Below are 57,671 nucleotides of genomic sequence, written 5' to 3'. Positions count from 1 at the left end.
GCGCTGAAATTGCCGTCCCAGACATTTCACGAGGTTACGCCGGGCCTTCCACCAGCAACCCGTCGACGCGCTGGAACCCGCGTGGCAGCTTGCTGCCGCGCCGCCCACGCTCACCCTTGTAGTGCTCAAGGTCGTCTGGCTTCAGAGACAGGGTACGCTTGCCAGCTTGCAATACAAGCGTCGCACCCTCGGCAATCACTGCCAGATCTGTGACATATTCCTCACGGCTGGCGACTCGATCACCGGGCACACCGATGATCTTGTTGCCCTTGCCCTTGCCCAGCTGAGGCAGGTCGGCGACTTTGAAGACCAGCAGACGGCCTTCGGTGGTGACAGCGGCCAGCCAGTCCTGCTCACGGTTGGCCACCGGACGCGGGCTGATCACCCTGGCACCGTTGGGCAGGCTGAGCAGGCCTTTGCCCGCCTTGTTCTTGGCTTGCAGGTCTTCACCTTTGACCACGAAGCCGTAACCGGCATCGGAAGCCACCACGTAAAGCGCATCATCTTCCGGCAACAGTACGCATTCGAAGGTCGCCCCCGGCGGCGGCGTCAGGCGGCCGGTCAGTGGCTCACCCTGGCCACGCGCCGATGGCAGCGTATGCGCGGCCACCGAATAACTGCGCCCGGTGGAGTCGATCAGTACGGCAAACTGGTTGGAGCGCCCCGCCGCCGCAGCCTTGAAGCCGTCACCCGCCTTGTAGGAAAGCCCAGTGGCATCAATGTCATGCCCCTTGGCGCAGCGCACCCAGCCTTTTTCCGACAATACGACGGTGACCGGCTCGGTCGGCATCAGCTCGTTTTCCGACAAGGCCTTGGCTTCGGCGCGTTCGACGATTGGCGAACGGCGGTCGTCGCCGTAGGTTTCGGCGTCCTTGATCAGCTCGCTGCGGACCAGCTTGCGCAGCTTGGCATCGCTGCCGAGCAGGGCCAGCAGCTTGGCCTGCTCCTTGAGCAGCTCGTCTTGCTCGCCACGGATTTTCATCTCTTCCAGGCGTGCCAATTGGCGCAGGCGGGTCTCAAGAATGTAATCGGCCTGAATTTCGGTCAGGTCGAACCGGGCGATCAGGGCCTGCTTGGGGTGCTCTTCGGTGCGGATGATGTGGATCACTTCATCCAGGTTGAGGAAGGCGGTGAGCAAACCTTCCAACAAGTGCAGGCGCTTCTCGACCTTCTCCAGGCGGTGCTGGAGGCGGCGACGAACGGTACCAATCCGGTATTCAAGCCACTCCAGCAGCAAGGCGCGCAGGTTTTTCAGCTGCGGCCGGCCGTCCAGGCCGATGATATTGACGTTGACCCGGTAGCTGCTTTCCAACTCGGTGGTCGCGAACAGATGCTGCATCAGCTCGCCGGCATCCACGCGGTTGGAGCGCGGAATGATGACGATGCGGCACGGGTTCTCGTGGTCCGATTCGTCGCGCAGGTCGGCAACCATCGGCAGCTTCTTGGCCTGCATCTGCGCGGCGATCTGCTCCAGCACCTTGGCCCCGGAGACCTGGTGCGGCAGCGCGGTGACGACGATGTCGCCGTCTTCTACACGGTACACGGCGCGCATGCGGATCGAACCGCGGCCGCTTTCGTAGATTTTCAGGATCTCAGAGCGCGGCGTGATGATCTCGGCTTCGGTCGGGTAGTCCGGGCCCTGGATGTGCTCGCACAGCTGCTCCAGGGTGGCCTTGGGCTCGTCGAGCAGGCGCACGCAGGCACTGGCCACTTCACGCAGGTTATGCGGTGGTACGTCAGTGGCCATGCCCACGGCGATGCCGGTGGTGCCGTTGAGCAGGATGTTTGGCAAACGCGCCGGCAATACGGCCGGTTCCTGCAAGGTGCCATCGAAGTTCGGCACCCAGTCCACTGTGCCCTGGCCCAGTTCACCGAGCAGTACTTCGGAATAGCGCGAGAGACGCGCCTCGGTGTAGCGCATGGCAGCGAACGACTTCGGATCGTCCGGCGCACCCCAGTTGCCCTGCCCGTCCACCAGCGTATAGCGGTAGCTGAACGGCTGGGCCATCAGCACCATGGCTTCGTAGCAGGCCGAGTCGCCGTGGGGGTGGAACTTACCGAGCACGTCACCGACGGTACGCGCCGACTTCTTGTGCTTGGAATCGGCATCCAGCCCCAACTCGCTCATGGCATAGACGATGCGTCGCTGCACGGGCTTGAGGCCATCGCCGATGTGCGGCAAGGCCCGGTCCATGATCACGTACATGGAATAGTTGAGGTAGGCCTGTTCGGTGAAGTCAGCCAGCGAGCGGCGTTCGACGCCGTCGAGGCTGAGTTCCAATGGGTCGCTCATGCGGGCCTCGTTATTTCAGGTTCTGGCGCAGCAGCATGGTGCCGCCGCGCTGGGTAAATTCAAGTTGTTTCAGGGCACTCATGCCGAGCAGCACGGTCTGCCCGTCCAGCCCCGGCACCACCAGCGCACGCACGCCCTGCAGGCGGATGTCGCCCAGTTGCAGGCTGTCCAGGCGGGTCCGGTAGCCTTCCGTACGGCCATTGGCAGTGCTGAGGATGACCGGGCTGCCACGCTGCAAGCCCAGATCGCGGGCCAGCGCTTCGGGGATCGCCACGTCGGTGGCGCCGGTGTCGAGCATGAAGTGCACCACCTTGCCGTTGATCGCGCCGTCTGCCACGAAATGGCCCTGGCCATTGCCCAGCAAGCGAACTTCGATGAAGCCTTCGCCGTGTTCGGACTGTACCTGGCTGTTGGGGTTGCGCTCACGCGCCTCCCACTCACCGAAAAAGCGCGTGGCCAGGAACAGCGCCGCCGCCCAGGCGAGGACCATCAGCACCCGGCCCGCACGCTTGCCCGGCGGCTGGCTCATGGTTTGCCACTCCAGCCGCCTTCGGGTACGGCAAAACGCCAGACGATCGGCCGGCTTTCGCCATCGGCGCGATCACCGTTGTTGTTGTCCACGCCGATCCAGGCGCCCTTGGCATCGACCACCAAGGCTTCAGCCAGGCCGAACGGCTGATCGTAGCGGCGCTCGGGCACCAGTGCGTCAGCAGCGAACGACCAGCAGCGCTCTACCTTACCGCTGTCGACGTCCCGGCGGCAGACGCGGTAGGCATTGCGTTCGAGGGTGAACAGCTTGCCGTCGAACCAGGCCAGGTCGGCAAAGTCGCGCGAAAGCGCGCGGGCATTGGGCATTTGCGCCGGTTGCATCTCGACTCCGGCCTCGCTCAACAGCACGCAACTGCGCCCGCACGTCCACACCGACTGCTGCCGCTCGATCTTCACCAGGCCGCGGCGCTCACGTTCGGCTGCCAACCACATCCGGTCACCCGTCGGGCTGATCGCCAGGCCTTCGAACAGCGCATTGAATTGCAGCAACATGCCGCTGGCGCGAGCCTGGCGAATCATCGCCGGGTCGATCCTCAGCCATTCTGGCTCCCCAACGACCGGCAATTGCAGCACCGCTGCATGGGCTTCGCTGACCAGGTAGAGGTTACCGTCCTGGTCGCAGGTGATGCCTTCGTAATCCAGTTCGCCGCCGCGGATGTGCGACACCGCCCAGTTACGCGACTTCAACCCCCACGGCAAGCCGCTGTCAGGTACCGGTGGCGGGGTGAACGTCAGCGGCTGGGCGCGCCAGACGCCGTTCTGCTGGTCGAGGCGGTAGATGCGGTCATCGTCACGGTCGGAAACACCCCAGAGCGCGCCCCGGCAAAAGGCCAGGCCCGAGAGGTTGCCGCCGCGCATGCCGTCGATCGGATGCTCGGATGTCAACTTCAGCTCCGGCCAGTTGCCTGCCAGGCTCGGCAAGGCAACCAGCGCGAGTAACGCTGCGACAAACAGACGAATCAAACCAGAACCTCGGCCAGGTTACCTTTGGTCTCCAGCCAGTTCTTGCGATCGCTGGCGCGCTTCTTGGCCAACAGCATGTCCATGATCTCGGTGGTGCCCGCCAGGTCGTCCAGGGTCAGCTGGACCAGGCGCCGGGTGTTCGGGTCCATGGTGGTTTCACGCAGTTGCGGCGGGTTCATCTCGCCCAGGCCCTTGAATCGGGTGACCTGTGGCTTGCCGCGCTTCTTCTCGGCCACCAGCCGGTCGAGGATGCCGTCGCGCTCGGCTTCGTCGAGGGCGTAGTAGATTTCCTTGCCCAGGTCGATGCGGTACAGCGGTGGCATGGCGACATAGACGTGGCCCGCCTCGACCAGCGGGCGGAAGTGCTGGACGAACAGCGCACACAGCAGGGTTGCGATGTGCAGTCCATCGGAGTCGGCGTCGGCGAGGATGCAGATTTTGCCGTAGCGCAGTTGCGACAGGTCGGCTGCGCCAGGGTCCACGCCGATGGCCACGGCGATGTTGTGCACTTCCTGGCTGGCCAGAACTTCGCCACCGTCCACTTCCCAGGTGTTGAGGATTTTCCCACGCAGCGGCAGGATGGCTTGGAACTCCTTGTCCCGCGCCTGCTTGGCCGAACCACCGGCGGAGTCACCCTCGACCAGGAACAGTTCGGCGCGCATGGGGTCCTGCCCGGCGCAGTCGGCCAGTTTGCCTGGCAAGGCCGGGCCCTGAGTGACGCGCTTGCGCTCTACCTTCTTGCTCGCCTTGAGGCGCCGTCCGGCGTTGCTGATGGCCAGTTCCGCCAACTGCATGCCCACCTCGGGGTGGGCATTGAGCCACAGGCTGAAGGCGTCCTTGACCACACCTGAAACGAACGCTGCTGCCTCGCGGGACGACAGGCGTTCTTTGGTCTGGCCGGAGAACTGCGGCTCCTGCATCTTCATCGAAAGGACGAAGGTGATGCGTTCCCAGACGTCTTCCGGCGCCAGCTTGACCCCGCGCGGCAACAGGTTGCGGAATTCGCAGAACTCGCGCATGGCATCGAGCAGGCCCTGACGCAGGCCGTTGACGTGGGTGCCGCCCTGGGCCGTGGGGATCAGGTTGACGTAGCTTTCCTGAACGCTGTCACCGCCCTCGGGCAGCCACAGCAAGGCCCAGTCCACGGCTTCCTTGTTGCCAGCCAGGCTGCCGCAGAACGGCTCGTCCGGCAGGCGCAGGTAGTCGCTGACCGAATCGACCAGGTAGGAACGCAGGCCGTCCTCGTAGTGCCACTCGACCTTCTCGCCGCTGGCCTTGTCCTCGAAGCTGACCAGCAGGCCCGGGCACAGCACGGCCTTGGCCTTGAGCACGTGCTTGAGGCGGCTGATGGAAAACTTCGGCGAATCGAAATATTTGGGATCCGGGCTGAAGTACACGCTGGTGCCGGTGTTGCGCTTGCCGACCGTGCCGACCACCTCCAGCTCGCTGGCCTTGAAGCCATCGGCGAAGGTCATCTGGTATTCGTTGCCGTCGCGTTTGACGCGCACGCGCACCTGGGTCGACAGGGCGTTGACTACCGAAATACCGACGCCGTGCAGGCCGCCGGAGAACTGATAGTTCTTGTTGGAGAACTTGCCACCGGCGTGCAGCTTGGTGAGGATCAGCTCGACCCCCGAGACGCCCTCTTCAGGGTGAATATCCACCGGCATGCCACGGCCATCGTCGCTGACCTCCAGGGAGTGGTCGGCATGCAGGATGACCTGCACCGAACGGGCGTGGCCCGCCAGCGCTTCGTCGACACTGTTGTCGATGACTTCCTGGGCCAGGTGGTTCGGCCGGCTGGTATCGGTGTACATGCCCGGGCGTTTACGGACCGGGTCAAGGCCCGAGAGGACTTCGATGGCGTCTGCGTTATAGGCGCTAGCGCTGGGATTGGCCATGGGTTCTCGTCGTCAGTCTGGTGAATGCAAAAAGATCAAAATACAGAAAAATCGAGTGCCGCATACTGCCCCCGGGCAACCCCGGCGAAGGCCAGCAGGGCCGGAATCTGTGCGGCGAAGCCCTGGTAACTGTGGTCGCCACCGGCATGGATACGCAGGGCGCAGGCGCGGTAATACTGCGCGGCGTGGCGATAATCCAGGGTTTCATCGGCCGTCTGCAACCACACTTGATAGCGGCTGGCATCAAGGGGGGCAGGCACTTCCAGTTCGGCCAAGGCGTGCACGTGGTCCTGGGTCAACTCCCAGGTTTCGTCGGTGTAATGATTGCGCTGGGTGCCAAGGTAGCCGTCGAACAGCTTGTGCGGGGTAACCGCCGGGTTGATCAGCAGCGCCTTGAGGCCATGGCGCTCGGCCAGATGGGTGGCATAGTAGCCGCCGAGCGAACTACCGACCAGCAGGGGCGCACCCAGCTCGGCGATGGCTGCTTCAAGCTGTGCGATGGCCTGACGCGGATGATGGTGCAAGGCGGGCACCCGCAACTGGCTCGACAGGCCCAGCTGCAGCATCACGGCCTCCAGCTGGCGCGCCTTGGTGGAGAGCGGTGAGCTGTTCAAGCCATGGATATAGAGGATGGAACCCGACATGCTGCCCCCAAAAATCTTAGGCTTCGCGCCCGAGGGTGCGGGCGCAGGGATGCGCAGTGTAGCGTGTTCGTCGGGTTTTGGCGTGACAGCGGGATTTTCGCAACAATTTATCTGTAGGAGCGGATTCATCCGCGATCACCGGCAAAGCCGGTGCCATCCACCGCGTCGCCTGCTTCGCGGCTGAAGCCGCTCCCACAGGTTTACCGCTAGTAGCCAGAGCTATTGAAGTCGAGCTTCACTTCGAAGTCCGTCGCCCGCTCTACCCCCGTTTCCAGCCGACCGTCGCCATACAGCCGCAACCACCGATACCCAGGCTGCTCCTCGCTCACCTTGAAGTCTTCGCTGCCAGCCGCGAACTGGATACAGGTCGAGGGCGTTGCCAGCAGCCGCAGTCCACCGCGCTGCTCATCCCATTCCTGGTGGATATGCCCCCAGAGCAACGCTTTCACCTGTGGATAACCGTCCAAGCGGCGCAGCAACTCGTCGGCATTGCGCAAGCCAATCGGAGCGATCCAGGCGCAGCCGATATCCACCGGTTGATGGTGGCAGCACACCAGGCAGTGGCGCTCACCGGCTGTCGCCAGCGCCTCATCCAGCACGGCCAACTGTTCCGCTTCAAGCAAACCATGGGTCGCGCCAATCACCGCCGAGTTGAGCATCACCACGCGCCATGCACCCACATCGGTTACCGCCTGCACCAGCTCCGGCGCCACTTCGGCCATGACCTTGGCCTCATCATGGTTGCCCGGCAGCCAGCGGGTTGGCACGCCGAATTCGCCGGTCAGCTCACGAAACGCCTGGTAGGACGCGACACTGCCATCCTGAGACAGGTCGCCGGTACACAACAACAGGTCGACACGCGGCTGCTCACGCCGCACCTGGGCAATCACATGCCGGAGGCTGTCGCGGGTGCGCAGGCCCAGCAGCGTGCCTGCGGGGTCGGCGAACAAATGGGCGTCGGTCAGTTGCACCACGTAAACGGGTGCATCGGATAGGTCTGGGCGCGGCACCGGCCGTCTCCTCGTGCGGATTCAGCGGGAATTATGGCGGCGTAAGAGTTGCAAGCAAACACCCGAACCCGACCGCCTTCACAATTCAGCGCACGCTTGCCAGTTCGTGGCCGCAGGCCAGGCAATGGCTCAGCCATTCGCCGAGGAACAGATTGAGCTGGGCCTTTTCATCCGGCTGATGCATGGCCTGGTTCGGATAGGGGTAGATACTGCGTAGGCGTCGGGTGTGTTCGGCGCTGACCACTTCGGCCATGCGCGCATCGTGGTACACCTGCACCTCCAGGTGCGGCACCGGCAGCCACGGCAGGCTGTGCTCCTGGCGCACCCGCAAGGTGGTGGTGTACGGGCAGGCGAGCAGCACGTCGAGCACCAGCACCCCGAGCATCTGGTCGCCCTGGGTCATGCCGATGCGCCGCGAGCTCTGGGTGGTGCGCATGTCGGGCAGCAGGCGCATGAGCCGGGCGTAATTGGCCTCGCAGGCTGCTTGCAGCCCGGCCAGATCGACCCGATAACGCTCACGCAGCAGGTTCACTTCCACATACCTCGTACTTCGTCGCGGTTCAGCGCCAGCCATTGCAAACCGATGATAGTTGCCGCATTGCAGATGCACCCATCGCGCACGGCCTGCAAGGCATCCTCGAACGACCAGACGCGCACGCGGATGTCCTCGCCCTCTTCTTCCAGGCCGTGCAGGCCACCGGCGCCTTCACTGCTGCAGTGGCCGAGGAACAGGTGCACGTATTCATCGCTGCCGCCCGGCGACGGGAAGTAGCGGGTCATTGGCCACAGTGCGCTAAAGGTCAGACCGGCTTCTTCTTCGGCTTCGCGGTGGGCGACTTCTTCGGGCTGTTCGTCCTTGTCGATCAGGCCGGCGACCAACTCGATCAACCAGGGATTGTCGGTCTTGCCCAACGCCCCCACGCGAAACTGCTCGATCAGCACCACTTCATCACGCTGCGGATCATAAGGCAGCACGCACACGGCATCGTGGCGCACGAACAGTTCGCGGCTGATCTCACGGCCCATGCCCCCGGCGAACAGCTCATGGCGCAGGCGCAGCTTGTCGAGCTTGTAGAAGCCCTGGAAGCAGTTGGCCCGCTCGATGATATCGAAACCCTTGGGCACTGAATTCAACGTGTCTGACATGGAAACCCTCATTACCTCGGATACTGCTTCGCGCCATCCTACTCTGCACGCTTTCCCGTTTCACCCCTTTCCGGTAACCGTTCGCGCACTCGGGACAGCGGGTCTACTGTCTGTTAGCTTAGTGGCGAACTGAAGGCCGCGCAGGCGGTCAAAGGGCGACTTTATCTGTACTGCAAGGATCATCATGACACTTGTCAAACTGACTTCCGTGGCTGTGCTGGCCTTGGCCCTCGGTGCCTGCCAGAGCCTGTTCACGCCCAATTACCGTGCCCCGCTGGAGGTCAAGCGCGACGCCTGGGAACACGTGAAGCCCGGCTGCAGCGCCAGCGACTGCCCGCTGGTGAATATCGACACCATCCACTTCCCCGATCTGCCCAAGCTCGACGCCATCGTCGAAAAACGCCTGTTGCAGCTGACCGAAGACAACCAGCATGGCACCGCCCCCAGCACTTTGCAGGCGTACGAACAGCAATACCTGGCCACCGCCGACAAACGCAACAGCAGCTACCTGCAAGCCAAGGTACGCGAGCAGCATGACGGGCTGGTGATCATCGAGCTGTCCAGCTACCTCGACAGCGGCGGCGCCCACGGCATGCCGGGCCGCGGCTTCATCAACTATTCGCGCAAGCTGGACAAGGTGCTGACCCTGCAGGACATGCTGCTGCCGGGCCAGGAAGAAACCTTCTGGAAGACGGTCGAGGAATCGCACCGCGCCTGGTTGATCAGCGTGGGCATGGACAAGGACGCCGAGTTCGTCAAAACCTGGCCGTTCAAGAAGTCGCCGCACATCGCCCTGACGTACGGCGCAGTCGTGGTCAAGTATGAGGTCTACTCCATCGCGCCCTATTCCATGGGCCACGTGGAGTTGAAGCTCCCCTACCCGCGCCTGAACGGTGTGCTCAAGCCCGAACTGTTTCCCGGGCGCGGCTGAAGCTCAGTAGCAGATGCAGCCCACCTGCCAGCAGCAATGCTGGCAGGGTCGCGCCCAGCTCCGGCGCTTGCGCGGCAATCAGGTGATACGCCGCCACACCCACCGCCCATGCCAGCAGTGCCTGCCAGTGCAAACCGTCGACCTGCGCGGGCAAGCGGCGGCGGCGGATCACGTAGTGGTCCATCAGCACCACGCCGAACAGCGGCGCGAACACCGAGCCGATCAGCAGCAGGAAGTTCTCGTACTGGGCCAGCGGCGCCAGCAGGGCGATCAGCGTGCACAGCACGCCGATGACCAAGGCCAGGTGCTCGACTTTCACTCGCACCAGCATCCCGGTCGATACCGCCGCCGAGTGGATATCGGCGAAGGCTTTTTCTGATTCGTCCAACAGGATCAGCAGCAACGGAATACCCATCCCGGCGCCGGCCAGGGCCAGCAGCAACGCGTTGGCCTCACTGCTCGGGGCAAAGGCCAGGGTGTAGGCCACGCCCAGGCTCATCAGCCAGGTATTGCCGATGAAATACCCCAATACCGTGCCGCCGAAGACATGCCGGCCATTGCGGGCGAAGCGGGAGTAGTCGGCGATCAGCGGCAACCAGGACAGCGGCATGGCGATGACGATGTCGAAACCGACGGCCAGCGACATCGAGCCGTCCCCCGCGCGGCGCCACAACTCGCCCAGGTCGGCCTTGGCGAACAGGTTCCAGGTCAGCCAGAGGCACGCGCCCAGCAGCACCCAGATGCCCCATTTGCGCAGTACCTTGCGCACGAACGCCAGCGGCCCGCTCACCGCCAGCAGGGTGGCCAGGCCACCGAAGCACAGGGTCCAGAGCATCGGGCTGTTCCACAGGCTGCCTTCGCCGAATGCGCGCGCACCCAGCAGGCTGGCCGCGTCACGCATGACGATGATCTCGAAGGCGCCCCAGCCAACCAGTTGCAGCAGGTTGAGCAGCGCCGGCAAGCGCACGCCGTGGCTGCCCAGGCTAAGGCGCAGGGTGCCCATGGCGGAGAGGCCGGTGTCGCTGCCGATCACGCCGGCGGCCCCCAGCAACAGCACGCCCACGCCAGTGCCGAGGGCGATGGCCAATACCGCGCCGGCCAGGCCAAGGCCTGGGGCGAGCATGGCGCCGACCTGCAGGACCATCAGGCCGATGCCGAGGGAGAACCACAGCGAGAACAGGTCGCGGCCGCCGAACGGGCGCTGGGTGGTGGGGACCGGGTGGTCAGGGGAGAAGTGGCTGGGGGTTGTCATTGTGCTTATCGCCGCAAATGTTGGGATAGATACCGGTCCCTCTGTGGGAGCAAGCTCCCACAGAGGTTGTGAAGTGCCTTACACCTTGTGATACAGCTGGCTGCCTTCCTGGCGGAACCGCTCGGCCTGCTCGCGCATGCCTTGCTCGACCGAAACGTCCACGGTCTCGATCCTGGCGGCGTACTCACGCACTTCCTGGGTGATCTTCATCGAGCAGAACTTCGGCCCGCACATCGAGCAGAAGTGCGCGACCTTGGCCGATTCCTTCGGCAGGGTCTCGTCGTGGAAGGCGCGTGCAGTGTCCGGGTCCAGGCCGAGGTTGAACTGGTCTTCCCAACGGAACTCGAACCGCGCCTTGGACAAGGCGTTGTCACGGATCTGCGCACCGGGGTGGCCCTTGGCAAGGTCGGCGGCATGCGCGGCGATCTTGTAGGTGATGATGCCGGTCTTGACGTCATCCTTGTTCGGCAGGCCCAAGTGTTCTTTCGGCGTGACGTAACAGAGCATGGCGCAGCCGAACCAGCCGATCATCGCCGCGCCGATACCCGAGGTGATGTGGTCGTAACCGGGGGCAATGTCGGTGGTCAGCGGGCCGAGGGTGTAGAACGGCGCCTCGTCGCAGCACTCCAGCTGCTTGTCCATGTTCTCTTTGATCAACTGCATCGGCACATGGCCCGGGCCTTCGATCATGCACTGAACGTCGTGCTTCCAGGCGATCTTGGTCAGCTCGCCGAGGGTTTCCAGTTCGCCGAACTGCGCCGCATCGTTGGCGTCGGCGATCGAGCCCGGACGCAGGCCGTCACCCAGCGAGAAGCTGACGTCGTAGGCCTTCATGATTTCGCAGATCTCATCGAAATGCGTGTACAGGAAGTTTTCCTGGTGGTGCGCCAGGCACCACTTGGCCATGATCGAACCGCCCCGGCTGACAATGCCGGTGACCCGCTTGGCGGTCAGCGGCACGTAGCGCAGCAGCACACCGGCATGGATGGTGAAATAGTCCACGCCCTGCTCGGCCTGTTCGATCAGGGTGTCGCGGAACAGCTCCCAGGTCAGGTCCTCGGCCACGCCGTTGACCTTCTCCAGGGCCTGGTAGATCGGCACAGTGCCGATCGGCACCGGCGAGTTGCGGATGATCCACTCGCGGGTTTCGTGGATGTGCTTGCCGGTGGACAGGTCCATGACCGTGTCCGAGCCCCAGCGAATGCCCCAGGTCAGCTTGGCCACTTCTTCCTCGATCGAGGAGCCCAGGGCGCTGTTGCCGATGTTGCCGTTGATCTTCACCAGGAAGTTGCGGCCGATGATCATCGGCTCCAGCTCCGTGTGGTTGATGTTGGCCGGGATGATCGCGCGGCCGCGGGCGATTTCTTCGCGCACGAACTCGGCGGTGATCTCTTTCGGGATGTTGGCGCCGAAGCTGTGGCCGGCGTGCTGCTGGTTGAGCAAACCTGCGGCGCGCGCCTCCTGCAGCTTCATGTTCTCGCGGATGGCAACGTATTCCATCTCGGCGGTGATGATGCCCTGGCGGGCGTAGTGCATCTGCGAGACGTTGGCGCCGGCCTTGGCGCGGCGCGGGTTGCGCACGTGGTTGAAGCGCAGCTTGGCAAGCTCGGCATCGTTCAGGCGCTGCTGGCCAAAGTTCGAGCTCAGGCCGCCCAGGCGCTCGGTGTCGCCACGCGCGTCGATCCAGGCGGACCGAACATCGGCCAGGCCTTTGCGTACGTCGATGATGACGTTCGGGTCGGTGTACGGGCCGGACGTGTCATACACCAGCACCGGGGCGTTGCTTTCGCCGCCGAAGTCGGTGGGGGTGTCGTGCAGGCTGATTTCGCGCATCGGCACGCGGATGTCCGGGCGCGAACCTTCGACATAGACCTTGCGCGAACGCGGAAACGGTTGCACGGACTGCTGATCGACTTGCGCCGACTCACTGAGGTTGATCGTTTTTTCTTGTTTGGTCATCACAGGCTCTCCAGACGGCTTCCAAGCGGGCGGAATGTCGGGGTGAACCTGAAAGAGGCGGACGCACTCGTAGACGAGTGCAGTGCGAGGACGAGGTGCCATGAGCCGCAAGCAGCTGAGACATTCCCGGACCTTGCACAAGAGGCTCCCCGGGAAGGCGAGCAATCTTGTTCCCTACGCAGGCGCTAACCTGATCAGGTTCAACGGGATCCGCACCTATGCGATCTCAGCCTTTGCTTCAAGGCACCCCGACAAGAACATGCGCAGTCTAGACTGGAGTGGTCGGCAAAGCCAAGCGGGTAAATGGTAGCGATGATGAAAGGCGCACGCGGCGATTGTTGCCGACTGCGCTCGGCCTTACACTGGCCCATCTTTCGATACTCAACAGTTCAGAAATTATAATTTCGTACAAGGATTGCCTCTATGCTGCGCAAACTCTCACTGGCGATAGCCGTGTCTTGTGCGTCCAACGGAGTGGTCTGGGCAGCGGATGTGCCCACAACAGTCAAAACCGACCTGGTCAGCGTCTACCAGGAAGCGGTCGACAACAACGCCGATCTTGCGGCCGCACGCGCCGATTATGGCGCCCGCCGCGAAGTGGTGCCCCAGGCCCGCGCCGGCCTGTTGCCGAACCTGTCGGCCGGTGCCGAGATGCAGAATACCCGGACCAAACTCGACGAACCGTCGATCACCTCCAACCGCAGCGGCAACTCCTGGAGCGCCACCCTGGCCCAGCCGGTGTTCCGTGCCGACCGCTGGTTCCAGTTGCAGGCGGCTGAGGCGGTCAATGAGCAAGCGGCGCTGGAGCTGTCGGCCACCGAGCAGAACCTGATACTGCAGACCGCGCAAAACTACTTCGCAGTGCTCCGCGCCCAGGACAACCTGGCTGCGACCAAGGCCGAGGAAGCCGCCTTCAAGCGCCAACTCGACCAGTCCAACGAACGTTTTGACGTGGGCCTGTCGGACAAGACCGACGTGCTGCAGTCCCAGGCCAGCTACGACACAGCCAGGGCCAACCGGATCATCGCCGAGCGCCAGGTACAGGATGCCTTCGAAGCACTGGTAACCCTGACCAACCGCGAATACGCTTCGATTCAGGGCGTAGTCCATACCCTGCCGATCCAGGTGCCCACGCCCAACGATGCCAAGGCCTGGGTCGAGACCGCCGGCCGGCAGAACCTCAACCTGCTGGCGACCAATTACGCCGTCAGTGCCGCCGAAGAAACCCTGCGCCAGCGCAAGGCCGGCCACGCGCCGACGCTGGATGCGGTGGCCAAGTACCAAAAAGGCGACAACGACAACCTGGGTTTCAGCAACCCCTCGCAGCTGGGCGTGCGCTACAGCGGTGACGTGGAACAGACCAGCATCGGCCTGCAGCTGAATATCCCGATCTACAGCGGCGGCCTGACCAGTTCGCAGGTGCGCGAGGCCTACCAGCGCCTGAGCCAGAGCGAGCAGCAACGCGAAAGCCTGCGCCGCCAGGTGGTGGAGAACACGCGCAACCTGCACCGCGCGGTGAATACCGATGTGGAGCAGGTACAGGCACGCAAGCAGTCGATCATTTCCAACCAGAGCGCGCTGGAAGCCACCGAAATCGGCTACCAGGTCGGCACCCGCAACATCGTCGACGTGCTCGACGCCCAGCGCCAGCTGTACACCTCGGTGCGCGACTACAACAACAGCCGCTACGACTACATCCTCGACAACCTGAGCCTGAAACAGGCGGCCGGGACCTTGAGCCCACAGGACCTGGTGGACCTCAAGCGGTATCTGAAAGCGGACTACAACCCGGACAAGGATTTCCTGCCACCAGACCTGGCGGCGGCGGCGGCGAAGAACTTCGAACGCAGGCCTTGATTCTGGAGCGCCGCATACCCCTGTAGGAGCGGCTTCAGCCGCGAAGCAAACGACGCGGTGGATGGCACCGGCTTCGCCGGTGTTCGCGGCTGAAGCCGCTCCCACAGGGGAAATAATGAATCAGCGGATTAATCGGTCCAGCCCATCCAGCAGCCGCTGCAAGGCCCCCTGATTGGCCCGCATCACCGCCCTGCCCGCCTCGCCCATGCGCTGCGCATCCTGCGGCAGCTCCACCAACCGGCGCACCGCCTCGGCCAGCCCGTCGGCATCCTCCACCTGCTGCAACGCCCCCGCCTCGCGCAACATCGCGCTGATCTCAAGGAAGTTGAACACATGCGGCCCCATGATCACCGGCAACGCCAGCGCCGCTGGCTCCAGCGGGTTGTGGCCGCCGGTGGCGACCAGGCTACCGCCGACGAAAGCGATATCGGCCAGTGCGTAGAGGAACAGCAGCTCGCCCATGGTATCGCCGAGCAGCACGCGGGTCTGGCCATCGACCGCTGTGCCGGCAGAACGGCGCACGGTGGCGAATTGTTCGGCGCACAAGGCATGTACGGCGTCGAACCGCTCGGGGTGGCGCGGGACCAGGATCAGCAGCGCATCGCCGTGTACCTGGAGCAACTGGCGATGCGCCTGCAGGATCAGCGCGTCTTCACCCTCATGGGTACTGGCGGCAATCCACACCGGGCGCTGGCTTGCGCCCCACTGCTCACGCAGCGCCTGGGCACGCGGCAGCAGTTGATCGTCAATTTTCAAGTCGAACTTGATGGAGCCAGTTACCTGCACGCACTCAGAATGCGCGCCGAGATCGCGAAAGCGCTGCGCTTCGGTTTCGGTCTGCACCGCAATCAGGTCCATCTCGGCAAGCATCGGCCGAGTCAGCTTGGCAAAGCGCGCATAGCCACGGGCCGAACGCTCCGACAACCGAGCGTTGGCCAGGGCCACCGGGATACCGCGCTTGGCGCACTGGTGAATATGGTTGGGCCACAGTTCGGTTTCCATGATGATGCCCAGCTTGGGCTTCACATGATCGAGAAAACGCCCCGCCGCCCACGGCAGGTCGTAGGGCAGGTAGCAATGCTGGATGCGGGGTTCGTCGGCGAACAGGGCGCGAATGCGCTCGGAACCGGTCGGGGTCATGCAGGTGAGGGTGATGGGCAGGTCCGGATAGGCCTTGAGCAGCGCGCGCACCATGGGGGCGGCGGCGATGCTTTCACCGACCGAGACGGCATGCACCCAGATACCGCCCTGGCGCATGGCTGGCAGGTTACGGGCGAAGCGCTCGCCAATGCGCTGGCCATAAGCCGGTGCCTTGCGCGCACGCAGGTACAGGCGCAGCGCAACCAGTGGCAGGCCCAGGTGAAACAGCAGGGTATAGAGGGTTCTGTTCATGGCGCCGAAGTTTACAGGATGGACTGGCCCGAAATAGATGTAGGAGCGGATTTATCCGCGATGCGCCGCGCGGGCGGCGCTCGATCTCAAGGGCGTTAAAAACTTCAAGACGGTCGCCTGTCACCCTCCCAGCCGTAAAAAATCCCCTAGAATGCCCGACCAGCAACCGGAGAATCCCCAATGAACGCCTACACCTACCTCGCCATCGCCATCTGCGCCGAAGTCATCGCCACCGCTTCCATGAAGGCGGTCAAGGGCTTCAGCACGCCGCTGCCCCTGCTGCTGATGGTAGGCGGCTACGCGATCGCGTTCTGGATGCTGACCCTGGTGGTGCGCAGCATTCCGGTGGGGATCGCCTATGCCGTCTGGTCGGGGCTGGGGATTGTGCTGATCAGCATCGCGGCCCTGGTGATCTATGGGCAGAAGCTGGACGTGCCGGCCATGCTGGGCATGGCGATGATCGTCGGTGGGGTGGTGGTGATTCAGCTGTTCTCGAAAACTGCCGGGCATTGATGCGGGCTGTATACTTGCCAGCTGTCCCAGTCTTCGAGGTACCGCCATGCCAACCGCCATTTCCACTGACGTACTGATCGTCGGCGCCGGGGTCGCAGGCCTGTGGCTGAACGCCCGCCTGCGCCGCCTGGGTTATTCGACAGTGCTGGTGGAACGCGCCAGTCTGGGTGGCGAGCAGACCATCAAGTCCCAGGGCATCATCCACGGTGGTACCAAATACGCCCTGCACGGCGCCCTGACCGGCGCTTCGGAAGCCATCGCCGACATGCCTCGGCGCTGGCGCGAAGCCCTGGCCGGCAACGGCGAACTGGACCTCGGCCGCACCCGCTTGCTCTCCGATGCCCACTACTTATGGTCGCCGGGCACGCTGGCCGGCAACCTCACCAGCTTTTTCGCCAGCAAGGCCGTGCGCGGCCGGGTCGACCAGGTCAAGGGCGACCAGCTCCCGCCTGCTCTGCAGGACCGTGCCTTCAAGGGCAAGGTCTATCGCCTGGCGGAGCTGGTGATCGACGTGCCCAGCTTATTGGCCAACCTGGCCGAGCTGGCCGGCGACTCGTTGCTGGCAGGTGAGCGCATTGAGCCACTGCGTGATGGTGACGCGCTGGTAGGCCTACGCGTGGACGGACGTGAAATCCGCGCCCAGCGCATCGTCCTCAGCGCCGGCGCCGGTACACAAGATCTCCTGCATGCCCTGGGCCTGAGCCAACCGGCCATGCAAACCCGGCCGCTGCACATGGTCATGGCCAAAGGGCCGAACCTCAAACCGTTGTACGCCCATTGCCTGGGCGGCGGGCCCAAGCCACGAGTCACCGTGACAACCCACCCGGCGGCCGATGGCCAGTGGGTCTGGTACCTCGGCGGCGACCTGGCCGAAGCCGATGGCGTAGCGCGCGAGCCTGCGGCGCAAATCGCTGCGGCGCAAAAAGAAATCGCCAACCTGCTGCCCTGGGTCGACCAGAGCCTGGTGCGCTGGGCCACCCTGCGCGTCGACCGCGCCGAGCCTGCACAATCCGGCCTGGTTCGCCCAGACAACGCCTTCCTCGCTGATCAGCAGCGCCTGCTGGTGGGCTGGCCGACCAAACTGGCGCTGGCACCCGATTTCAGTGATCGCGTACTGGCCAGCCTGGAGCGCGACGGTATTCGCCCAGGCGTTCAAGCCGACCTCAGCGAGCTCCCGCGACCACCGCTCGGCGTACCGGCCTGGGAGCAACTGCTGCCATGACTCTGCCAACCCTGCACGACTTCCACCGCCCGCTGGGCAGCACTGGCCTCAAGGTGTCGCCCCTGGGCCTGGGCACGGTCAAGCTTGGCCGCGACCAGGGCGTGAAATATCCGACCGGTTTCACCATCCCTGGTGATGACGAAGCTCGCCTGCTGCTGGCGCAAGCGCGCGAGCTGGGCATCAACCTGATCGACACGGCGCCGGCCTATGGCCGCAGTGAAGAGCGCCTGGGCCCGCTGCTGCGTGGCCAACGCGATGAATGGGTAATCGTCAGCAAGGTCGGCGAAGAATTCGAAGCCGGTCAGTCGCGCTTCGACTTCAGCGAGGCACACACCCGTCGCTCGGTCGAACGCAGCCTGCGCCGCCTGGAAACCGACCGCATCGAGCTGGTGCTGGTGCATTCCGACGGCAACGATCTGGCGATTCTCGAACAGCAGGAGGTCTACCAGACCCTCGCCGCGCTCAAGCAAGAGGGCAAGATCCTCGGCTACGGCCTCTCCGGCAAGACCGTTGCCGGTGGCCTCAAGGCGCTCGAACAGGGCGACTGCGCCATGGTCACCTACAACCTCAACGAGCAGGCGGAACGCCCGGTGCTGGACTACGCTGCCGAACACGGCAAGGCCATCCTGGTGAAAAAAGCCCTGGCCAGCGGGCACGTCTGCCTTGCGCCCGGTGTCGATCCAGTACAGGCCAGTTTCGAGCTGCTGTTCGCTCACCCGGGCGTCAGCAGTGCTATCGTCGGCACCATCAATCCGTTGCACCTGGCCCACAACGTGGCCACCGTCGCCCGTATCCTGGGCCAGCATTGAGTGGTCCCCGCCCCTAGGCCTGGAGACTGACCCGCCCCAAGGAGGAGCCTCGTGCCGCGTACGCTGATTCGCAAGAACCCGAGCAACTTCAAGACACTGCCGCTGCATGTCGAAGCCACCCCCGAAGGCCTGGTTTACCAGAGCATCGGCATGCCGCTGAATTTCGCCCAGACCCAACAGCGCAGGCGCGCCATCCAGTTGCCCGACAATCAGCGCTTCGTGGTCGAACTGGCCAACCTGGGCGTTTCGGTGCGGTTGACCCTGCACTGGCAGAATCGTGACTACTGGGTACTGGTACGGCAACGGCGTCAGGATCGTGGTGACGTGGTGCTGAAATTGATTTCAGGTTATGTCCCGGCTCAGGAGCTCAACTTGCCACTGCACACAGCCGTGCAGGAAGTGGCCGAAGAATGCCTGCTGGAAACACCGGAAGGTTGGCTGGGTGGGCGCTTCAACGACACCTGGCTACCGGCACCCTATGACGCCGCCCTGCACTACCGTGAGTCGCTGCCCTTCGTGCTGACGCCGGAGTCCGGTGCTGCGCGGCCAGTGCACTGCGGCAATCTGATGCTACTTGAGCGGCCACGGGCCTATGTACATCTGCCTACGGCGTCACTGCAGCTGATCTACGACATGCGCCTGCAAGTGCCCAAGGAGGCGAAGAAACTGAGCCTTTTCCATGTAGATGAACGGCTCGAAGGCGATCAACTGGTGGCACGACTCAATCGTAAACGTCCGGACCTGTACCTGATGCCACTGCAGGATGGCCAGCCGCTGGCCGAGCTGTATACGCTCAAGAAAGACGAGTTGGTGCCCGCGAGCACTCGCGGGCTGTACCTGGCCGAGAGCTTTGCGCGCCAGGACGGCTGGGTGGTCAGTGATGAGCGAATACGCTGGAAGGAGTGGGTGAAGCAGCAGGGGTTGGTGGAGCGCAAGCCCACCAAGGCGTCGCATTTACAGCGCTTTGGCGACAAGGCCCGGGCATTGCTGGAGCGCGCACGGACTTCGCTGCATAAGTAACCTAACCTAAGGCTGCCGCCTCCCTGTAGGAGCGGCTTCAGCCGCGAACACCGGCTACGCCGGTGCCATCCCCCGCGTCGCTGGCTTCGCGGCTAAAGCCGCTCCCACGGCCGCATGCGCCGCGTCAGTGCTTGCGGATCTTCTCGACGATCGCGGTGGTCGAGCTGTTCTCGACCAAACCCAGCACCTTCACCGTACCGCCATAAGCCTTGACGATATCGGCGCCGACCACCTGATCGATGCCGTAGTCTCCGCCCTTCACCAGCACATCCGGTTTGACCTGGCTCAGCAGGTTTTCCGGCGTACCTTCGGGGAAACTGATCACCCAGTCCACAGCGCCAAGACCGGCCAGCACCGCCATGCGTCGATCCACGCTATTGATCGGGCGGCCAGGGCCTTTCAGGCGGCTGACCGAGGCATCGTCGTTGACCGCGACGATCAACCGATCGCCCTGAGCACGCGCCTGCTCCAGATACGTCACATGCCCGGCATGCAGGATGTCGAAACAGCCGTTGGTGAAGACGATCTTCTCGTTGTGCGCACGCGCATCGTCGATGGCCAGCAGCAGTTGTTCCAGGCCCACCACACCCCGCTCCGAACCTTCCTCACGCTGGATCGCCCGGCGCAGCTCAGGTGCGCTGATTGCCGCAGTACCCAGCTTGCCCACCACGATTCCCGCTGCCAGGTTGGCAAGGGCTACCGCGTGGGGCAGGTCTTCACCGGCCGCGATGGCAGCGGCGAGGGTGGAAATTACGGTATCGCCGGCACCGGTGACATCGAAGACTTCGCGGGCACGGGCTGGCAAGTGCAGTGCCGGATGGCCGGTGCGCAGCAAGGTCATGCCGTGTTCGCCACGGGTCACCAGCAATGCCCCCAGATCCAGGTCCAGCAGCAACTGCAGGCCCTTGGCGACCAATTCGGCCTCATCGGCGCAACGGCCGACGATGGTTTCGAACTCGCTGAGGTTCGGAGTGATCAGACTGGCCCCGCGATAGATCGAGAAGTCCTTGCCCTTGGGGTCGGCCAGGACCGGAATGCCCTTTGCCCGCGCGGCCTGGATCAGGCTCTGGTGGTTCTTCAGTGCACCCTTGCCGTAGTCGGACAACACCAGCACCTTGACGCCTTCGAGCAGGCTGTCGACTTCGGCACCCAGCGACAGCGGGTCGGTGGCGAAGGGTTCCTCGAAATCGATACGCAGCAGCTGCTGGTGACGGCTCATGACCCGCAGCTTGACGATGGTCGGCTGATGGGCGATGCGCTGGAACACAGAACGTACGCCGGCAGCCTGCAGGCTGTTGGCCAGGCTGTCGGCGGCCTCATCCTGGCCGGTGACGCCGATCAACGCTGCCGGGGCACCGAGTGCGGCGATGTTCAAGGCAACGTTGGCCGCGCCGCCAGGGCGATCCTCGATCTGGTCGACCTTGACCACCGGCACTGGCGCCTCTGGCGAAATACGCGAAGTACCGCCATGCCAGTAGCGGTCCAGCATGACATCGCCGACCACCAATACCGGGGCTTGATCGAAACGCGGCATGGACAACTTCATGGGCAACCCATATGAAAATAATGAACAGGGGCAGGATATTAGCACAGGGTAAGCGACGGCTTTATGGCCAGATCGGCCCCTGGAAAATTCCCGTGACAATCGGGGCCGAACGGCCCCGATGAAGGTGAACTCAGGTGATATCGGCCTTCGCCGGCTCTTCCAGGCCCATGGCATGCAAGCGGGCATAATAGCCATTGGCTGCCAGCAGCTCGGCATGGGTACCGCGCTCGACCAGGCGGCCCTGGTCCATGACCAGGATCTGGTCGGCCTTCTCGATGGTCGACAGGCGGTGGGCGATCACCAGCGTGGTGCGGCCTTGCATGACATGGTCCAGGGCAGCCTGGATATGCCGCTCGGACTCGGTGTCCAGCGCCGAGGTGGCTTCGTCGAGGATCAGCAAAGGGGCGTTCTTCAACAGAGCCCGCGCGATTGCCAGGCGCTGACGCTGGCCACCGGACAACAGCACGCCGTTTTCACCGACGTCGGTGTCGAAGCCCTTTGGCAACTGGTCGACGAACTCCTTGGCGTAGGCATCGGCAGCCGCCGCCTCGATGTCGGCGCGCGGCGCGCCTGCCAGGTCGCCGTAGGCGATGTTGTTGGCCACCGTATCGTTGAACAGCGTGACATGTTGGGTCACCTGCGAAACGTGCCGGCGCAGGTTGCGCAGGCGATAATTTTCGATCTCCACGCCATCGAGCAGGATCTGCCCCTGGTCATGGTGGTAGAACCGCGGAATCAGCGCCGCGAGGGTCGACTTGCCGCTGCCCGAGCGCCCCACCAGGGCAATCATCTGCCCAGGCTCGGCCGTGAAGCTGATGTCGCTCAGCACTTCACGGTTGGTACCGGGGTAGGTGAAGCTCAGGTTGCGGACTTCCAGGCGGCCTTCAACCCGCTCTTTCTCGACGGTGCCGCTGTCGACTTCAGGCGCTTCGTCCAGCTGTTCGAAGATGCTTTCGGCACCGGCCAGGCCTTTTTGAATGGTCGAGCTGACTTCCGACAACTGACGGATCGGCTTGGGCAGCAGACCTGCGGCGGTGATATAGGCCACCAGGTCACCAGCGGTGGAATCACCCCGCAGGAACAGCACCAGGAACATCAAGGCCGCCATGGCGCTGTAGATCACCAGTTGCAGCATCGGCGTGTACAGCGCACCGGTCTTGGTCATGCGCAGCTGTTTGTCGGTGTTGCTCTGGCTGGCGCGGCTGAAACGCTGCTCTTCGTAGGCCTCGCCGCCGAAGCTGCGCACCACACGGTAGCCCTGGATGGTCTCGGAAGCGACATGCGTCACGTCGCCCATCGCCACCTGGATCTTCTTGCTCTGCTTGCGGAATTTCTTGCTGGCGACACTGACCATCACCGCGATGACCGGCAGGATCGCGACCATGACCAGGGTCAGGTGCCAGTTCATCCACAGCAGGTAGGCAAACAGGAACACCACGGTCAGGCCTTCACGGATCACCACCTTGATGGCATCGGTGGCGGCCCCGGTGACCATGGTCACGTTGAAGGTGATGCGCGAGATCAGGTGCCCGGAGTTGTGGTTGTCGAAATAGCGGTTGGGCAACACCAGCAGCTTGTTGAACAACTCGACACGCAGGTCATGCACCAGGGAAAGCGAGACCTTGGCCAGGAAATAGTTGCCGAGGAACGAGCCCAGGCCCTGCCACGCCGCAATCAGGATGATCAGCAGCGGCACCGCCTGCAGCAACTGCAGGTCGCGCAGATACGGCACATTGGGGAACAACACCGCTTCCGGGTTGCTCAGGCCGTCCACGAAGTACTTGAGGATCCCGGCCAGCATCGGCTGGGTGGAGGCAAAGATCACGAAACCAACAATACTCAGCAGAAAAATGCCGATGTAAGGTTTCACGTAGCTCAGCAGCCGGAAATAAATCTTCAGGCTGGAGGTGTGCTCCGCCGGTAGCGGTGTTTCGGCCATCATCGAGCTCGCTGTTCAGGTTGAACCGGAAATTTTACCACAGGCGTCATTTTCGGCACGCCCCCATGGCAACAACATGACCAGACCGACCACCAGCCAGCTGATAAACCACTCGGCGCGCGGTGTCGCGGTCAGGCTGGCGGCGTCGAACTGCATGGCCAAGGTGGAGAAAATCCATAGCCCGAGCAAAAGCTTGCCCAACGGCGTATGACGTGCACGTACGATTTCAGCCAAAGTGAACAACCATACCGCGACCCACAACAGCATGCCGGGCCAGCCCAACTCCACAGCAACATGGGTGAACATGTTGTGGGAATGGTCAAACTGCATACCGACTGTCAATACCTTGTAGGACGCGCCAAGGCCCAGACCGGTCCATGGATGCTCGCCAATCATCTGCAGCACCGCTGCGAAAATTTCCGGGCGGTACGATGAACCACGGGCGCTGATCCGGTCATAGACGACGTAGAACGCCAGCGCAGTGGCGACAAGAGCAAGAGCGGCGACCAGACGGCTGTGACGGTTACGCCACCACAACGGTGCGATCACCACGGTCAAGAGCATTGCCAACACCGCTCCGCGGCTCTGGCTGAGCATCATGAATACCGCCAGGCAGGCCAGGGCCAACATCCAGCCGAGCTGAGCACCCCGGCGCCCAGGCACCTGATAGAGCAACGACAGTGCCGCGATGCCCACCACGTAAGCCCCCAGGATCGGGTGCGATATTTCACCGATGCCATACAGCCGACGGATCAACGAATGGCCCTGCAGGCCATAGAATTGCACGATCGAAACCAACGCCCCAACCGCCAGCAAGCCACTGCCGAGCTGCAACAGATGGCGCATGCGTGCTGTGCCGGCCTGCGCCAGCAAAGGGAATGCAAGCAGGAAAACCATGATGTACACCAGCCGCTTGGCCTCACGCCCAGGCTCTTCGACTGACGACCAGGCAAGGCTGATCGCACACCAGGCAATCAAAAGCACCACACTGACCCACAGCGCAGGCTGTCGACGCCAGGCTTCGATCAGCACCGCACGGGCGGACCACGCCAGTACCAAAGTCGGCAGCCACAGAAACAGCACTAACCCCTGTTGGTAAACCTTGTTGCTGGGCGCCAAGGCGATCGCGCCAAGGAACCAGACCAGACCAAACCCCAACCAGGCGCGGGCCCAGTTTTTTTGATACAACATCAGCTCCCCCGGTGAATCTAAGACACCATCATGGTGCTACAGCATTATTTTCGGCATTATTGCCGGTCATTTTGCTTGCCAGACGACAAGGCCCAACTCATGCAATGCTCTCGGCTCACCCAGGTCGACTTCGATCAGCTGACACGTGGCGCCCAGGTTTTAGAGGCAGACAGCCATGGCGCCAAAGTCTACCTGCTTGAAGATGGTAATTTCCTCAAGGTTTTTCGTAGGAAGCGGTTGATTTCATCTGCGCTGTTGCGCCCGTACTCTCAGCGATTCGTCGACAACGCAGCGCGACTGGCCCAGCTGGGTGTCCCGACCCTTGAGGTCATCAGCCAGCACAAGCTCGACCTGCCAGGCAGAACCGCAGTGCTGTACCGCCCTCTGCCGGGACGCACGCTGCTGCAGATGTCGCGGGATGACGATTTCAGCTGGGGCGACTACCTGCCCCGCCTGATCGAACTGGTTCGCCAGTTGCACCGCAGTGGCATCTACTTCCGCTCTCTGCACCTGGGCAACGTAGTGGTCACTCCCGACCAACGCCTGGGGCTGATCGACGTGGCAGACATGCGCTTCCTGCGCCCGCCATTGTCCGCCCGAATGATTCGTCGCAACGTGCAACACATGGTCAGTTACATCGAGCGGGAAAAGCTGGGCGACCGCTTCCCTCTAGCCGACTTCCAGGCCGCACTGCTGGCGCGCTGAGCCTCAGCCGCGCAGCAGGTTTGCCGAGGCGCTTTGGAAAGCCTGCCAGGCAGCGTCAGGTGCCAGCGCCTGACGCTGCCGAACGGCCAACGCTGCTGCACCTGAGGCATCACAGCGTTCTATCGCAGCGGCCCAGGCCTGAACGTCGGCAACCGGCAGGTAACTGCCCGCCTCGCCCAATTGCTCATGAAAAACCGGCAGATCGCTGCAGATCACCGGAACGTCGGCCATGACGGCCTCTTGCACCACCAAACCTAGCCCCTCGGCGCGCGAAGGCACCAGCAGCCAGTCGAATGCGCGGTAGAGCTGGTGCAAGTCATCGTGATGGCCACAGAGCCGGACACGACCACTCAAGCCCAGCGCCTCGACCTGCGCCTGCAAGGTAGCCCGCAATGGGCCATCACCGATAATTGCCAGCTGCAGGTCGGGCTGGAGGGCTGCTCGCGCGGCAAATGCCTCGATCAGCATCCCGAAACCTTTGCTGTCGACCAACCGGCCGACGGCGCCAAGTACCTGCCCATTGCCAGCAGGCAATGACAACACCTCGCGCGCACGGTCACGGCTCATCAGGGACGATACGAACGCCTGCGGGTCGAGCGCCATGCGCAAGGTCTGTACCGGACGGCCAAGATCATGCTCCAGCGCATCGGCAAGCGTATGCGAGACGGCAGCGATGCTCAAACGGTCGCGGGGTACGGCGCAGAGCAAGCGGACATCGCTGGCATTCAACCGCGTCTGGCCATGGAACAGAACCTTGGCCCGCACGCCGGGAATCTGCTCCAGCAGAGGCAGCACCAGCCGGGCTACCCCCACACCGTCGAGCAGCAGTACATCGGCCTGCGCTTCTGCCAGCGCCTTGCGCAATCGAAAACGCAGCCACGGACGCAACAGACGCCACAGGTGCCGCCCCTTCAATGCGCGTTGTGGCATATGCCATTCGCGCGTGGAGCCGAGCCCGCAGCACAGGCCACTGCCCAGCAACAGCCAGTTGCTGATATGGGCATCTGCGCCAGCGTGCGACAACACCTGCCGATGAACCTTGTGAATGGACATGTACGGTGAACCGCCCGCCCACATCATGTTGACGATGTTCATAGGGATAGCGCCCCTCTCCCGCTCAAGCCAGGTGGGACTGCAGTGTCAGTGAACAAAAATGGATATTCCCATACCTACCAAGGCCCCCATGACCAGTGTCAAAGCCAGTTTTACCCGATCGCGATTACGCCGTTTTGCCTTACGCTGAACTTCCTCAGGCAAGGTCACATGGCTGCCGAAACCTGTGTGCAAGACTGCATCACCTTCGAGCTTGACCGCTGTAAGGTTTAACTCAGCGTAGCGTCGAGAAAGCGCCTTTTCACCAGCATAGGCGGCAAATGGCGCACAGCGCTGGTAATCGCTCAGACGACGCAAACCAGGGTTCAGCGAAAAGGCCTGCCATTCGGCTTTTTCGGAGTGCAGGGGATAGCACGGCACCCCGGCAATTACCTGGCGCTCGCCCAGGTGGATGTACGGGCTGTGGATCGCCAGATCGTGGGCATGGCTGCGCAACCAGACCTGCAGCACCTCGGGACTGACCTCAAGGACCGCCTGGGAGTCTTCGACAAAGGCCTGGCGATAGAACTGCCAGTCGTCTTCGCAGTGGAAGATGTAGGCTGTCTTCACGTGGCTGTAAGCCAGGTCGATCGACGCCAGCTGGCCAAGCTTGGGACGATTGACGAACACCGTGCAGTGGGGTTTCCAATGCGCCGGCACAGCGCCATGCACGGCATCGTCGCCGGAGTCTTCAGTGATGAAGACTTCGCGTATGGGCGCTGTGTTATAGCGATCGAAGCTCTCCAGGGTTTCTTTGAGCAGATCGAAACGACCGCAGCTGGTCACGACAAGCGTGACATCACTCTCTTGGGAAAAGCGCACCGGACTCCCTCCGCGTTGCGACAATCGACTTTCCGCCTACATCCCTGAAAACGAAAGTTCTTTGAATTCAAAAGCCCAGCTTCAGCCGCAGCCGTTGCCACGTGGTCAACGGCGGGTGCGGCCTGAGTGCCGGGCGCATATGGTCGACGATGCTACGGCCAACTGCCCCAAAACTGAAACGAGAAACTGCCAGATGGCGGCCATTCTCGGCAATCTGCCGCGCCAGTGCCGGGTCATCGCGCAGTATGCGCAGCTTGCGCTGCAGCGTCGGGATGTTGTCGTAGAACACGATGTTGTGCATGTCCTGCAAGCCCAAGGCGCGGTTTTCTTCCTCGCCCTGGTCGAATGCCAGCAGCACGCAGCCACAGGCCATCGCTTCGAAGTTCTTGATCATGTATTCGCCCATGCCGACATCGGCACTGACGAAGAAACGAATGCGGTTGAGCGTGTTGCAGTAATCCTCGCCGGACTTGGTGCGGGTCACTACCAGATTTTCCACCCGGCCCAATTCATCCAGCAGTGCCTTGCGCCCGCTGTAGGCGACGCTGTTGGTGCTGCCCACGAACGCCAGGTCGATGTCGCGCTCGCGCCCCTGATCGCTCAGCAGATGCTCGTCATAGCCCTTGGGCACGAACACCGCATCGAAACCTTCCTGGCGCAGACGTTCACTGACCATGTAACCCGAACTGATCACCCGCGCCCACGGCAGTTTGCGGTAGTGCGCGCTGAACTTGCCGGTGTACTTGCAGGGGATGTAGTTCTGATAGGCGTCGTGTTCAAGGATGACCAGGTTCGGCACCGTACGGATGAATGCCACTTGGCGAATTTCCTGCTTGAAGCGCAGGAAGAAGACGATGCGATCATAGCGCTCGACCTGCACTTCACGCTTGAAGTACCGGCGCAGGTTGCGCTGGTCGTCGCTGGTCAGCCAGCGCAGGTCACACTCACAGTTGGCCGCGACGCCGTCGTACAAGCGATCGAGGATCGCCCGCTGTTCCTTCTGCACCAGAAATAGGACTTTCATTACTTTCCTTGGGCGCTCAGCGCCATCGCGGTCAACCATGGGCGTTATCTAGAGTTCACGGCGCCAGAACAGTTCGTGCCGGCGCACAGCCTTGCGGAAGAACTCGTTCTCCCCATAGGGCGACGGCCGACGTCCGGCCAACCAGCGTTGCAGCAGGCGGCGCAAGCGGCGCTTGAACGGCGCACGCGGTTGCAGGTCGTGCATCATGCCCAGGGCCATGGCCTTATCCTGCTGAGTTGGTAAATCCAGTACCAGGGTGCACGGCGCCCAGGCCTGATCGGCACTCAGTTGCGGCGGCAGGGCGACACCGTCGCCGCTGTCGCCCATCGGCCAGCGGTCGTTGTCATGCAGGTGGTTGGCGTAGCACAGCAGTGTTTGCGGCTGCCATTCCAGGCCCTGCAGTGCCTCAAGCACTGCAGCCTGAGCACAGATATGGTCGGGGTGCGGGTCGAGCTGCGGGTGAGGCATGACCAGAACATCCGGTTTGGCCATTGCCAGCAAGGCGCGCAGGTCGGCCAGCAAGTTGTGCCAGGTCGGCGCACCATCGGCGTCCGCCGGCAGTGGGAACGGATTGAAGCGCCGGAACAGGCGGATATCGGCCAGGTCGGCTTCACGAGAGGCGGCCGGCACATCCGGAGCGGCCTGCATTACGGGCAGTTGCAGACAGAAATAGCCCAGCTGTACGCAACGCGACTCTGGCACGCCGGCCCAGCGCGGCACGGCAATGCTGTCCCAGGCGCGCAGTCGACCCTTCAGTCGCGCCGCCTCGGCCCTGCCCAAGCCCATTTGCTGATAATGCTCAGCTTCGATCTCGCCAGCAGTCAGGGTGACTACCCAGGTTTCGTCAGCCTGGCTATACAGGCCATAGGCCGCCAGTTCGGCATCATCTGCATGGGGCGCGATGACCATCACGCGCCGCCGCTGCAGGTCGACGCCAGGCGTTATCCACAAGTGCGGTTGCCCCTGCACGCGGCAATGGCGGCCGCGTACGCGCAGCGTTCCGGCCATCAGCGGCGCAGCCAACCCGGTGAGGTTGAGGAAGCGAACCCCATCGACACCGCGCTCGAACGCCTGCCGGTCACTGAGACCATCGGCCTGCAGCTCGACATGCGGGTCGAGAAAACGCCCAAGCCATCCGCTTTTAACGCCCACTTCGAGGATCAGGGTTTCATCGCCCTGCAAGGCGGTATCGACCTTCAGCAGACCCTCACGTAAGGCGACAGGCACTTCGCGGGTTTGCTCGCCGAAGTTGTAGGCGTAGTCCTCGCCCGGCGCGTAGAACAGATGATCGGCGAACCATGCCTCGTGGGCGGCCCAGAGCACCGGTAACAGCAGAACCGGCAGCCACCAGCAAATGAATATGCCAAGGCCAACCAGCGCCACCAACCCGGCAAGCAGACCCAGGCGCTTGTTGCGCCGATGGCGCTTGAGTAACTGCTGCTTGCGGCTCACGCCTGAAACACCGGCACAGGGTTGCACCAGCGGTCCTTGTACTCGCGGTCGGCGCGGCCGAACGAGAAGCGCAGGGGCTTGTTGCGCGCACGGGCATCTTCCCAGGCGGCCTGGGTGTTAAGGAAGCTCAGCACGCTACCGGGACTGAAGGCCTTGGTATCCGGGTCGACGCCGCCATTGACGTACTCGACGCTGATCCACTCCGGCGCCTCCACCCGATAGACCAGCTGGATAGCAATGGGCTTGTCATCGAGCAACAGCACCGAGCCGATCAGCAGCTCACGCAAGCGCTCCAGCACATCGGCCATGTGCTCGGCACCCGTGGCCGGGAAGCCCCAGCGGCGCTGGAACAGGTCCCGGTACATGGCGGCGATCTCGACGGCGCTGAAGTCACTGATCGGGCGCACGATGCCGCCCGCCTCTTCCAGCAGACGCAGCTCGCGGCGCTGGTTGTAGCGGAACTTCTTCGACAGGTCTTCAGGGGTGCGAGCCATGGCCAGCTGTTCCTTCTGCGCCTTGAGGCCGCTGAAGCGCCCCTGGTTCAGCTCGGACAGGTAGCGTGCGGCATGGCGCAACGGCGCCGCCGCGTCGGCGGCGGCAGGCAGGATGATCTCGGCATTACCCAGGTCGAACAGGCCTTTCTTGCCGGCACGTTTGAGCACGTCCTTGGACAGTGCCAGGTGGCGGCCCCAGGTCGGCACGGCGGCCTTCAACTCACCGGCCTGATGCCAACCCAGATAGCGCACGGGAATTTGCGCCAGGTCGGCGAGTTGTTCGATCACCTGCGGATGCGTGGCAACACTGCCGCCGAATCGCGCCCATGCCTCGGCATAAGCCGCGGCATCGATAACTTGCCAGCCGCGTTCACGGAAGGCCTGAATGTGATTGAGCATCATGCCTGCTTCACCTGGAGTGCCTGCACCTGCGGCAACTGCCAGAACGCCTGGCGCACCGCCTGGTCGGAGAAACGCTCCTGCAGGCGCTGCAGCATGTGCACGGCACAGGCTTCGCGCTGCTGCGCGTCCAGCACCGACATGTGCTTCAGGCCCTGGGCCAGCTGCGCGGCATCGCCGAGCGGGAACAGCACGCCCACGCCCTCGACCACCTCACGCGCACCGCCACACGCGGTAGCCAGCACAGGTACGCCGGCCACCATGGCTTCGAGCAGTACCATGCCGAACGGCTCGTGATCGGAACTCAAGGCAAACACGTCGAAGGCCTGGAAATAGCGACGGGCATCCGGCACCTGCCCCAGGAAGTCGACCTGCCCGGCAACGCCCAGCTCGGCGGCCAAGGCCTTGAGCTTCTGCTCCAGCCGCCCTTTGCCGAGAATCGCCAGACGAGCGCCAGCCGGCAACCCCGGCAACGCTTCGGCAAAGCCGCGCAGCAAAGTAGCCTGATCCTTGTCCGGATGCAGGCGGCCGACGTTGCCAACGACCCACGCCTGCGCATCCAGCCCCAGGGCCTGACGCGCTTCGGCACGCGGCACCAAGGCCGCTTGCAAGGCCTCGATGTCGATACGGTTGTACAGCGTCTGGATGCGCTCGGCCGGCCACTGCGGCAGGCAGCGGCGCATGTCGTCGCGCACCGCATCCGACACGCCCAGCAGGCTCAAACGTTTGCTGAACAGGTTGGCGAACAACCGCCGCCCCTTGCGCTGGTAGTCGCCAAAGGCATGGTGCACGCCGATCACCGGCAAACCGGTGGCCAGCAAGGCCACGTAGATCGGCTTGAAACGGTGTGCGATACAGAAACTGAAATTGCGCTCGGCGGCAATCCGACGCAGGGCGCGGATGGCGCCAAGCTTCAGGCCGCGTACGGCCTTGGAGCTGAATTCGAGAAACAGCACCTCGTCCGACGCGCAGCCGGCCGCAACCTCGGGGTCGGCGGCGCCGGTGAGGAATACCGTGGTGACCTTGTAGCCACTGCCCTGAAACAGGCTGGCGTATTGACGGGCACAGTCGAGGAACGGCCCGTCATAGCCATGGCAGAACTGCAGGATGCGCGGTTCAGAGCGGCTGGTCATACGCGGCTGCGCCGTCCTTCACCACCAGGATGTCTTCCATGATCAGGTACTGCAGGTCAGAGCCGAAGAACATGTTCAGCGCATCGGTCGGCGAGCAGATCATCGGCTCGCCACGGCGGTTCAGCGAAGTGTTCAACGACACACCGTTGCCAGTCAGGTCTTCCAGCGCCTTCATCATGTCGTAGTAGCGCGGGTTGTACTCGCGCTTGAGCACCTGGGCACGCGAAGTGCCATCCTCGTGCACCACTTCCGGCACGCGGGTCTTCCACTCTTCAGCCACTTCGAAGGTGAAGGTCATGAACGGCGCCGGGTGGTCGACCTTGATCATCTGCGGCGCGACAGTGTCGAGCATCGACGGGCAGAAAGGTCTCCAGCGTTCGCGGAACTTGATCTGGTGGTTGATGCGGTCAGCCACGCCTTCGACGCTCGGGCAGCCGATGATCGAACGACCACCGAGCGCACGCGGGCCGAACTCCATGCGGCCCTGGAACCAGGCCACCGGGTTGCCATCGACCATGATCTGGGCGATCTGCTGCGGCATGTTGTCGAGCTTGCGCCACTTCGGCTGGTCCGGGTGACGGGCGCAGGCGGCGATCACGTCCTCGTTGGAGTACGACGGGCCGAGGTAGACGTGCTCCATCTTCTCGACCGGCACGCCACGGGCGTGGGAAACGTAAGCGGCGGCGCCGACTGCGGTGCCGGCGTCGCCGGAAGCCGGCTGGACGAACAGCTCTTTGACGTCCGGGCGGGCGATGATCTTCTGGTTGAGCTTGACGTTCAGCGCGCAGCCGCCGGCGAAGGCCAGCTTGCCGGTTTCACGCAGGGTGTCGCCCAGGTAGTGGTCGATCATCTGCAGGGCCAGCTTCTCGAACAGCGCCTGCATGCTGGCTGCGTAGTGGATGTACGGCTCGTCGGCGATGTCGCCTTCGCGCTTGGGACCCAGCCACTCGATCAGCTTCGGCGAGAAGTAGAAGCCCTTGCCCTTCTCTTTATAGCGGCGCAGGCCGATGACGTTGGCGTACTCGGTGTTGATCACCAGTTCGCCGTTTTCGAAGCTGGCCAGGCGCGAGAAGTCGTATTTGCTGGCGTCGCCATACGGCGCCATGCCCATGACCTTGAACTCGCCGTCGAGCATTTCGAAACCGAGGAATTCGGTGATCGCGCCATACAGGCCGCCCAGCGAGTCCGGATCGAAGAATTCCTTGATCTTGTGGATCTTGCCGTTTTCGCCGTAGCCGAAGAAGGTGGTGGCGTACTCGCCCTTGCCGTCGATGCCAAGGATCGCGGTCTTCTCTTTGAAGCCCGAGCAGTGGTAGGCGCTGGACGCGTGGGCCAGGTGGTGCTCGACCGGCTCGATCTTGACCTTTTTCGGGTCGAAGCCCAGTTGCTCCAGGCACCAGACGATCTTCTTGCGATAGCGCTTGTAGCGGCGGTTGCCCATCAGGATCGCGTCGAGGGCGCGGTCCGGGGCGTACCAGTAGCGCTTGGCGTAGTGCCAGCGGGCCTTGCCGAACAGGCTGATCGGGGCGAACGGGATGGCGACCACGTCGACGTCGGACGGCTTGATGCCAGCCTGTTCCAGGCAGAACTTCGCCGACTCGTAGGGCATGCGGTTCTTCGCATGCTTGTCACGCACGAAGCGCTCTTCTTCGGCGGCGGCAATCAGCTTGCCGTCGATATACAGGGCCGCGGAAGGGTCATGGCTAAGGGCGCCGGACAGGCCAAGAATCGTCAATGCCAAGGGATTAGCCTCTTCATTCGGTAGAGATGCGCCAGCGGCCTCGTGGGCGGGTGGCGGCTAAAAGGCGGGATTATAACGCAAACAACAAAAGAGACACTGCATTAACCTGTAGGAGCGGCTTCAGCCGCGAACACCGGCGAAGCCGGTGCCATCCAGCGCGCCGCCTGATTCGCGGCTAAAGCCGCTCCCACAGTTAGCGCGGCGCGCTCACAGGCCTGCTTATTCAGCGATCAGCCAGTCCATCCGGTAGCTGCCGGCGGTCTGCGCCAGCTCTTTGGCCAGCCAGGGCAACAGCTCCTTGAGTTCGTCCTCAAGACCCCACGGCGGGTTGGCGATGGCCAGACCGGAGCCGTTCAAGCCCTGCGGGCTGTCCTGGTGGTGCACATACAACTCGACCCGCAACAGCTTTGGCGCGCCAGTGCTGGTCAAGTCCTGGTAGAAGCGGGTCAGCGAACGCTGATCCTTGATCGGGTACCAGATGGCGGCGACAGTCTGGCGCATGCGGCCGATCGCCTCTTTCAACGAGGTTGTGCAGCGTTTGAGCTCATCGGCCTGCTCGAACGGCGGGTCGATCAGCATGATTGCGCGTTTTTCCTGCACCGGCAGCAGCGCGCGCGGCACATACCAGCCCTCACCCAGGTGCACGACCACGCGCGGGTCTTTTTTCATGTTTTCTTTGAGCAGCGGGCCGTCTTCAGGGTGCTTCTCGTTGAGCAAGGCACGGTCCTGCTGACGCATCAGGCGGCGCGCCAGCTCCGGCGAGCCTGGGTAGTAACGCAGCTCGCCATCGGCATTAAGGCGCTTGATGACGCGCAGGTAGTCTGCCGCCATGGCCGGCAGGTCATCACGATTCCACAGGCGCGCAACACCTTCGAGGTATTCACCCGTGCGCGTCGCCTGATCGCCCTGCAGGTCGTACAGACCCAGGCCGGCGTGGGTATCGATGTAGGCGAACGGCTGCTCCTTGCGCGACATCAGGGCGATGAGGCGGGTCAGCACGATGTGTTTGAGAACGTCGGCGTGGTTGCCGGCGTGGAAGGCGTGACGATAGTTCATGGCAACTCCTGCGAAGCCGGCAAGTTTACCTTGCCTTGCGGGCGGAGTCAGGCCCGACTGCTGATCGGCGGCGCCTGCTTCGCGAAGCAGCCGCCGCCGACTCAACGGGTGTTACTTGTCAGCGTGGTACGCCGCATCAGCAGTTTCAAACCGCGAAACCATGCTGCTCGACGGGCTGCCCAGCTTGCTCACCACAAAGATGGCGATGCTGGCGAGCAGGAAGCCCGGGATGATTTCGTACAGGCCCCAGGTATCGATCTGCTTCCACACGATCACGGTCACCGCACCGACCACAATACCGGCCAGCGCACCGTTACGGGTCATGCCTTTCCACAGCACCGAAATCAGCACCACCGGACCGAAGGCAGCACCGAAGCCGGCCCAGGCGTAAGCCACCAGGCCCAGCACGCGGTTTTCCGGATTGGCGGCCATGGCGATGGCGATCAGCGCAACAGCCAGCACCATCAGACGGCCGACCCACACCAACTCGACCTGCGAAGCGTTCTTGCGCAGGAAGGCCTTGTAGAAGTCTTCGGTCAGGGCACTGGAGCAAACCAGCAACTGGCAGCTCAGGGTGCTCATCACCGCCGCCAGAATGGCCGACAGCAGTACACCCGCAATCCACGGGTTGAACAGGATCTTCGCCAGCTCGATGAACACACGTTCGTGGTTCTCGGTGACCGGGCCTGCCAGGTCAGGATTTGCCGAGAAGTAAGCGATACCGAAGAAGCCCACGGCGCAAGTACCGGCCAGGCACAGGATCATCCAGGTCATCGAAATGCGACGGGCGTTGGCGATCGACTTGACCGAATCGGCGGCCATGAAGCGCGCCAGGATGTGCGGTTGGCCGAAGTAGCCCAGGCCCCAGCCCATCAGCGAGATGATGCCGATGAAGGTCGCACCCTTGAGCATGTCGAAGTTGGCCGGGTTGACGGCTTCGATCGCAGCGAAGGTGGTGTCGAAGCCACCGGTGGAAATCAGCACGATGACCGGCGTGAGGATCAGCGCGAAGATCATCAGCGAGGCCTGCACGGTATCGGTCCAGCTCACCGCCAGGAAACCGCCGACGAAGGTGTAGGCGATGGTCGCGGCAGCACCGGCCCACAGCGCAGTCTCGTACGGCATGCCGAAGGTGCTTTCGAACAGGCGCGCACCGGCGACGATGCCGGAGGCACAGTAGATGGTGAAGAACACCAGAATGACGATGGCCGAGATGATGCGCAGCGCGCCGCTCTTGTCTTCAAACCGACTGGAGAAGTAGTCCGGCAGGGTCAGAGCATCGCCGTTGTGCTCGGTCTGCACGCGCAGACGGCCGGCAACGAACAGCCAGTTGAGGTAGGCACCGACGGTCAGGCCGATGGCGATCCAGGCTTCGGACAGGCCGGAGAAGTAGATGGCGCCCGGCAGGCCCATCAGCAGCCAGCCGCTCATGTCGGAGGCCCCTGCGGAAAGCGCGGTGACCACACTACCCAGGCTGCGACCGCCAAGGATGTAGTCGGAAAGGTTGTTGGTGGCGCGATAAGCGGCGAAGCCGATCAGCACCATTGCCGCGATGTAGACCACGAAAGTGATCGTTAGTGGATTGCCCATGCGTGTGCCCTGGCGTTTGTTTTTATCTCATGCACAACCGCAGCAAGACGGTTGCACCCAGGCGGCGAATCCTATGCAACAACATAAAGTGGGTGCAACCATTTTTCATTTGCAAGTTGCACCCACCCATGCAAATTCAGATAGAGCCGCTTTTTTGCTCCATTTTGGAGCAAAAACCGTATTTTTCAGAACGAAATGCACCGAAAACACCCTTTTTTATCATGGGGACATTTCCGCCTGACGAGTTGCACCTTTTCAACGAAAAATTCGGGTTGCACCTGGTTGCACCCGAAATGTCCTACAAGATACTCTTGGCGTCAGCTTAGGCCACAACCGTGGCAATAACGAGGATAAGAAATGGCGACGACCACCCTTGGGGTCAAACTCGATGACCCGACCCGTGAGCGACTCAAAGCAGCTGCGCAGTCCATTGACCGCACGCCGCATTGGTTGATCAAGCAAGCGATCTTCAATTACCTGGAGAAGCTCGAGGGTGGCGCCACCCTGACCGAACTCAACGGTCACTCAAGCAACGCGGCCGAGGATGCCGGCGAAATCCAACCGGATCACGCTCACCAGTGCTTCCTGGAGTTCGCTGAAAGCATCCTGCCGCAGTCGGTGCTGCGCTCCGCCATCACCGCCGCCTACCGTCGCCCTGAGCAGGAAGTCATTCCAATGCTGCTGGAGCAGGCGCGCCTGAGCGCACCGCTGGCCGAGGCGACCAACAAGCTGGCCGCGGGTATCGCTGAAAAACTGCGAAACCAGAAGAGTGCCGGTGGACGTGCCGGCATCGTTCAGGGTCTGCTGCAGGAGTTTTCCCTGTCGTCACAGGAAGGCGTGGCACTGATGTGCCTGGCCGAAGCCCTGTTGCGCATCCCCGACAAGGGCACCCGCGACGCGCTGATCCGGGACAAGATCAGCACCGGCAACTGGCAGCCGCACCTGGGCAACAGCCCTTCGCTGTTCGTCAACGCCGCCACCTGGGGCCTGCTGCTGACCGGCAAGCTGGTCTCCACGCACAATGAATCAGGCCTGACCTCCTCGCTCACCCGCATCATCGGCAAGAGCGGCGAGCCGATGATCCGCAAGGGCGTCGACATGGCCATGCGCCTGATGGGCGAACAATTCGTCACCGGCGAAACCATCGCCGAAGCGCTGGCCAACGCCAGTCGTTTCGAGTCCAAGGGCTTCCGTTATTCCTACGACATGCTCGGCGAGGCCGCACTGACCGAGCACGACGCACAGAAGTACCTGGCCTCCTACGAGCAGGCGATCCACTCGATCGGCAAAGCTTCGCATGGCCGTGGCATCTATGAAGGCCCGGGCATCTCGATCAAGCTGTCGGCGCTGCACCCGCGCTACAGCCGCGCCCAGTACGAACGCGTGATGGAAGAGCTGTACCCGCGCCTGCTGTCGCTGACCCTGCTGGCCAAGCAATACGACATCGGCCTGAACATCGACGCTGAAGAAGCCGACCGCCTGGAGCTGTCACTCGACCTGCTCGAGCGCCTGTGCTTCGAGCCATCGCTGGCCGGCTGGAACGGTATCGGCTTTGTCATCCAGGCTTATCAAAAGCGCTGCCCGTATGTGATCGACTACGTCATCGACCTGGCCAAGCGCAGCCGCCACCGCCTGATGATCCGCCTGGTCAAGGGCGCCTACTGGGACAGCGAGATCAAGCGCGCCCAGGTCGAGGGTCTGGAAGGCTACCCGGTCTACACCCGCAAGGTGTACACCGACGTTTCCTACGTCGCCTGCGCACGCAAACTGCTGGCGGTGCCGGAAGCCATCTACCCGCAGTTCGCCACCCACAACGCCCACACCTTGTCGGCCATCTACCACATCGCCGGCCAGAACTATTACCCGGGCCAGTACGAGTTCCAGTGCCTGCACGGCATGGGCGAGCCATTGTACGAACAGGTCGTAGGCAAAGTCTCGGAAGGCAAGCTGAACCGTCCGTGCCGCGTGTACGCGCCGGTCGGCACCCACGAAACCCTACTGGCCTACCTGGTGCGCCGTCTGCTGGAAAACGGCGCCAACACCTCGTTCGTCAACCGTATCGCCGACCATTCCATTTCCATTCAGGAGCTGGTTGCCGACCCGGTCGCCAGCATCGAACGCATGGGCACCCAGGAAGGCAGCATCGGCCTGCCGCACCCGCGCATCCCGCTGCCGCGTGATCTGTATGGCAGCGAGCGGGCCAACTCGGCCGGCATCGACATGGCCAACGAACATCGCCTGGCGTCGCTGTCCTGCGCCATGCTGGCCACCGCGCACAACGACTGGAAAGCCGCCCCGCTGCTGGCCTGCGCCGCCAGCGAGTCCGCTGCAACGCCAGTACTGAACCCGGCAGACCACCGCGACGTGGTCGGCCATGTGCAGGAAGCCACGGTCGGTGACGTCGACAACGCCATCCAGTGCGCCATCAACGCCGCACCGATCTGGCAAGCCACGCCGCCGGCCGAACGCGCCGCCATTCTGGAACGCACCGCCGACCTGATGGAGGCCGAGATCCAGCCGCTGATGGGCCTGCTGGTTCGTGAGGCTGGCAAAACCTTCGCCAACGCCATCGCCGAAGTGCGCGAGGCCGTGGACTTCCTGCGCTACTACGCGGTGCAGGCACGCAACGATTTCAGCAACGACGCCCACCGCCCACTGGGCCCGGTGGTGTGCATCAGCCCGTGGAACTTCCCGCTGGCAATCTTCAGCGGCCAGGTGGCCGCCGCCCTGGCAGCCGGTAATCCGGTGCTGGCCAAACCCGCCGAGCAGACCCCACTGATCGCGGCCCAGGCTGTGCGCCTGCTGCTTGAAGCCGGTATTCCGGAAGGCGTACTGCAATTGCTGCCAGGCCGCGGCGAAACCGTCGGTGCCGGCCTGGTCGGTGACGAGCGCGTCAAAGGCGTGATGTTCACAGGCTCCACCGAAGTTGCCCGCCTGCTGCAGCGCAATGTCGCCGGCCGTCTGGACAACCAGGGCCGTCCGATCCCGCTGATCGCCGAAACCGGTGGCCAAAACGCAATGATCGTCGACTCCTCGGCGCTGACCGAGCAGGTGGTGATCGATGTGGTGTCTTCGGCCTTCGACAGCGCCGGCCAGCGTTGCTCGGCCCTGCGTGTGCTGTGCCTGCAGGAAGATTCCGCCGACCGTGTGATCGAGATGCTCAAGGGCGCCATGGCCGAAAGCCGCCTGGGTAACCCGGACCGCCTGGCCGTGGACATCGGCCCAGTGATCGACGCCGAAGCCAAGGCTGGCATCGAGAAGCACATTCAGGGCATGCGCGAAAAAGGCCGCTCGGTCTATCAGGTCGCCATCGCCGATGCTGCCGAGGTCAAACGCGGCACCTTCGTCATGCCAACCCTGATCGAGCTGGAGAGCTTCGACGAGCTCAAGCGCGAGATCTTCGGCCCGGTGCTGCACGTGGTGCGCTACAACCGCCGCAACCTCGACCAGCTGATCCAGCAGATCAACGACTCCGGCTACGGCCTGACCCTCGGCGTGCACACCCGTATCGACGAGACCATCGCCAAGGTGGTGGAGAACGCCAACGCCGGCAACCTGTACGTCAACCGCAACATCGTCGGTGCAGTGGTCGGCGTGCAGCCGTTCGGTGGTGAAGGCCTGTCCGGCACCGGCCCGAAAGCCGGTGGCCCGCTGTACCTGTACCGCCTGCTGTCGACCCGCCCGGCGGACGCCATTGGCCGCCACTTCCAGCAACAGGATGGCGAAGGCAAGCCGGACCGCACCCTGCACGAGCAGCTGATCAAGCCGCTGCACAGCCTTAAGGCTTGGGCCGAGAGCAACCAGGAGGCCGACCTGGCCGCGCTGTGCAGCCAGTTCGCCAGCCAGTCGCAGAGCGGCATCGCCCGCCTGCTGCCAGGCCCGACCGGCGAGCGCAACAGCTACACCATCCTGCCGCGCGAGCATGTGCTGTGCCTGGCGGATAACGAGGCTGACCTGTTGGTGCAGTTCGCTGCAGTGCTGGCGGTTGGTAGCTCCGCTGTGTGGGTGGACGGCGAGCCAGGCAAGGCTCTGCGCGGGCGCCTGCCGAAAGAATTGCAGGCCAAGATCAAGCTGGTGGCCGATTGGAACAAGGATGAAGTGGCGTTCGACGCCGTGATTCACCATGGCGACTCGGACCAGCTGCGTGGCGTTTGCCAGCAGGTGGCCAAGCGGGCCGGGGCGATCGTTGGTGTGCATGGGCTGTCCAGCGGGGACCACCAGATTTCGCTGGAGCGGTTGGTGATCGAGCGGGCGGTTAGCGTGAATACGGCTGCTGCGGGCGGTAATGCCAGCTTGATGACCATTGGCTGAGGCTGAGGGTTGTTGATGAAAAAGGAGAGCCTCGGCTCTCCTTTTTTTATGCGTCAAAGCTGGTCAAGAAAACACGTTTCACATCATGGATGAAAGTTCGACCAGAGCAACAAATTGCATCATTCGGAAGGCCGTACACAATGAAATCCAAACCCAGTTGGCCCCGGTAAAGCGACTATTCCCTACTCCCGCCTCATCACCTGCGCTGAAGTTGATCCCTTTTTGCATCGGGACCAGTATCAGCAGCAAAGCCAGCTGAAATACAAACCCGGCTATATAAGCGGGCCACAGCTGATCTGCAAGCACTACGCTGATTACGATCCCCACCACGCACAAGCCATAATAGCCGAGCGTCAGACCGAGAATATTCCAATGGTAGGTTAGACCCGAATCGCGAATGCGGTCGTCAGCGCGCTTCAGCAATGGGTAAATAAAGAATATTGCAAAAAAAGATCGCCAGAAGGGGCTGATTTCTTCTCCCGTTGCCTCCCTGTGCTGTTTCCAGCTGCAATAAAAGCAATACAGCCAGTAAAAGCCCATCACAAAGAATGTCATCACGGCAAACTTCATAGGTGATACCACGAAGAAGGGCATTTTGCCCTCCGAAACCTTGCCTGTACTGCTATCAAGAACATCAACCATCAGAAGCGCTTCCCTGTGAATGCCAAACGCCCATTCAAATCGAATATGCACTTGATCCGCAGTAGTCCAACTCCGGCGCGATTTGTGGGAAAAATCTCTGTGGTGTGACAGGGGCTGCCAAATCCTGCATCAAGGCCGCCAGGTGCCCGCCTTGATTTTTGCTCCGCGGCGGATATCGAGCGCCGCCCGCGCGGCGCATCGCGGATGAATCCGCTCCCACATTTGTTGCAACGTGGCCATGTCCGGGCATTAGCCCCCCGCTATTTCAATCACGTTTTTCCAGAGCCACCAAAGGTTCCAAGCTTTAACCCCTTCAGACGCAGCGACAAGGCTCCACCAAATCCAATTGTTTATATCGGGCAGTAGCAATATCAATGCAAAAGACGGAATTATGAACAAGACGCGAAAAGGCATTTGAATGACAGCCAGGTAAACCCCAGAAGCCCTAGCCAAGCAAAGCAATATGCTACTGGCCGCAACGGAAATCTGTGTGATAAGCCCCATCCATATCATGAACTCAAGCCCTCCGCCCCACTGCTCCATATTTGCCAGGGCGGACTCGAGGTCACCCACAAAGGGCGTTACACCTCTACCAAGGGCACTGAACACCACGAAACAAATATAAAACGCATCCATCCCCCCCCAGACCAAGCTGACCAACCGCTTTGATTTCATAAACAAAACCTCTGTCATTTATCCTTTAACTCATACTCTTCGTTTGCGATAACTGGACGCCAATGCCAGGAGGATCCCGACACATCCCAAGCATCATCAGCCTCTACATACACCTGAGTAACTTTACGTTCCATTCCATATCTATGAATTGCCGAAGCAGGTGCAAAACTCCGCTCTTCTGGATCAAGCGGCACCCACTTCTGAGTGATCGTTCTCGTCGTGTTCGCATAGTCTTTCCCTGATGATAAAAAGACTCGCCCCTCATCCCCTCTCGAAGTAAGGAAATTCGCTAAAAACGCAGCACTCGAAGCAAGTTTATTGACATTCATATCTTCTATTTTCCACTTACCCGGCCCGCTCGTCGTCGAGACAGTGTTTATCAACCACTCTCCTTGGTTCCTCCTACTGCAAGCCCCTGCATACCAATTCTCTACGAGATCTATAGGCTTGAAAGGCTCATCTTTTATCAGCATCCATTCTCCCGATGCAACTGGCCTGAGCGCCCTGTCAATTTGATCGCCGCTCAGACTAACCGAGCAATACAGGCCGTATTCCCTAAGTAGCTCGGTCACTCCTTCTATCTCTCGCACATAGCTTCTACTTCTCAAGTTATCCCTAACTATCGACACTGAAAAGAATGGATCTTCTACCTTGCTCAGGTCTTCCTTCCTAACACTTGTCCAACGAGCTAACCTTTCCATTGCCAATCCTTCCCTATCAAAGATTGACATTTACATCATTTAGCTAGGAAGTTCTCCATGGGAACTTCTGAAAACGGCGTGGGAAATTTCTCTTAGTGGCGAAATGACTTCAACTGCTGCCAGACCGCAAGGCATATTGCATTTTCTAAACTCATATCACTCAAACCTATTAACCTATCCGGCCCATCATCGCCCTCGTACACTCGCAGCATCCCGCTCAAGGACCGCCCCCATGCCCGAGACCCTGCTCAGCCCCCGCAACCTCGCCTTCGAACTCTACGAAGTCCTCGACGCCGAAGCCCTGACCCAGCGCCCGCGCTTCGCCGAGCACAGCCGCGAAACCTTCGATGCGGCGCTGACCACCGCGCGCACCATCGCCGAGAAATTCTTCGCCCCGCACAACCGCAAGGCCGATGAAAACGAGCCGCGCTATGTGGACGGCCGCGCCGAGCTGATCCCCGAGGTGAAACCGGCGGTCGACGCCTTCCTCGAAGCAGGCTTCCTCAATGCCAACCGCGACTTCGAAGTCGGCGGCATGCAACTGCCCAGCCTGGTCTCACAGGCCTGCTTCGCCCATTTCCAGGCCGCCAACGCTGGCACCACGGCCTACCCGTTCCTGACCATGGGTGCGGCCAACCTGATCGAAAGCTTCGGCAGCGACGAGCAGAAGCGCCTGTACCTGCAGCCGATGATCGACGGCCGCTACTTCGGCACCATGGCGCTGACCGAACCCCATGCCGGCTCGTCGCTGGCCGATATCCGCACCCGCGCCGAACCGGCTGGCGATGGCAGTTACCGGATCAAGGGCAACAAGATCTTCATTTCCGGCGGCGACCACGAGCTGTCGGAAAACATCGTGCACATGGTCCTGGCCAAGCTGCCGGATGCACCACCTGGCGTGAAGGGCATTTCGCTGTTCATCGTGCCCAAGTTCCTGGTCAATCAGGACGGCAGCCGGGGCGCGCGCAACGATGTGCTGCTGGCCGGGTTGTTCCACAAGATGGGGTGGCGCGGCACCACGTCCACTGCGTTGAATTTCGGCGACAACGGCCAGTGTGTCGGCTACCTCATCGGCCAGCCGCACCAGGGTCTGGCGTGCATGTTCCAGATGATGAACGAAGCACGTATCGGCGTCGGCATGGGTGCGGTCATGCTGGGTTACGCCGGCTATCTGTATTCCCTGGAATACGCTCGTCAGCGCCCCCAGGGTCGGCTGCCGGACAACAAGGATCCACAAAGCGCTGCGGTGCCAATCATCAGCCACACCGACGTCAAACGGATGCTCCTGGCGCAAAAGGCCTACGTAGAGGGCGCCTTCGACCTGGGCCTGTACGCCGCGCGGCTGTTCGACGACACCCACACTGCCAGCGATGAAAACGCTCGCCTTCAGGCCCAGCAACTGCTCGACCTGCTGACCCCGATCGTCAAATCCTGGCCATCGACCTTCTGCCTGAAAGCCAACGAACTGGCGATCCAGATCCTCGGCGGCCACGGCTACACCCGCGAATATCCGGTCGAACAGTACTACCGTGACAACCGCCTGAACCCGATTCACGAAGGCACCGAGGGCATCCAGTCGCTCGACCTGCTGGGCCGCAAACTGGCGCAGAACAACGGTGCCGGCCTCAAGCAACTGATCCGCCTGATCGCCAGTACCGTCGAGCGCGCCAGCCATCATCCGAGCCTGGATGCCATGCGCCAGTCACTGGAACAGTTGGTCAACCGTCTGCAGGCCGTGACCCTGGCCCTGCTTGGCGATCTCGCCAAGGGCCAAGTCGGCGGTGCCCTGGCCAACTCCGCCCTTTACCTCAAGGTCTTCGGCCATTGCGTGATCGGCTGGCGCTGGCTGGAGCAAGCGCTGCATGCCGAACTCGGCCTGCTCAAGGGCAATGCCGCAGACCGCGACTTCTACCTGGGGAAATTACAGGCCGCGCGTTATTTCCTGACCTGGGAAGTGCCTGGCTGCCATAATGACCTGGCATTGCTCGAGGCACGCGACGAGACCTGCCTCGCCATGCAAGACGAGTGGTTCTAGGAGGAGCCACCGTGCACGCGGAGGTTTGCCCATGTTCGATTCCAGCGCCCTGCTGCGCCAGCGCTTTGCCGCGCTGCGCAGCACGGCCGAGTTGTTTTCCCTGCGCCATGTAAAACAGTCGCACCAGGCGCTTTCGGTACGGCGCAATGTGGCCGAGCCACCCTTCTTCAGCCAGGACGAAGGCGCCATGCTCACCGTTCGGGTCAATGGCGTGGAGGCCTACGCGGCCACCGCCGACCTGTCCCAGCAAGGCCTGCAACGCGCGCTGGAACAAGCCGAGGCCCTGGCCAGGAAAATTTCCAGATACAGCCTGCTCGACCTGCGCGAACAGCCAGTGACCAGCGCGCGACACGACCATATCTCGCCGAATTTCGAACAACCTTTGCCCTCCCTCGCTGACTGCCTTGGCCTGCTCGCCGCTGAATCGGCCAGTGTGCCCAAGGACGAGCGTCTGGTGGACTGGCAGGCCAGCCTGAGCCAGAGCCTGGTCGAACAGACTTACCTGAATTCCGCTGGCGCCGAGTTGCGCCACGCGCAGCGCTTCCTGTTCCCGGGGCTTGGCGTGACCGCCAGCGACGGCCAGGACAGCCAGAGCCGTAGCCTGGGCCGGGACAACTTCGGCCAGCAGGGCGGTTTCGAGATCATCGAGCGCTGCGGCCTGGTCGGTGCCGCCCGCCGAGTCGCCGACGAAGCGCTGCAGCTGCTGCTGGCGCCAAACACGCCCAGCGGCCAGCGCGACTTGCTGCTGATGCCTGACCAGATGATGCTGCAGATTCACGAGTCCATCGGCCACCCGCTGGAGATGGACCGCATTCTCGGCGACGAGCGCAACTACGCTGGCACCAGCTTCGTCAAAGCCAGCGACTTCGGCCATCTGCAGTACGGCTCGAAGCTGCTTGACGTGACCTTCGACCCGACCATCGGCGAAGAACTGGCCAGCTACAGCCACGACGACGACGGCACTCCGGCCAGCAAGCAGTTCCTGATCCGTGACGGCCTGCTGCTGCGCCCGCTCGGGGGTGCCCTGTCGCAGTACCGCTCGGGCCTGGACGGCGTGGCCAACAGCCGCGCCTGTGGCTGGAACCGCGCGCCGATCGACCGCATGGCCAACCTCAACATCGAGCCGGGTGATCAGTCGCTTGAGCAACTGATTCAGGGGATCGAGCAAGGCATCCTGATGCGCACCAACCGCTCCTGGTCCATTGATGACGCGCGCAACAAGTTCCAGTTCGGCTGCGAGTGGGGCCAGCTCATCGAAAACGGCGAGCTCAAAGGCATCGTCAAGAACCCCAACTACCGTGGCATCTCCGCGCAGTTCTGGCGCAACCTGTCGGCCGTCGGCGACCGCAGCACCTTCCAGGTGCTGGGTACGCCCAACTGCGGCAAGGGCGAACCCAACCAGGTGGTACGGGTCGGGCACGCCTCCCCGGCCTGCGTGTTCCGTCAGATCGACGTATTTGGAGGTGATGCCTGATGAAACATGCTTTCGAAGCCCTGGTCGGCGTCGTGCGCGACGGCCTGCACCCCGGCGAGCAATTTACCCTTGGCTACAGCGCCGAGCGCTCGCAGTTCGTGCGCTTCAACCACGCCAAGGTACGCCAGGCCGGCGAGGTCAGCCAGGCCAGTGCACAGCTGCGGCTGATCCGTGATGCGCGCCAGGCTGAACAGCAGGTCACCTTGAGCGGTGATGCGCAGCTGGACAGCCAGCGCCTGCGTGAGGCCCTGGCACAATTGCGTCAGACCCTGCCGTTGCTGGCTGTCGACCCTTACTTGCGCCTGGACGAAAATGCCTGGCACAGCCACAGCCTGCAAGAACAGCCGCTGCCTGAGCTGAGCGAAGTACTGGCGCTGCTCGACTCCGAGGCCGGCGACCTGGACCTGGTCGGCATCTACGCCGCCGGCCCGATCTGCCGGGGGTTCGCCAGTTCGTATGGCGCGTTCGGCTGGCATCAGGCCAACAGCTTCAACGTCGACTGGAGCCTGTTCCACGACAATGGCCAAGCCGTGAAGGCCAACTATGCCGGCCAGGTATGGGATGCCGAGGACTTCACTGCCCGGCTGCGCCAGGCCCGGGAACAACTGGGCTTCCTCGGCCGACCGGCGATCAGCCTGAAACCTGGCAGCTACCGCGCCTACCTGGCGCCTGCCGCCATGGACGAAATCGCCGGCATGCTGTGCTGGGGCGGGTTCTCCGCGCAGGCCCTGGCCACCGGCAACAGCGCGTTGCAGCGTTTATACAGCGGTGACGCGCAGCTGAGCCCGCTGGTCAGCTTCGCCGAGCAGGTCAGCGGTTCGTTGAGCCCTGCGTTCTCCGATGAGGGCTCGCCGCGCCTGGACGTGCCGCTGATCCGCCAAGGCCAGGCTGTGGACAGGCTGGTGAGCGCGCGCAGCGCGGTCGAGTTCGAGTTGCTGGCCAATGGTGCCGACAGTTACGAGTCGCCCTGTGCGCTGAGCCTGGCAGCGGGCAACCTGGCCAGTGCCGATATCCTGCAACGGCTCGGCACGGGGCTGTACATCAGCAACCTGTGGTACCTGAACTACTCGGACTTGCCGGCGGCGCGCATGACCGGGCTGACGCGCTTTGCCACCTTCTGGGTGGAGAATGGCGAGATACAGGGGCCGGTGAGCACCATGCGCTTCGATGACAGCCTGTACAGTTTGCTGGGCAGCCAGCTGGAAGACCTGACCCAGGCGCGGGAGATGATTTTGTCGACCAGCACCTATGGGCAACGCAGCACCGGGTCGAGTCATTTGCCGGGAGCGCTGGTCAAAGCGCTGACCCTGACATTGTGAGTGGCCTTGCTGGCCTCTTCGCGGCTGAAGCCGCTCCCACTGGGTTTGCATAAAACCTGTAGGAGCGGCTTCAGCCGCGAAGAGGCCGGGACAGACAAACGAGGACGTCATGCCCGAACGCACCCCGCTGGACCCCACCACCGCCCGCTGGATCCCCTGGGTGGTGGCCATCGCCTTCTTCATGCAGTCCCTGGACGGCACCATCCTGAATACCGCCCTGCCGGCCATGGCCCGCTCTCTGGATGAAGACCCGCTGCGCATGCAGGGCGTAATCATCGCCTACATGCTCACCGTAGCCCTGCTGATCCCCGCCTCGGGCTGGATCGCCGACCGCTTCGGCACCAAGCGCATCTTCTTCAGCGCCATCCTGCTGTTCAGTTTCGGCTCGTTGCTGTGCGCAATGGCCAACAGTCTCGGTTTCCTGATCTTCGCCCGCATCGTGCAAGGCCTGGGCGGCGCGCTGATGCTGCCGGTCGGACGGCTGGTGGTATTGCGCGCCTACCCGCGCAGCGAACTGGTGCGGATCATGAGCTTCATCACCATACCCGGCCTGCTCGGCCCGCTGCTGGGCCCGACCCTGGGCGGTTGGCTGGTCGAAATCCTCACCTGGCACTGGATCTTCCTGCTCAACCTGCCGGTCGGCGCCATCGGCTGCTATGCGGTGTGGAAGTTCATCCCCGACCTTCGCGGCGCCGAACGCACCACCTTCGATGGCCCCGGCTTCATCCTGTTCGGCGCGGCGATGGTGCTGATCACCATTGCCATGGAAGGCCTGGGCGAACTGCACCTGCCGCACCTGCGGGTGATGCTGTTGCTGTTCGCCGGCATGGCCTGCCTGGCCGCCTACTGGCTGCGCGCCGGGCGCGACCCCGAGCCACTGTTCTCGCCCAGCCTGTTCCGCGTGCGCACCTTCGCCATCGGCATCCTCGGCAACCTGTTCGCGCGCCTGGGCAGCGGCGCCCTGCCTTTCCTGGTGCCACTGCTGCTGCAGGTGGCGCTGGGCTATTCGCCGGCGCAGGCCGGCATGAGCATGATCCCGCTGGCGGCGGCGGCGATGGTGGCGAAATCCATCGCCCGGCCGCTGATCGAGCGGCTCGGGTATCGCATCGTGCTGACCGGCAACACCTTGCTGCTGGGCCTGCTGCTGGCCAGTCTCGGGCTGGTAGATGAGCAAACCCCGTACGCCGTGCTGTTGGTGCAACTGGCCTTGCTCGGCGCAGTGAACTCCATGCAATTCACCGCGATGAACACGGTAACCCTGATCGACCTCGACGACGCCAGCGCCAGCAGCGGCAACAGCCTGCTGTCGGTGGTCGCGCAGCTGTCGCTGAGCCTGGGCGTGGCCTGTGCGGGTGCATTGCTCGGCGGCTTTACCGCCGCCGGCAGTGCAGACGGCGTGGAAACTACCCTCGGCGCCTTCCAGCTGACCTTCGTGACCATCGGCGTCATGGCCATGCTGGCGGCAGCGATCTTCCTGCAACTGGCGCCGACGGACGGAAGGCGTGCCCGTCGTCCGGAACAACACATGGAGTCGTAGGGCGAATGGCCATGAGGCTGGTAGACTGTGCGGCATTTTTCGCTTCGCAACGCAGGCCCGCCTCGTGACCACCGAAACCACCGCTTTTGCCACCTTGCCGCTGTCCGCCGCCATGCTGGCCAACCTGGACGCCCTCGGCTATGCCGCGATGACGCCGATCCAGGCCCAGAGCCTGCCCGTCATCCTCAAGGGCCAGGACCTGATCGCCCAGGCCAAGACCGGCAGCGGCAAGACCGCCGCCTTCGGCATCGGCCTACTCAACCCGATCAACCCGCGCTACTTCGGCTGCCAGGCGCTGGTACTGTGCCCGACCCGCGAACTCGCCGACCAGGTCGCCAAGGAGCTGCGCCGCCTGGCCCGCGCCGAGGACAACATCAAGATCCTGACACTGTGCGGTGGCGTATCGCTCGGCCCACAGATCGCTTCGCTGGAGCACGGCGCGCACATCATCGTCGGCACCCCGGGCCGCATCCAGCAGCACCTGGACAAAGGCACCCTGGTGCTCGACGGGCTCAACACCCTGGTGCTCGACGAAGCCGACCGCATGCTCGACATGGGCTTCTTCGACGCCATCGCCAGCATCATCGGCAAGACTCCGTCGCGCCGCCAGACCCTGCTGTTCTCGGCCACCTACCCGGCCGGTATCGAGCAGCTGGCCGCCGACTTCATGCGCAAGCCGCAGCAGGTCAAGGTCGAAAGCCTGCACACCGACAACCAGATCGAACAGCGTTTCATCGAGATCGACGCGCAGCATCGCCTGGAAGCCGTCACCCGCGTACTCGGCCACTATCGCCCGCAGTCGTGCGTGGCGTTCTGCTTCACCAAGCAGCAGTGCGAAGACGTGGTTGCCCACCTGACCGCCAAGGGTATCGTCGCCCAGGCCCTGCACGGCGACCTGGAGCAGCGCGACCGCGATCAGGTGCTGACCATGTTCGCCAACCGCAGCAGCTCGGTGCTGGTGGCCACCGACGTGGCCGCCCGTGGCCTGGACATCGATGGCCTGGACATGGTCATCAACGTCGAACTGGCCCGTGATGCGGAAATTCATGTGCACCGCGTCGGCCGTACCGGCCGTGCTGGCGAGAAAGGCATCGCCGTCAGCCTGGTGGCCCCGGCCGAAGGCCATCGCGCACAGGCCATCGAGGCGTTGCAGAAAAGCCCGCTGCGCTGGGACCAGCTGGACAGCCTGAAGAACAAGGGCGGCGATCCGCTGCTGCCGGTAATGAGCACCCTGTGCATCGCCGCGGGCCGCAAGGACAAGCTGCGCCCGGGTGACATCCTCGGTGCGCTGACCGGTGATGCCGGCATCCCGGGCAAGCAGGTGGGCAAGATCGCCATCTTCGACTTCCAGGCGTTCGTTGCCGTGGAGCGGGCATTGGCCAAACAGGCGATGCAGCGCTTGAACAGCGGCAAGATCAAGGGCCGCGCCCTGAAAGTCCGTATTCTCTGAAGACCAGCATGACTCTGAAGACTCCTACTGTGCACACCACCGACGTGATCATCCTCGGCGCCGGCGCCGCCGGCCTGATGTGCGCCCAGCTCAGCGCCCGCCGTGGCCGCCGGGTGCTGCTGCTCGACCACGCCAACAAGCCAGGCAAGAAGATCCTCATGTCCGGCGGCGGGCGCTGCAACTTCACCAACATGTACACCGAGCCTGCCAACTTCCTCTCGCACAACGCGCACTTCTGCAAATCGGCGCTGGCCCGCTACACCCAGTGGGACTTCATCGAGCTGGTGGCCAAACATGGCGTGGCGTATCACGAGAAGAAGCTCGGCCAGCTGTTCTGCGACAACAAGGCCAGCGACATCCTCGACATGCTGCTGGCCGAGTGCGACGACGCGGGTGCCGAACTGCGCATGCACACCAGCATCGAGCACATCGAAAAGACCGAGAGCGGCTACCTGCTGCAAACCAGCGCCGGGCAGTTCGCCTGCCAGTCGCTGGTGATCGCCACTGGCGGCCTGTCGATCCCGACCCTGGGTGCGACCGGCTTCGGTTACCAGGTGGCGCGCCAGTTTGGCCACACCCTGCTGCCGACACGCGCCGGTCTGGTGCCATTCACCATCACCGAGCCCCAACTCAAGGCACTGTGCACCGAACTGTCGGGCACCTCGCTGGACTGCACCGCCAGCTGCAACGGCACCAGCTTTCGCGAAAACCTGCTATTCACCCACCGTGGTCTCAGTGGCCCGGCGATCCTGCAGATTTCTTCGTTCTGGGAAGCCGGCGATACCGTAGAGATCAACCTGCTGCCTGACCGCGATGCACTGACCTGGCTACAGGAGCAACAGAGCGAGCGCGCCAACGCCGAACTCAAGACCGTGCTGGGCGAGGTATTCACCCGCAAGCTGGCCAACCTGCTGGCCGAGCAGTGGTTCGAATCCAAGCCGATGAAGCAGTACACGCCGGCAGAATTGGCGCAGATCGCCGACAAACTGGCGGCCTGGCAGCTGGTGCCGGCCGGCACCGAAGGCTATCGCACCGCCGAAGTGACCTTGGGCGGCGTCGATACTCGCGAAGTCTCGTCGAAGACCATGGAATCGCTGAAAAGCCCTGGGCTGTACTTCATCGGCGAAGTGTTGGACGTGACGGGCCACCTGGGAGGTTTCAACTTCCAATGGGCCTGGGCATCCGCTAACGCGGCAGCGCAGTTCGTGTAGAGTAGAATCCATTCAGCAGCACGGAACGCTTCTTGCTGGTCCGTGCCGCAATGCATTCATTCGATCACTGCCAGCAGGCCATCATGTCATCGAGTTCGTTCCGTCAGTCACTGCGTCGCCTGTGGGGCCAAGACAAATTCAGCTACAGCATCCGGGTCACCATCGCCCTCACCGGCAGCCTGGCCCTGTGCTGGTATCAGAACGAGATGGCGCTGCTGATCCCGCTGTTCCTGGGCATCATCGCCAGCGCCCTGGCCGAGACCGACGACAGCTGGCAGGGCCGTCTCAGCGCCCTCGCCGTGACCCTGGTCTGCTTCGCCATCGCGGCCCTGGCCGTTGAACTGCTGTTCCCCTACCCCTGGATTTTTGCCATCGCGCTGGCCCTGGCGGCCTTCGGCCTGACCATGCTCGGCGCCTTGGGCGAGCGCTATGGGGCCATCGCCTCGGCGACGCTGATCACCGCGGTTTACACCATGATCGGCGTCGACCAACGCGGCGGCCAGGTCACCGACTTCTGGCACGAACCGTTGCTGCTGGTCGCGGGTGCGGCCTGGTATGGCCTGCTTTCGGTGCTGTGGCAGGCGCTGTTCTCCAACCAGCCGGTGCAGCAGAGCCTGGCCAAGCTGTTCTTTGAGCTGGGGCGCTACCTCAAGCTCAAGGCCAACCTGTTCGAACCGATCCGCAACCATGACCTGGAGGCCCGCCGCCTGGAGCTGGCGCAGCAGAATGGCAAGGTGGTCGCGGCGCTCAACGCGGCCAAGGAAATCATCCTGCACCGGGTCGGCAACAGCCAGCCCAATTCCAAGGTCAGTCGCTACCTCAAGCTGTACTTCCTGGCCCAGGACATCCACGAGCGCGTCAGCGCCTCGCACTACCCGTACAACGCCTTGGCCGACGCGTTCTTCCACAGCGACGTGATGTTCCGCTGCCAGCGCCTGCTGCGCCATCAAGGCTCGGCCTGCCAGGACCTGGCGCGCTCGATTCGCCTGCGCCAGCCGTTCGTGCTCGACAGCCGTTTCGCCGACACCCTGGAAGACCTCAATGCTTCGCTGGAGCACCTGCGCACCCAGAACAACCCGGCCTGGCGCGGGCTGCTGCGCTCGCTGCGCGCACTGGCCGCCAACCTGGCCACGCTCGACCGCCTGCTGGGCGCCGCCAGCAACCCCGACAGCCTGGCCGACGCGAGCGACAGCAGCCTGCTCGACCGTTCGCCACGCAACTTGAAGGATGTCTGGAAGCGCCTGCGCACCCAGCTGACGCCCACCTCCCTGCTGTTCCGCCACGCTCTGCGCCTGCCGCTGGCGCTGTCGATCGGCTACGGCATGGTGCACCTGATTCACCCGACCCAAGGCTACTGGATCATCCTCACCACGTTGTTCGTCTGCCAGCCCAACTACGGCGCCACCCGCCGCAAACTGGTGCAGCGGGTGTTCGGCACAGCGATCGGCCTGACCGTCGGCTGGGCGCTGTTCGACCTGTTCCCCAACCCGGTGGTGCAATCGCTGTTCGCCGTGGTCGCCGGGGTGGTGTTCTTCGTCAACCGTACGACCCGCTACACCCTGGCCACGGCGGCGATCACGTTGATGGTGCTGTTCTGCTTCAACCAGATCGGCGACGGTTATGGGCTGTTCCTGCCGCGCCTGTTCGATACCCTGGTCGGCAGCCTGATCGCCATCCTCGCGGTATTCCTGTTCCTCCCCGACTGGCAGGGCCGGCGCCTGAACAAGGCACTGGCCAACACCCTGGCCTGCGCCAGCGTGTACCTGCGCCAGATCATGCAGCAGTACGCCCATGGCAAGCGCGACGACCTCGCCTACCGCCTGGCTCGGCGCAACGCCCACAACGCCGACGCGGCGCTGTCCACCACGCTGGCCAACATGCTCATGGAGCCGGGGCATTTCCGAAAGGAGGCCGATGTCGGCTTCCGTTTCCTGGTGCTGTCGCACACCTTGCTCAGCTACCTCTCAGGGCTTGGGGCGCACCGCGATACGGCATTGCCGGCCGAGGTTCAGGAGCAGTTGATCGAAGGCGCGGGGCAGAGCTTGGCCAACAGCCTGGATGAAATCGCCAATGGTCTGGCGGCGCGCTTGCCGGTGGCGATTCACAGCGACAGCGAAGAGCAGCTGGCCAATGCCCTGGAGCAGATGCCCGAGGAACTGGATGAGCATCAGCGCCTGGTGCAGACCCAGCTGGCACTGATCTGCCGGCAGCTGGGGCCGCTGCGCACACTGGCGGCGCATTTGATAAAGGAAGGAGCGCCGGCCTGAGGCTGTGGTTCAGAATCCATGCTGGCGCAGCAGCCGTGCATAGCTGCCATCGGCCTTCATGGCAGCAATCGCCTGCTCGAAGCGTTCGACGATCTGCTGATGCTCGGAGTGCTTGAGGCTCACCAGGATGTGCAGGGTGTTCTCACCCAACGGCGGCTCTACCAATGCCACCGCGTCGCGCACCTGCTCGGGCTCACGCTGCAGGTTGTAGCGCGCGACGAACTCGTCCTCCACCGCCAGGTTCACCCGCCCTGCCGCGACCATGCGCACGGCGGAAGAAAAGTTGCGCACCGGCACCTTGAGCAAGCGGGTATCGCCATCGAATGCGGGCGAATACGCATAATCGCGCACCACGGCGATGCTGTACGGGTAGAGGTCGGCCTGGCGCCGGTAGCGGAAGCTGTCGCCCTTGCGCTTGAGCAAGCGGATGCGGTTGGTCAGGTAGGCCTTGGAAAAGTGGCCGATACGGGCGCGTGAGTCGTTGTACCAGGCGTTGATCAGCACGTCGTAACGGCCTTCGCTGACACCCAGCAGCGCCCGCGCCCACGGCGCTTCTTCGTACACGCTGGGGTAACCGGCGCGGGCCAGCGCGGTAGTGACGATGCTGGTGGCAAGGCCTCCGCCCGGCATGCTGGTGTCGGTGAACGGTGGCCAGGTGTCGGCCACCAGGCGCAGCTTGTCCTGGCCCAGCGCGGGCGCTGTCAGCATCACGCCCAACAATCCCAAAACGAAAAGCAGTGGCCGCATGCTCAAGTCCTTTTGCAATGGTGGACACGCGCAATCCAGCCTACACAAAGCCGCTGCCCAGGGCAGCGGCCAATAGTGTCATTTAGCCTCTATTTTGGCCGAACCCTGCGACTCTCACGGGTAACCGAGCACTTCCCTGATCTGGCGCAGGTGCTGAATGATCCACTGCTTGTCGATCGCCCCCCAGTCATGGATGCGGTAGTGCCCGGCATGGTTGCGGGCGCCTTCCTGCTGCTCGAACTCGCAGACGATGTCCAGGTCGGCCAGTGCCGCGATGGTGTCCTGGGCGGTGCGCCGGGGCATGCCGGTGGCCTCCATCAACGCCGGCACGCTGGTCGCGCTCTGGCTGTCGATCAGCCAGGCCACGTACAAGCGGCGGTAGAAACTGCTCTTGGTCTTGCTCACATCCATGCTGCGTGATCCTTACAGGTTACCCGGCAGCTCCCGATAGGTCAGGTAGACGCGCAGGTCGAATTCCAGTTGATGGTAATCCGGCTCCATGTGCTGACAGAGCTGGTAAAACGCCTTGTTGTGGTCCCTCTCGCGCAAGTGCGCCAGCTCGTGCACCACGATCATGCGCAGGAACGGCTCCGGCGCCTCCTTGAACAGCGAGGCGATGCGGATTTCCTTCTTCGCCTTGAGCTTGCCGCCCTGCACCCGCGACACCGCGGTATTGAGCCCGAGGGCGCGGTGGGTCAGGTCCAGGCGATTGTCGAACAGCACCTTGTCCAGGCTCGGCGCGCTGCGCAGATACTGCTGGCGCAAGTCCTGGGCGTAGCCGTACAGCGCCTTGTCGCTCTGCACATCATGGCGGCCAGCGTAGCGGCGCTGCAGGTACTCGCCCAGGCGGTCACTGGCGATCATTTGCCGCACCTGCTCCTGCAGGTGCGGGGGGTAGGCTTGCAAGTAGCGTAATACGGTCATGGCGCGGCAATCGGCGGAACGAGTGCCGATTCTAGCCAATCACGGCCGTGGCCAGGAAAAATTCGCCGGAAAGCCGCTGGCGTCGGCGGCGGTCATCGGATACGCGACCAGGAAGCCCTGCACGTATTCGCAACCGTTTGCCTTCAACCACGCAGCTTGGGCCTGTGTTTCCACACCTTCGGCGATGACCGTGATGCGGTAGTCCGCGCACAGGCCGATGACGCTGCGCACCAATGCCGCGTCTGCCGCCGAATCAGGCAGTCGCGCGACCAGATGACGGTCCAGCTTCAACGTATCGATCGGCAGGTCGCGCAGCATGCGCAGCGAACAGTCGCCGGCACCGAAGTCATCCAGCGCCACGCGCACGCCCAGCTCGCGCAGGCGATGGATCTGCTTGATCGCCGCGTCGATGTTGTACATTAGCGAGGTCTCAGCCACTTCCACCTCCAACTGCGCCGGCTCCAGCTGGTAGTCGTGGATCACCCGCTGCAGCTCGTCGACCAGGCCGGGCATGGTGAACTGCGCACGGCTCAGGCTGATGCCCAGCACCAGGTCCTGGGCGAAACGCTCGTACCAGGCCCGACGCTGCGCGGCGCCCTGGCGGTAGATCCAGCTGGCCAGGCGGTTGATCAGTCGGGCTTCTTCCAGCAACGGGATGAACAACCCTGGCGGCACATCGCCGACGCTGGGGTGCTGCCAGCGCAGCAAGGCCTCGAAGCCACGCAGTTGGCCATCGGCAAACGCCACCTGGGGTTGGTAGACCATGCTGAAGTCCTGAGACTCGACCGCACTGCGCACGCTGTCTTCCAGCATCAACCGCGAACGCGCCCGGCCATTGAGCTCCTGATCGTAGAAGCGGTATTGATGGCGCCCGGCCTGCTTGGCCGCGTACATCGCCGTATCGGCGGCGCGCAGCAGGCCTTCGACATTGGCGCCGCAGTCGGGGTAGGTGGCAATGCCAATGCTGACGCCCAGGCACACGTCGAGGCCCTCGACCTGTTGCTGAATGGACACCCGCTCAAGCACTTGTTCGGCGAAGCGCCCGGCCTGCTCGGGGTACGGCAGGCTGTCGAACAGCGCGGTGAACTCGTCACCGCCCATGCGTGCCAGCAAGGCCTCACCGCCCAGGCAGTCCTTCAACTGCTCGCCAACCCAGCGCAGCACCCGGTCTCCGGCCTCGTGGCCAAGCGAGTCGTTGATCCGCTTGAAGCCGTCCAGGTCCATGTACATCAGGGCTTTGGCCTTGTCCGAACGTTCGTTGCGCAGCAGCACGCCTTCGGCTGCCTGGTAGAAGCCGCGGCGGTTGAGCAGCCCGGTGAGCGGGTCGGTCACCGCCTGGTATTCGAGTTGCTGGTGCAGGTTGCGCACCACCGACATGTCCAGCACTGTCACCACCATCGCCTGCTGATCGGCCGGCAAGGGTGCACAGGACAGCGCCACCGGGACCAGATGGCCACCGACCGTGCGCAGGTGGGCATCGTGTACGCGGAAAATCTGCCGCGCCTGGTAGGCCTGGTGGAAGTCGGATTCGCTCCACAGGGTGGCATTGGCCAGTTGCAGCAGATCCAGCAGGTGGGCGCCTTGCAACTCCTCCACTGGCGCATCCAGCAGGCGTGAGATCGCCGGGTTGGCGAAACTGATGGTGCCGTGCGCGTCGACCACCAGGATGCCCTCGGCGGCATTCTCCAGGATCGAGGCGTTGAACGCCCTGGCGGCCTCCAGCTCACGGGTCAGCTGTTGCAGCATGCGCCGGTTGCGCTGCTGGTCCAGTTGCGCCTGCACCTTGGGCTTGAGGATCTGTGGGTCGAACGGCTTGAACAGGTAGTCCACCGCGCCGCTGGCATAGCCCTTGAGCACGGCGGCATCGGACTGCTCGTTGGCGGTCAGGAAAATGATCGGCGTCAGCCGGGTACGCTGGCTGCCACGCATCAGCCGGGCGACTTCGAAGCCGTCCATTTCCGGCATCTGAACGTCCAGCAGCACCAGGTCGACCTCGTATTCCAGCAATGCACTCAGAGCTTCCGTCCCTGAGCTTGCGGTCAACACCTGCCAATCCGTGCGGGCCAACAGGGCGCGCATGCTGATGAGGTTCTCGGGGTAATCGTCCACCACCAGGAGTACCGAGCTGCCATCCGGTGGTTGAGGGTAAGCGCCATCCATGCTGCTTTCTCTTGTATGACCGACTTCGATGTGCAATTGGATCCGATTAACACTCTAGACACGAGGGGGTAACACGCAAATGCAATCAGAACGCTATCAGTGACAAATTTAAGGTTAGTCGACTAACGGTCGCTTGCGTTACGTCCGAGCATAAAAAAACCCGCATTTCTGCGGGCTTTTCATACCTTTGGATTAGTTGACCTTGGCGGCCAACTCACCTTTCAGGTAACGCTGGAACATGCCTTCCAGGGAGATCGGCTTGATCTTCGAGGCATTGCCGGCGGTGCCGAAGGCTTCGTAACGGGCGATGCACACGTCGCGCATGGCTTTGACGGTTTCACCGAAGAACTTACGCGGGTCGAACTCGCTTGGGTTCTGCGCCATCAGGCGACGCATGGCACCGGTGGACGCCAGGCGCAGGTCGGTGTCGATGTTGACCTTGCGCACGCCGTGCTTGATGCCTTCGACGATTTCTTCAACCGGTACGCCGTAGGTTTCTTTGATGTCGCCGCCGTACTGGCGGATGATCGCCAGCCACTCTTGCGGGACCGAGGACGAACCGAGCATCACCCG

47 protein-coding genes and 1 riboswitch are annotated in these 57,671 nt (G+C 63.0%); of the genes, 16 read left to right on the top strand and 31 right to left on the bottom strand.

What is annotated here, in order from left to right; genetic code table 11:
* Window positions 1–34 precede the first annotated feature (34 nt).
* From parC to ACIQUF_RS19005, 8 genes are all read right to left on the bottom strand, one after another.
* Window positions 35–2,293 (bottom strand): DNA topoisomerase IV subunit A, encoded by a 2,259-nt coding sequence (parC, locus tag ACIQUF_RS19040; protein ID WP_403134180.1) that lies wholly within the window; start codon window positions 2,291–2,293, stop codon window positions 35–37.
* Window positions 2,294–2,303: 10 nt separating this feature from the next.
* Complete coding sequence (locus ACIQUF_RS19035) at window positions 2,304–2,822, bottom strand: TIGR02281 family clan AA aspartic protease (RefSeq protein ID WP_400796797.1); 519 nt, start codon at window positions 2,820–2,822, stop codon at window positions 2,304–2,306.
* Window positions 2,819–3,805, bottom strand: coding sequence for an esterase-like activity of phytase family protein (locus ACIQUF_RS19030; protein ID WP_403134177.1), 987 nt, complete (start codon window positions 3,803–3,805; stop codon window positions 2,819–2,821). Before ACIQUF_RS19030 ends, ACIQUF_RS19035 begins: the two co-directional genes overlap by 4 nt.
* Entirely contained in the window at window positions 3,802–5,706 is a 1,905-nt protein-coding gene (gene parE / locus ACIQUF_RS19025) for a DNA topoisomerase IV subunit B (protein ID WP_400796792.1), read from the bottom strand. Before parE ends, ACIQUF_RS19030 begins: the two co-directional genes overlap by 4 nt.
* Window positions 5,707–5,741: 35 nt before the next feature.
* Window positions 5,742–6,350, bottom strand: a complete 609-nt coding sequence (locus ACIQUF_RS19020) for a YqiA/YcfP family alpha/beta fold hydrolase (protein WP_403134175.1) — start codon at window positions 6,348–6,350, stop codon at window positions 5,742–5,744.
* Between the two features lie 206 nt (window positions 6,351–6,556).
* Window positions 6,557–7,360 (bottom strand): 3',5'-cyclic-AMP phosphodiesterase, encoded by an 804-nt coding sequence (cpdA, locus tag ACIQUF_RS19015; RefSeq protein ID WP_403134174.1) that lies wholly within the window; start codon window positions 7,358–7,360, stop codon window positions 6,557–6,559.
* Between the two features lie 85 nt (window positions 7,361–7,445).
* Window positions 7,446–7,898 (bottom strand): DUF1249 domain-containing protein, encoded by a 453-nt coding sequence (locus ACIQUF_RS19010; RefSeq protein WP_400796783.1) that lies wholly within the window; start codon window positions 7,896–7,898, stop codon window positions 7,446–7,448.
* Entirely contained in the window at window positions 7,889–8,506 is a 618-nt protein-coding gene (locus ACIQUF_RS19005; protein WP_403134172.1) for an NUDIX domain-containing protein, read from the bottom strand. The genes ACIQUF_RS19010 and ACIQUF_RS19005 overlap by 10 nt, the downstream gene beginning before the upstream one ends.
* Window positions 8,507–8,690: 184 nt before the next feature.
* Between ACIQUF_RS19005 and ACIQUF_RS19000 the strand changes: the two genes are divergently transcribed.
* Window positions 8,691–9,437 carry an RsiV family protein gene (locus ACIQUF_RS19000; protein WP_403134171.1) on the top strand — a complete coding sequence of 249 codons (747 nt, stop codon included), beginning with the start codon at window positions 8,691–8,693 and terminating at the stop codon, window positions 9,435–9,437.
* Here ACIQUF_RS19000 and cytX read toward each other — a convergent pair.
* Together cytX and thiC are read right to left on the bottom strand one after the other, a co-directional pair.
* A complete protein-coding gene (cytX, locus tag ACIQUF_RS18995; protein WP_403134168.1) occupies window positions 9,406–10,689 on the bottom strand; it encodes a putative hydroxymethylpyrimidine transporter CytX in 1,284 nt (427 codons plus the stop codon). The two genes, ACIQUF_RS19000 and cytX, sit on opposite strands and share 32 nt — an antisense overlap.
* 78 nt (window positions 10,690–10,767) lie before the next feature.
* The gene (gene thiC / locus ACIQUF_RS18990) at window positions 10,768–12,648 is read right to left on the bottom strand and encodes a phosphomethylpyrimidine synthase ThiC (RefSeq protein ID WP_403134165.1); all 1,881 of its coding nucleotides are present in this window, start codon (window positions 12,646–12,648) and stop codon (window positions 10,768–10,770) included.
* Window positions 12,649–12,802: 154 nt separating this feature from the next.
* Window positions 12,803–12,909, bottom strand: a riboswitch (TPP riboswitch).
* 162 nt (window positions 12,910–13,071) lie between these two features.
* On the opposite strand from thiC, the gene ACIQUF_RS18985 reads away from it, so the two are divergent.
* Window positions 13,072–14,505, top strand: coding sequence for a TolC family outer membrane protein (locus ACIQUF_RS18985; RefSeq protein ID WP_400796770.1), 1,434 nt, complete (start codon window positions 13,072–13,074; stop codon window positions 14,503–14,505).
* A gap of 120 nt (window positions 14,506–14,625) precedes the next feature.
* Here ACIQUF_RS18985 and waaA read toward each other — a convergent pair whose 3' ends face one another.
* Window positions 14,626–15,897 (bottom strand): lipid IV(A) 3-deoxy-D-manno-octulosonic acid transferase, encoded by a 1,272-nt coding sequence (waaA, locus tag ACIQUF_RS18980; protein WP_403134162.1) that lies wholly within the window; start codon window positions 15,895–15,897, stop codon window positions 14,626–14,628.
* A 180-nt stretch (window positions 15,898–16,077) separates the two neighbouring features.
* On the opposite strand from waaA, the gene ACIQUF_RS18975 reads away from it, so the two are divergent.
* From ACIQUF_RS18975 to ACIQUF_RS18960, 4 genes are read left to right on the top strand one after another with little or no spacing between them, the layout of a single operon-like run.
* Window positions 16,078–16,410 carry a DMT family transporter gene (locus ACIQUF_RS18975; RefSeq protein WP_403134159.1) on the top strand — a complete coding sequence of 111 codons (333 nt, stop codon included), beginning with the start codon at window positions 16,078–16,080 and terminating at the stop codon, window positions 16,408–16,410.
* 46 nt (window positions 16,411–16,456) lie between these two features.
* On the top strand, window positions 16,457–17,632 hold the full coding sequence (locus ACIQUF_RS18970; protein ID WP_403134156.1) for an NAD(P)/FAD-dependent oxidoreductase: 1,176 nt from the start codon (window positions 16,457–16,459) through the stop codon (window positions 17,630–17,632).
* Entirely contained in the window at window positions 17,629–18,441 is an 813-nt protein-coding gene (locus ACIQUF_RS18965; protein WP_403134154.1) for an aldo/keto reductase, read from the top strand. Before ACIQUF_RS18970 ends, ACIQUF_RS18965 begins: the two co-directional genes overlap by 4 nt.
* Before the next feature lie 51 nt (window positions 18,442–18,492).
* A complete protein-coding gene (locus ACIQUF_RS18960; RefSeq protein WP_403134152.1) occupies window positions 18,493–19,461 on the top strand; it encodes a metal ABC transporter ATPase in 969 nt (322 codons plus the stop codon).
* A gap of 124 nt (window positions 19,462–19,585) precedes the next feature.
* Here ACIQUF_RS18960 and hldE read toward each other — a convergent pair whose 3' ends face one another.
* The 3 genes from hldE to ACIQUF_RS18945 all read right to left on the bottom strand — a co-directional run bounded on the left by hldE (window position 19,586) and on the right by ACIQUF_RS18945 (window position 24,137).
* Complete coding sequence (gene hldE, locus ACIQUF_RS18955; RefSeq protein WP_403134149.1) at window positions 19,586–21,007, bottom strand: bifunctional D-glycero-beta-D-manno-heptose-7-phosphate kinase/D-glycero-beta-D-manno-heptose 1-phosphate adenylyltransferase HldE; 1,422 nt, start codon at window positions 21,005–21,007, stop codon at window positions 19,586–19,588.
* A gap of 130 nt (window positions 21,008–21,137) precedes the next feature.
* A complete protein-coding gene (msbA, locus tag ACIQUF_RS18950; protein WP_400796751.1) occupies window positions 21,138–22,946 on the bottom strand; it encodes a lipid A export permease/ATP-binding protein MsbA in 1,809 nt (602 codons plus the stop codon).
* 15 nt (window positions 22,947–22,961) lie between these two features.
* Window positions 22,962–24,137, bottom strand: a complete 1,176-nt coding sequence (locus ACIQUF_RS18945; RefSeq protein ID WP_403134146.1) for an O-antigen ligase family protein — start codon at window positions 24,135–24,137, stop codon at window positions 22,962–22,964.
* A gap of 99 nt (window positions 24,138–24,236) precedes the next feature.
* On the opposite strand from ACIQUF_RS18945, the gene ACIQUF_RS18940 reads away from it, so the two are divergent.
* Entirely contained in the window at window positions 24,237–24,842 is a 606-nt protein-coding gene (locus tag ACIQUF_RS18940; RefSeq protein ID WP_403134145.1) for a toluene tolerance protein, read from the top strand.
* A 3-nt stretch (window positions 24,843–24,845) separates the two neighbouring features.
* Here ACIQUF_RS18940 and ACIQUF_RS18935 read toward each other — a convergent pair whose 3' ends face one another.
* The 9 genes from ACIQUF_RS18935 to putP all read right to left on the bottom strand — a co-directional run bounded on the left by ACIQUF_RS18935 (window position 24,846) and on the right by putP (window position 35,645).
* A complete protein-coding gene (locus ACIQUF_RS18935) occupies window positions 24,846–25,937 on the bottom strand; it encodes a glycosyltransferase (protein ID WP_403134143.1) in 1,092 nt (363 codons plus the stop codon).
* 45 nt (window positions 25,938–25,982) lie between these two features.
* Window positions 25,983–26,756, bottom strand: a complete 774-nt coding sequence (locus ACIQUF_RS18930; RefSeq protein WP_403134142.1) for a glycosyltransferase family 2 protein — start codon at window positions 26,754–26,756, stop codon at window positions 25,983–25,985.
* Window positions 26,757–26,823: 67 nt separating this feature from the next.
* Window positions 26,824–27,780 carry a glycosyltransferase gene (locus tag ACIQUF_RS18925; protein ID WP_403134141.1) on the bottom strand — a complete coding sequence of 319 codons (957 nt, stop codon included), beginning with the start codon at window positions 27,778–27,780 and terminating at the stop codon, window positions 26,824–26,826.
* 48 nt (window positions 27,781–27,828) lie between these two features.
* The gene (locus tag ACIQUF_RS18920) at window positions 27,829–29,232 is read right to left on the bottom strand and encodes a PIG-L deacetylase family protein (protein WP_403134138.1); all 1,404 of its coding nucleotides are present in this window, start codon (window positions 29,230–29,232) and stop codon (window positions 27,829–27,831) included.
* Complete coding sequence (locus ACIQUF_RS18915) at window positions 29,229–30,125, bottom strand: antimicrobial resistance protein Mig-14 (protein WP_403134484.1); 897 nt, start codon at window positions 30,123–30,125, stop codon at window positions 29,229–29,231. Before ACIQUF_RS18915 ends, ACIQUF_RS18920 begins: the two co-directional genes overlap by 4 nt.
* Window positions 30,125–31,258: a glycosyltransferase gene (locus ACIQUF_RS18910; RefSeq protein WP_403134136.1), complete on the bottom strand. Its 1,134-nt coding sequence runs from the start codon at window positions 31,256–31,258 to the stop codon at window positions 30,125–30,127. The genes ACIQUF_RS18915 and ACIQUF_RS18910 overlap by 1 nt, the downstream gene beginning before the upstream one ends.
* Entirely contained in the window at window positions 31,242–32,999 is a 1,758-nt protein-coding gene (locus tag ACIQUF_RS18905; protein WP_016501928.1) for a carbamoyltransferase, read from the bottom strand. The genes ACIQUF_RS18910 and ACIQUF_RS18905 overlap by 17 nt, the downstream gene beginning before the upstream one ends.
* 219 nt (window positions 33,000–33,218) lie before the next feature.
* A complete protein-coding gene (locus tag ACIQUF_RS18900) occupies window positions 33,219–34,055 on the bottom strand; it encodes a 23S rRNA (adenine(2030)-N(6))-methyltransferase RlmJ (RefSeq protein WP_403134134.1) in 837 nt (278 codons plus the stop codon).
* A 111-nt stretch (window positions 34,056–34,166) separates the two neighbouring features.
* Window positions 34,167–35,645 carry a sodium/proline symporter PutP gene (gene putP, locus ACIQUF_RS18895; protein ID WP_403134132.1) on the bottom strand — a complete coding sequence of 493 codons (1,479 nt, stop codon included), beginning with the start codon at window positions 35,643–35,645 and terminating at the stop codon, window positions 34,167–34,169.
* Between putP and ACIQUF_RS18890 the strand changes: the two genes are divergently transcribed.
* Both ACIQUF_RS18890 and putA read left to right on the top strand, forming a co-directional pair.
* Window positions 35,644–35,886, top strand: coding sequence for a hypothetical protein (locus tag ACIQUF_RS18890; protein WP_403134130.1), 243 nt, complete (start codon window positions 35,644–35,646; stop codon window positions 35,884–35,886). The genes putP and ACIQUF_RS18890 overlap by 2 nt on opposite strands.
* 116 nt (window positions 35,887–36,002) lie before the next feature.
* On the top strand, window positions 36,003–39,956 hold the full coding sequence (gene putA / locus ACIQUF_RS18885) for a trifunctional transcriptional regulator/proline dehydrogenase/L-glutamate gamma-semialdehyde dehydrogenase (protein WP_403134128.1): 3,954 nt from the start codon (window positions 36,003–36,005) through the stop codon (window positions 39,954–39,956).
* Between the two features lie 78 nt (window positions 39,957–40,034).
* On the opposite strand, the gene ACIQUF_RS18880 is transcribed toward putA, so the two are convergent.
* From ACIQUF_RS18880 to ACIQUF_RS18870, 3 genes are all read right to left on the bottom strand, one after another.
* Window positions 40,035–40,598, bottom strand: coding sequence for a hypothetical protein (locus tag ACIQUF_RS18880; RefSeq protein WP_403134126.1), 564 nt, complete (start codon window positions 40,596–40,598; stop codon window positions 40,035–40,037).
* Window positions 40,599–40,847: 249 nt separating this feature from the next.
* On the bottom strand, window positions 40,848–41,291 hold the full coding sequence (locus tag ACIQUF_RS18875; RefSeq protein ID WP_403134125.1) for a hypothetical protein: 444 nt from the start codon (window positions 41,289–41,291) through the stop codon (window positions 40,848–40,850).
* Entirely contained in the window at window positions 41,288–42,004 is a 717-nt protein-coding gene (locus tag ACIQUF_RS18870; protein ID WP_403134123.1) for a hypothetical protein, read from the bottom strand. Before ACIQUF_RS18870 ends, ACIQUF_RS18875 begins: the two co-directional genes overlap by 4 nt.
* Window positions 42,005–42,206: 202 nt before the next feature.
* On the opposite strand from ACIQUF_RS18870, the gene ACIQUF_RS18865 reads away from it, so the two are divergent.
* The 7 genes from ACIQUF_RS18865 to yccS all read left to right on the top strand — a co-directional run bounded on the left by ACIQUF_RS18865 (window position 42,207) and on the right by yccS (window position 53,267).
* Complete coding sequence (locus ACIQUF_RS18865) at window positions 42,207–44,009, top strand: acyl-CoA dehydrogenase (RefSeq protein ID WP_403134122.1); 1,803 nt, start codon at window positions 42,207–42,209, stop codon at window positions 44,007–44,009.
* 31 nt (window positions 44,010–44,040) lie between these two features.
* Complete coding sequence (locus ACIQUF_RS18860) at window positions 44,041–45,483, top strand: TldD/PmbA family protein (RefSeq protein ID WP_403134121.1); 1,443 nt, start codon at window positions 44,041–44,043, stop codon at window positions 45,481–45,483.
* Window positions 45,483–46,802, top strand: coding sequence for a TldD/PmbA family protein (locus tag ACIQUF_RS18855; RefSeq protein ID WP_403134119.1), 1,320 nt, complete (start codon window positions 45,483–45,485; stop codon window positions 46,800–46,802). Before ACIQUF_RS18860 ends, ACIQUF_RS18855 begins: the two co-directional genes overlap by 1 nt.
* A gap of 109 nt (window positions 46,803–46,911) precedes the next feature.
* Entirely contained in the window at window positions 46,912–48,339 is a 1,428-nt protein-coding gene (gene mdtD, locus ACIQUF_RS18850; RefSeq protein WP_403134117.1) for a multidrug transporter subunit MdtD, read from the top strand.
* 112 nt (window positions 48,340–48,451) lie between these two features.
* Window positions 48,452–49,789, top strand: coding sequence for an ATP-dependent RNA helicase DbpA (dbpA, locus tag ACIQUF_RS18845; RefSeq protein ID WP_403134482.1), 1,338 nt, complete (start codon window positions 48,452–48,454; stop codon window positions 49,787–49,789).
* A 29-nt stretch (window positions 49,790–49,818) separates the two neighbouring features.
* Window positions 49,819–51,000 (top strand): NAD(P)/FAD-dependent oxidoreductase, encoded by a 1,182-nt coding sequence (locus ACIQUF_RS18840; protein WP_403134479.1) that lies wholly within the window; start codon window positions 49,819–49,821, stop codon window positions 50,998–51,000.
* A gap of 83 nt (window positions 51,001–51,083) precedes the next feature.
* Window positions 51,084–53,267, top strand: coding sequence for a YccS family putative transporter (gene yccS, locus ACIQUF_RS18835; protein WP_403134475.1), 2,184 nt, complete (start codon window positions 51,084–51,086; stop codon window positions 53,265–53,267).
* 9 nt (window positions 53,268–53,276) lie between these two features.
* On the opposite strand, the gene ACIQUF_RS18830 is transcribed toward yccS, so the two are convergent.
* From ACIQUF_RS18830 to ACIQUF_RS18810, 5 genes are all read right to left on the bottom strand, one after another.
* Complete coding sequence (locus ACIQUF_RS18830) at window positions 53,277–54,014, bottom strand: substrate-binding periplasmic protein (protein WP_403134115.1); 738 nt, start codon at window positions 54,012–54,014, stop codon at window positions 53,277–53,279.
* 114 nt (window positions 54,015–54,128) lie between these two features.
* Window positions 54,129–54,425, bottom strand: a complete 297-nt coding sequence (locus ACIQUF_RS18825; RefSeq protein ID WP_403134113.1) for a helix-turn-helix domain-containing protein — start codon at window positions 54,423–54,425, stop codon at window positions 54,129–54,131.
* Window positions 54,426–54,437: 12 nt separating this feature from the next.
* Window positions 54,438–54,938: a YgjP-like metallopeptidase domain-containing protein gene (locus ACIQUF_RS18820; RefSeq protein WP_403134111.1), complete on the bottom strand. Its 501-nt coding sequence runs from the start codon at window positions 54,936–54,938 to the stop codon at window positions 54,438–54,440.
* A 39-nt stretch (window positions 54,939–54,977) separates the two neighbouring features.
* Window positions 54,978–57,098, bottom strand: coding sequence for a putative bifunctional diguanylate cyclase/phosphodiesterase (locus ACIQUF_RS18815; protein ID WP_403134109.1), 2,121 nt, complete (start codon window positions 57,096–57,098; stop codon window positions 54,978–54,980).
* A 192-nt stretch (window positions 57,099–57,290) separates the two neighbouring features.
* The coding region (locus tag ACIQUF_RS18810; RefSeq protein ID WP_403134107.1) for a class II fructose-bisphosphate aldolase at window positions 57,291–57,671 on the bottom strand (381 nt) is incomplete at its 5' end.

It is taken from the genome of Pseudomonas sp. NPDC090233, assembly GCF_044772285.1.
Classification (GTDB): Bacteria; Pseudomonadota; Gammaproteobacteria; order Pseudomonadales; family Pseudomonadaceae; genus Aquipseudomonas.
This window is presented reverse-complemented; position numbering and strand designations above follow the sequence as displayed.

Bases quoted from the DNA above. Each gene is read 5' to 3' on its own strand.
- dbpA (WP_403134482.1), top strand. From the start codon at position 48,452: ATGCTGGCCAACCTGGACGCCCTCGGCTATGCCGCGATGACGCCGATC.
- ACIQUF_RS18815 (WP_403134109.1), bottom strand. From the start codon at position 57,098: ATGGATGGCGCTTACCCTCAACCACCGGATGGCAGCTCGGTACTCCTG.
- ACIQUF_RS18820 (WP_403134111.1), bottom strand. From the start codon at position 54,938: ATGACCGTATTACGCTACTTGCAAGCCTACCCCCCGCACCTGCAGGAG.
- ACIQUF_RS19005 (WP_403134172.1), bottom strand. From the start codon at position 8,506: ATGTCAGACACGTTGAATTCAGTGCCCAAGGGTTTCGATATCATCGAG.
- putP (WP_403134132.1), bottom strand. From the start codon at position 35,645: ATGGGCAATCCACTAACGATCACTTTCGTGGTCTACATCGCGGCAATG.
- ACIQUF_RS18945 (WP_403134146.1), bottom strand. From the start codon at position 24,137: ATGTTGTATCAAAAAAACTGGGCCCGCGCCTGGTTGGGGTTTGGTCTG.
- waaA (WP_403134162.1), bottom strand. From the start codon at position 15,897: ATGAACAGAACCCTCTATACCCTGCTGTTTCACCTGGGCCTGCCACTG.
- mdtD (WP_403134117.1), top strand. From the start codon at position 46,912: ATGCCCGAACGCACCCCGCTGGACCCCACCACCGCCCGCTGGATCCCC.
- ACIQUF_RS18830 (WP_403134115.1), bottom strand. From the start codon at position 54,014: ATGCGGCCACTGCTTTTCGTTTTGGGATTGTTGGGCGTGATGCTGACA.
- ACIQUF_RS19035 (WP_400796797.1), bottom strand. From the start codon at position 2,822: ATGAGCCAGCCGCCGGGCAAGCGTGCGGGCCGGGTGCTGATGGTCCTC.
- parC (WP_403134180.1), bottom strand. From the start codon at position 2,293: ATGAGCGACCCATTGGAACTCAGCCTCGACGGCGTCGAACGCCGCTCG.
- ACIQUF_RS18880 (WP_403134126.1), bottom strand. From the start codon at position 40,598: ATGGTTGATGTTCTTGATAGCAGTACAGGCAAGGTTTCGGAGGGCAAA.
- yccS (WP_403134475.1), top strand. From the start codon at position 51,084: ATGTCATCGAGTTCGTTCCGTCAGTCACTGCGTCGCCTGTGGGGCCAA.
- ACIQUF_RS18915 (WP_403134484.1), bottom strand. From the start codon at position 30,125: ATGCTCAATCACATTCAGGCCTTCCGTGAACGCGGCTGGCAAGTTATC.
- ACIQUF_RS18925 (WP_403134141.1), bottom strand. From the start codon at position 27,780: ATGAAAGTCCTATTTCTGGTGCAGAAGGAACAGCGGGCGATCCTCGAT.
- ACIQUF_RS18875 (WP_403134125.1), bottom strand. From the start codon at position 41,291: ATGACAGAGGTTTTGTTTATGAAATCAAAGCGGTTGGTCAGCTTGGTC.
- ACIQUF_RS18970 (WP_403134156.1), top strand. From the start codon at position 16,457: ATGCCAACCGCCATTTCCACTGACGTACTGATCGTCGGCGCCGGGGTC.
- ACIQUF_RS18890 (WP_403134130.1), top strand. From the start codon at position 35,644: ATGCGTGTGCCCTGGCGTTTGTTTTTATCTCATGCACAACCGCAGCAA.
- ACIQUF_RS18865 (WP_403134122.1), top strand. From the start codon at position 42,207: ATGCCCGAGACCCTGCTCAGCCCCCGCAACCTCGCCTTCGAACTCTAC.
- ACIQUF_RS19000 (WP_403134171.1), top strand. From the start codon at position 8,691: ATGACACTTGTCAAACTGACTTCCGTGGCTGTGCTGGCCTTGGCCCTC.
- putA (WP_403134128.1), top strand. From the start codon at position 36,003: ATGGCGACGACCACCCTTGGGGTCAAACTCGATGACCCGACCCGTGAG.
- cytX (WP_403134168.1), bottom strand. From the start codon at position 10,689: ATGACAACCCCCAGCCACTTCTCCCCTGACCACCCGGTCCCCACCACC.
- msbA (WP_400796751.1), bottom strand. From the start codon at position 22,946: ATGGCCGAAACACCGCTACCGGCGGAGCACACCTCCAGCCTGAAGATT.
- hldE (WP_403134149.1), bottom strand. From the start codon at position 21,007: ATGAAGTTGTCCATGCCGCGTTTCGATCAAGCCCCGGTATTGGTGGTC.
- ACIQUF_RS18985 (WP_400796770.1), top strand. From the start codon at position 13,072: ATGCTGCGCAAACTCTCACTGGCGATAGCCGTGTCTTGTGCGTCCAAC.
- ACIQUF_RS18940 (WP_403134145.1), top strand. From the start codon at position 24,237: ATGCAATGCTCTCGGCTCACCCAGGTCGACTTCGATCAGCTGACACGT.
- ACIQUF_RS19020 (WP_403134175.1), bottom strand. From the start codon at position 6,350: ATGTCGGGTTCCATCCTCTATATCCATGGCTTGAACAGCTCACCGCTC.
- ACIQUF_RS18855 (WP_403134119.1), top strand. From the start codon at position 45,483: ATGAAACATGCTTTCGAAGCCCTGGTCGGCGTCGTGCGCGACGGCCTG.
- ACIQUF_RS18860 (WP_403134121.1), top strand. From the start codon at position 44,041: ATGTTCGATTCCAGCGCCCTGCTGCGCCAGCGCTTTGCCGCGCTGCGC.
- parE (WP_400796792.1), bottom strand. From the start codon at position 5,706: ATGGCCAATCCCAGCGCTAGCGCCTATAACGCAGACGCCATCGAAGTC.
- ACIQUF_RS18870 (WP_403134123.1), bottom strand. From the start codon at position 42,004: ATGTCAATCTTTGATAGGGAAGGATTGGCAATGGAAAGGTTAGCTCGT.
- ACIQUF_RS18825 (WP_403134113.1), bottom strand. From the start codon at position 54,425: ATGGATGTGAGCAAGACCAAGAGCAGTTTCTACCGCCGCTTGTACGTG.
- thiC (WP_403134165.1), bottom strand. From the start codon at position 12,648: ATGACCAAACAAGAAAAAACGATCAACCTCAGTGAGTCGGCGCAAGTC.
- ACIQUF_RS18935 (WP_403134143.1), bottom strand. From the start codon at position 25,937: ATGAACATCGTCAACATGATGTGGGCGGGCGGTTCACCGTACATGTCC.
- ACIQUF_RS18900 (WP_403134134.1), bottom strand. From the start codon at position 34,055: ATGAACTATCGTCACGCCTTCCACGCCGGCAACCACGCCGACGTTCTC.
- ACIQUF_RS18975 (WP_403134159.1), top strand. From the start codon at position 16,078: ATGAACGCCTACACCTACCTCGCCATCGCCATCTGCGCCGAAGTCATC.
- ACIQUF_RS18910 (WP_403134136.1), bottom strand. From the start codon at position 31,258: ATGACCAGCCGCTCTGAACCGCGCATCCTGCAGTTCTGCCATGGCTAT.
- ACIQUF_RS18965 (WP_403134154.1), top strand. From the start codon at position 17,629: ATGACTCTGCCAACCCTGCACGACTTCCACCGCCCGCTGGGCAGCACT.